This is a genomic window from Azospirillum sp., assembly GCF_050789165.1.
On record NZ_JBOZRT010000116.1, the window covers coordinates 1 to 57,671 of the forward strand.

A 57,671-nucleotide genomic window follows, 5' to 3' on the forward strand; every position below is an offset into this window, starting at 1 on the left:
CCATCGACCTGGGCTCGACCACCGACGCGGCTTCAGCGCTGGAGTTCTCCGACACCGAGCTGGATCGCGTCACCGCCGGCACCCTGCGCATTGGTGATGCCGGCGCCGGTGCGATCACCGTCAGCGCTGCGGTGTCCCCCGCGAACGCCGCGACGCTCAGCCTGATCACCGGCCAGGGCGTGTCGCAGTCCGGCAGCGGCGCCATCACGGCAACGAACCTGCGGCTCAGCGTCGGCGGTGCGGTGAGCCTGGGCACCAACTCCAACAGCGTCACGACGCTGGCGATGGCCGGCAGCGGCAACGGCGCGCTGTCGTTCCGCGGCGATACCGGCTTCGCCATCGGCACGGTGGATGGCGTCTCCGGCCTCAGCGCCGGCACCGGCGACGTGACGCTCTCCACCACCGGTGCGGTGACGCAGAGCCAAGCCATCACCGCTTCGGGCCTGTCGCTCAAGGGCACTGGCGGCGCCTACACGCTGACCAACGCCAACAACGCCGTGGCCACTCTGGCCGGCGACACCGGCACGGTCAGCTACACCGACGCGGACGCCCTGAGCATCGGCACGGTGGGCGGCACGGCCGGCCTGACGGTGAACGGCACCACGCTGTCGCTTGCCACCGGCGGCGCCCTGACGCAGACGGCGGCGCTGACCAACGTCGGCCGGCTGGTTCTGTCGGCTGATGGCGCCATCGACCTCGACGAAAGCGGCGTGGAGAACACCATCACCGCGCTCGGCTCCATCACCCGCGGCGGCGCCTTCAGCCTGTACGACAGCGCCGGCGGCCTGACGCTGGACGGCGCCGTGGGCGCGCACGCCAGCGGCGTGTCGATCCGCACCGCCGGCGCGCTGACGCTGTCCGGCAACGCCACGGTGGCGGCAAGCGGTGCGGCCGACATCGTGCTGGCAGCGGGCGGCGAGTTCACCAACAGCCGCGGCTCCGGTGCGCTGTCGCTGGGCACGGGGCGCTGGCTGATCTACGCCGCCACCCGCGACGGCAGCACCGAGGGCGGTCTGTCCGGCACGCGGGAGTACACGCGCAGCTACACCGCCAATGCGCCGTCCACGGTGACGCGCTCCGGCAACGTCTTCCTGTACGGCAACACGCCGTACATCACGGTGCGCGCGGATGACGCCAGCCGTGTCTACGGCGATGCCAACCCGACGCTGTCCGCCAGCTACAGCGGCGTGCTGAGCGGCGATACCGCCTCCCTGGCCTACACCGGGGACGCCAGCCTGAGCACCGTCGGCACCGACGCCGCGGCGGGCACACACACCATCACCGCCGGGGCTGGCACGCTGATCTCGCCGACCGGCTATGGCTTCCGGTACGAGACCGGCACGCTGACCGTCACCCCCGCTCCGTTGACGGTGAACGCAACGGCGCAGACCAAGGTCTACGGCGACGCCGACCCGACGCTCGCCTACACCACGAGCGGCCTGAAGGGCTCCGACAGCGCGTCCGCGGTGCTGAACGGCGCGCTCAGCCGCACCGCCGGGGAGAACGTCGGCAGCTACACCATCGGCCAGGGGACGCTGGCGTCGAACGGCAATTACACGCTGTCCTTCACCGGCGGCACGCTGTCGATCACCCCGGCGCCGCTGACCATCGCCGCGACGAGCGCGTCGCGCACCTACGGCCAGGACAACCCCGCGCTGACCGGCACCGTCACTGGCCTGCGCAACGGCGACACCGCGGCGGGGCTCGGCATTTCCTACGGCACCGCGGCGACCGCGTCCTCCGACGTCGGCGGCTACGTGATCACGCCGACGGCTGGCGCGCTGTCCAATTACACGGTGTCGCTGGCGCCCGGCACGCTGACGGTGACGCCGGCACCGTTGACCGTGACCGCCGAGGACGCCACCCGCACCGCCGGCACCGCCAACCCGCCCTTCACCGCGCGCTACGACGGCTTCGTGCTCGGCCAGGGTCCCGGGGCGCTGGGCGGGACGCTGAGCTTCACCACCGCGGCAGGGGCGGACTCGCCGGCCGGCGGCTACGCGGTGACGCCGTTCGGGCTGGCCTCCGGCAACTACGCGATCACCTACCGCCCCGGCACGCTGGCCGTTACCCCTGCCGCGACCGTTCCGGCGGTGAGCACGCCGCAGGTCAGCACCGTCATCGATCGCGTCGCCAACCCGGACAGCCTCGTCCCCGCGGTCGCGGCCACCACGGCGGCGACCACCCCGTCGGCGGTGGTGACCGCCGCCGTGCCGCAGACGCCCGCCGCGACCGCCCCGACGGTGCCCGGTGTCCAGCCGTCGGAACTGCTGAACGCGCTGGCCAGCGGCACGCTGTCGGCTCTGAAGGGGGCGGAGGCCGCCAGTCGCGCCGCCGACGCCGCGGCCTCGGCGGTGGCGGTCACGCTGGGCGGGCGCACGCTGTCCTTCTCGGCCGACGCGGTGGCGGCGCACGCGGCGGGGCAATCGCTGAACCTGCCGTCGCCGGCTCTGCTGAACGCGCCGCAGGTGCGCGAGGCGGCGGACCGCCTGCTTGCCGCCGTGGCGGGCGGCGGCATGGGCAAGGCGATGTCGGCGATGAGCGGCCTGTCGGCTGCCGAGCAGAAGGCCGCCTTCCAGAGCGTCGCGACGGCCGAGCTGATCAACGGCCTGCTCACCAGCGACGACCCGACGGCGCGCGCCGTCGGCGGCCTGCTGCAGAGCGCGGTATCGGGCGGTGGCGCCGGCTACGCCGACGTCAAGGCGGCGGCCAAGTCCGGCGGCGTCGAGACGCCGCTGCTCAAGACCTACTTGGCGCTTTACCAGCACGTCGACCGCGAGCAGCGCACCCAGACGATGAACGGCGCCGTGCAGTCGCTGGTCGCCGACCCGCACGCCGCCGACCTGTTCGGCCGCGGCGGCAGCGGCGAGCCGCCGCGCATCGTCACCCTGGACGCCCCACGCGACGCCGCCGGCGGCCGCAAGGTGGTGGAGGGCAGGATCGAGCAGAGCGGCCGCATCCGCGAGGCGCGGGTCAACGGCCGCTGGGTCTTCGTCGACGACCAGGGCCACTTCAGCACCGACATCGCCGTGGTGCCGGGCCAGAACGAGGTGGTGCTGAGCGTCACCGACGAGACCGGCACCATCACCGAGAAGCGCATCGCCGTCGAGGCCACCCAGGCCAGCGCCCCGGTCGCCGACGTGCCGCGCGCCGGCCGCAAGATCGCGCTGATGATCGCCACCGACACCTACACCAACCCGCTGATCCCGCCGCTGAAAACCCCTGCCGGCGACGTGGCGGCGGTGGGCGCGGCGCTCAACGAGCGGCTCGGCTACGAGACGCGGGTGCTGGCCAACCCGACCAAGGCGCAGATCATCGAGACCATGCGCTCGCTGGGGCGCGAGATCGGCGAGCAGGACCAGGTGATGCTCTACTACGCCGGCCACGGCTACGAGGTGCAGGAGACCGGCACGGGTTATTGGCTGCCGGCCGACGCGGACGCCGACAACCCGAAGAACTGGGTATCCAACAACGACGTGGCGCGCTTCCTCAACCGCATGCCGGCCAAGCAGATCCTGGTGGTGTCGGACAGTTGCTATTCCGGCGCGTTCACGCGTGAACAGAAGGTCGATCCCGGCGTGGCGCGGACGGCGCCGGAACAGCTGCTCGGCCGCCGTTCGGTGATGGCGATGTCGTCGGGCGGCGACGAGCCGGTGGCGGATGGCGAGACCAACTCTCCCTTCGCCGCGGCGATGATCACCCGCATGCGCCAGATGCCCAGCGACAGCGGCGGCTATGAGCTGTTCACCCAGGTGCGCGACGACGTCACCGCCGAGGTGCCGCAGACCCCGCAGTACGGGGTCATCAAGGCCGCCGGCTACGACGAGGGCGGCGACTACCTGCTGAACGTGAAGGGACCGCAGCGCACGGCGGGGGTGCGGTGAGGCGGTTGCGCCACGCCCAGTGCTGCCTTATCGTGGATTTGTCCAACAGTTTCAGTGTTCTGCGTGAAAAATCGGCTGGTCGGACCGCCAACCGGTTGTGGAGGGGATGATGACCAAGGCTCTGCTCGTGACCGCGGCGGCGGCATGTCTTCTGGCTTCCGGCCCGGCGCTGGCGCAGCGGCCGGCGGCGCTGGTGGAGGAGGTGTCGGGCTCCATCCCCGGCGTCCAGATCATGGACACGCTGCCGGTCGGCAAGACCATCACGCTGGCGCCGAAGCAGACGCTGGTTCTGAGCTATCTGACGTCCTGCACCAACGAGACGATCACCGGCGGCACCGTCACCATCGGCGGCCGGGAGTCGGCGGTGGATGGCGGCACGGTCGAGCGCACGGCGCTGCCCTGCGACGGCGGAGCGCTGCTGCTGGCCGCCAATGAGGCCGGCAAGGCCGGGGTCACCGTCATGCGCGATGCCCCGGTCGGCCTGCCGGGCGCCAAGCCGCGGCCGCAGATCACGCTGTACAAGACCCGTCCGATGCTCGTCACCGGCGCCCCCGGCCGCGTGACGTTTGAGCCGCTGGAGGGCGGGGCCGATCCGGTGACCGTCAACGTGCCCGGCAAGGCCATCGACCTCGCCAAGGGCAAGACAGGGCTGAAGCCCGGCGCGGTCTACAAGGTCTCAGCCGGCGCCAAGTCCTACGTGGTCAAGGTCGATCCGGCGGCCAAGGACGGCGGCGGGCCGGCGCTCGGCCGGCTGATCCGGTTCTGAGGGTGGCGCCGGCGGCCCACCTCCTCGCCGCCGCGTTGGCGGCTGGCGTGCTCGCGGTGGGGGCGGCGTGGACTGCGCTGCCGCTGCTGGAGGGGCCGTCGCTCGACACGCTCTATGTGGCGCGGGAGATGCTGTACGGCCCGCGCCCGGCGCCCGACCCCAACCGCGTCGCCATCGTGGCGCTGGACGAGGAGACCTACCGCCGTCCGCCCTTCGCCGGCACGCCGCAGGTCCTGTGGACGCCGCACCTGGGCAAGGTGCTGACCTCCATCGACGCGGCCGGGGTTGCCGCCATCGGCATGGACCTCGTCTACCCGACCTCGGCCGAGGCGGCGATCCCCGGCTTCGAGCGCGACTTTCTGCTGGCGCTGCGCAGCGTCGGGCGGGCGGGGCGGCTGGTGCTCGCCAAGGTGCAGCACAGCACGCAGCCGCTGCTGCCGCACCGCGGCCACACCGTCGCGGTGGGCGGGGCGCCCAACATCCGGTCGGTCAACCTGGTGGAGGACGCCGATGGCGTGCTGCGCCGCGTGCCCCTGACGCTCACCACCACGGCGGGGGAGGAACCCGGCCTCGCCGCCGAGTTGGTGAAGCGCGCCGGCGGGACGGTGCCGCCCGGCCGCTCGCTGCTGGTCAACCACCCGACGGCGGCCGGGGCGTTCCCGATCCACTCGCTGGCCGACCTCCATGCTTGCACCGACCCCGCCTATTTCGAGCGGCATTTCCGCGGCAAGGTGGTGCTGCTCGGCACTGTGCTGGACGTCGAGGACCGCAAGCTGACCTCCAACCGCTGGGTCACCAAACCGGAGGGACAGAACCTCCCGCCACGCTGCGCGCTCCCGGTGATGGAGGATCTCGTCGGCACCGGTCGGCGCCGCGACACGGTGCCCGGCGTCACCATCCACGCCGCCGCGGTGTCCAACATGCTGACCGGCACGACGCTGACCGAGGCGCCTCCGGCCCTGACGCTGGGCGTGCTGGCGCTGGCCGCCGCGCTTTCGGCGGGCCTGACGCTGGCGCTGTCGCCGCTGTGGGCGGCGCTTGGCCTTGGCGGGGCGCTGGCGGCGTGGGGTGGGGGGGCGGCGCTGGCCTTCCAGGGCGGGCTGGTGCTGCCTCTGGTGCCGGCGGCGCTGGTGGCGGTGCTGGTGTTCCCGGCGCTGGTGGCGTTCCGCTTCGTGGTGGTGGACCGCGACCGCCGCTACGTGCGCAACGCCTTCCGCCTCTACCTGCCGGGCAGCGTGGTCGACTCCATGGTGGCCTCGGGGCGCATGCCGCAGCTGGGCGGCGAGGAGCGGCCGGTCACCGTGCTGTTCTCCGACATTGCCGGCTATACCAGGATGTCCGAAGGGCTGGAGCCCGAGGCGCTGGTGCGGCTGCTCAACCGCTACTTCACGGTGATGACCGACATCGTCGAGAAGCACGGCGGCTTCGTCGACAAGTACATCGGCGACGCCATCCTCGCCGTGTTCGGTGCGCCCATGGCCGGCGACAACCACGCCCGCGCCGCGGTGGACGCGGCGCTGGAGATGCAGGCGGCGCTGGCCGCCGACCCGACGCTGCTGAGCGCCGAGAACGGCCAGCGCGGCGCGGCGCGCATCGGGCTGGCGACCGGGCCGGCGCTGATGGGCAACATCGGCTCGCCGCGGCGCTTCAACTACACGGTGATGGGCGACACGGTGAACCTCGCCTCGCGGCTGGAGGGGGCGAACAAGGCCTTCGGCACCGGCATCCTGGTGGCCGATGCCACGGCCGACCTCCACGGCGACGCGCAGGCCTTCCGCGCCATCGACACCATCCAGGTGGTGGGGCGCGACCACCCGGTGACCATCCTGGAGCCGCTGCCGGCGGAGCGCCGCGCGGACCCCGCCGACACCGAACGCCGCGCCGCCTACGCCGAAGCGCTGGAGCACTGGCGCGGCGGCCGTTTCGCCGAGGCGGCCGCCGCCTTCGCCGCGCTGGCGAACGACGACAAGGCGGCGGCGGTGATGCACCGACGCGCGGCCCAGCACGCCGCCGAGCCGGCCCTGCACGGCTGGACCGGGGTGACGGCGCTGACCGAGAAGTGATCCAAACTTTTCCGCCGCCGGAGGCAGGGGAGGGCCTTTCTAAGGTCTGTCTGATTTCGATGGAATCGCAACCGGCATGCCGGTTGGATGCGACGGATTCGTCCGACTGGACGTGATCACGTCGCCTTTAGTCCGCCATACCTCCGGCGGATTGACGGCACCGCTGTCTCGGCGATGCGTTTGAACTGGGCGAGGCCGGATAGCCCGTCGATCATGGCGCCTCCCGCCCGCGGGCGATGGCTCTTGGGGGCGCAGTTCATCCGCAGCTCCTGGACCTCGCCGCCAGCGCCCGGAACCGGTGCAAGCTCACCAAAGATGCGCCGCATGGATCCGGCCGCAGACAGTTCCAAGCTTTTACTTCGGTACGAACCTCGTGCTTTTGCACACGTTGCTCCTCAGGTCCGCCGATTGGTATCTTTCCCGGTGGGCACGCCAGGACGATCAATGGCAGCTCCGGGAAGGAAACGCTGATGGAGAACGCCAAATCGGCGCACATCAATGAGTTGGTGCGCGTCGCCGAAGGGGTCGCGTCTTATCGCGATACCATCATTACGGAATCCTGGCGGCGTTGCGTAGCCGACCATAAACTGGACCCGACGGTCTGGCGCGAAGCCTATATCCTTCCCCAGGAGCGCCTGTCGCAGCATCGCGACGCTATGGACGAGTTCCTGCGCATGGCCCGCTTCGGGCTGGAATCACTGTATCGGCAGGTGGCCGGCATGGGCTACGCCCTCCTGCTCACCGACAGCAAGGGCATCACCGTCGATTTCATCGGCGACCGGGCGTCGGACAGCGATCTGCGCCGGACCGGTCTCTATCTCGGTGCCGACTGGAACGAGGGGCGAGCGGGCACCTGCGCGGTCGGCACCTGCATCGCCACGGGAGAGGCACTGACCGTCCATCAAACGGACCACTTCGACGCCACCCACATCCCGCTGACCTGCACCGCCGCCCCCGTATTCGACAGCGGCGGCAAGCTTGCAGCGGTTCTGGACATCTCGGCGCTTCGCTCGCCGGAGCCGAAGATCAGCCAGTATTTGGCGCTCCAACTGGTCAAGGCCTACGTGCACAAAATCGAAAACGCCAACCTTTACAACAATTTCCGCCAGGAATGGGTGATTAAGCTCTCCGGCTCGCTGGAATTCGCCGAGGTGGATCCGGATTTCGTGATCGCTTTGGACAGCGCCGGCCGGATCATCGGGTTCAACCATCGGGCGGGCCAGTTGCTGGCGTCGGAGGACGGCAACCGGGGGCCTCTCCTCGGGCGCTCCTTCTCGGAGCTGTTCGATTGCCACGTGGACGATCTGGTGCGCTTCGTTCGTTCGCTGCCCACCGACCAACGCACTCTACGCTTGCGGCGCAGTGGCAAGCCCTTGTTCGCGCAGGCGATGCCCCCGCCGGCCATCACGGTGCCGCGCCCGCGCGGGGGAGAGGAGGAGCGTCTGCCCAAGCCGTTGCAGGCCATTTCCGGTGGCGATCCCGCGCTGCGAGGGATGCTGATGCGGGCGGCGAAGCTGGTGAACACGCGGATGAGTCTGCTGATCCATGGCGAGACGGGCACCGGCAAGGAGCACCTCGCCAAGGCCCTTCACCGGTCGAGCGTGCGGGCGGGCAAGCCCTTCATCGCGGTCAATTGCGCTGCCCTGCCGGAAGCGCTGATTGAAAGCGAGCTGTTCGGGTATGAGCCGGGCTCCTTCACCGGGGCCACGTCGCGGGGCAAGAAGGGGCTGATCCTGGAAGCCGACGGTGGAACCCTGTTCCTCGACGAGATCGGCGATATGCCGCTGTCCTCGCAGACGCGCCTTCTGCGTGTGCTGGCGGAACGGGAAGTCACCCCCATCGGCCGCACCAGGGCGGTGTCCGTGGACGTTCGCGTGATCGCTGCGACCCACCGCGACCTGATCGAGTTGGTAAAGGCGGGCAGGTTCCGTGACGATCTCTACTTCCGCCTGAACGGCGCCGTCTTCACCCTGCCGCCGCTGCGTCAGCGCGGCGATCTCGATTGGTTGATCGACCGCCTGCTGGCCGAGCGGGCGGAGCGCGACGGCATCGGCTACACCCTGGCCACGCCGGCAATGGCGGCACTGCGCGCTCACCGCTGGCCTGGAAACGTGCGCGAGTTGGTCAACGCTCTGGATTACGCCTGCGCTGTCTGCACCGAGGGGGGCATCGAACTGGCGGACATCCCTGAACCGGTGCAGCGAAACGCCGAGTTCAACGCTCGGCCGATGGCCGCAACGGCCGTTCCGGCGGACGGCGAGGATCCGGCCAGCCACCTGCACGAGATTCTGCGGCGCCTGCATTGGAATGTCTCCGCTGTGGCGCGGGAGATGGGCGTGGACCGGTCGACCGTTCACCGGCAGATACACCGTTTCGGCATCGTCCCGCCGCACCGCGCGGATTGAGGCGTGCAACACCTGTTGCACCGTCCCTGCAACAGGGCATGCAACAGGTGAGGCGACCGCAACACCGCCATCGGCAGCGCAATCCCTTGCAAAACCTGGGTCGCTAGGCACACGAACGGTTTGGCACGCCCATTGCTTTTAACCCCCAAACAGCAACGCGGGGGAAGGCAGCGTGGCACCGGTCGTCGGAATCATCGCCAATCCAGTTTCGGCACGCGACATTCGCCGGGTCGTCGCGAACGCAGCGAGCCTTCAGATCGCCGACCGCGCGAACATCGTCCTGCGGGTGCTGGCGGCGCTGCGCTCCTGCGGGATCACTGACGTGCTGATGATGCCGGAGCACGGCGGCATCGGCCGCCATGTGACACGCGGGCTGATGCGGGCCGCGGCGCACGGCGATGCGCCCTATCCCGCCGTCCATGCGCTGTCGATGCCGGTCACCGGCACCGTCGCGGACACCCATCGTGCCGCGGCCGAGCTGCGACGGGCGGACGTGGCCGCCATCGTCGTGCTGGGCGGCGACGGCACCCACCGCGCCGTGGCGGCCCATTGCGGCGACGTCCCCATCGCCGGCATTTCCACCGGCACCAACAACGCCTTTCCCGAACACCGTGAGCCGACCGTCACCGGGCTGGCGACCGGGCTGGCGGTGACCGGCCGGGTGCCCCCGCACATCGCCTTCACGGCGAACAAGCGCATCGACGTCGCCGTCGATGGCCGCGTGGAGGAGATCGCACTGGTGGACGTGGCGCTGGTCACCGAACGCTACGTCGGCGCCCGCGCGCTCTGGAAACCCGAGAGCTTTCGCGAGTTGTTCGTCACCTTCGCCGACCCGGAAACCATCGGCATGTCGGCCATCGCCGGCCTGCTGGAACCCGTGGATCGGTCGGAGAGCGGCGGGCTGATGGTCCGCCTCGCTACGCCAGGGGCCGGCACGACGGTGCTGACGGCGCCCATCGCGCCGGGGCTGATGGCGAAGGTCGGCGTCACCGACTGGCGCCGCATGCCGGCCGGCGTGCCCTTCGTGCCGGAGGCGAAGGCCGGCTCCATCGCGCTCGACGGCGAGCGGGAAATCGCATTCTCGGCGCAAGACCGCGTGTCCCTGACGCTTCGGGACGATGTCTTCCGCACCGTGAACGTGGGCGGCTGCATGCGGCACGCCGCCCGGAACAGGCTGCTGACCGGTGCTCCGGCACCGGTGGTGGCCGAACTTTGACAATCCACAAGGGAGAAACGACCGTGACCGACAATCCGTTTCCGCTCGGCAAGGCGGAGCTGCTGCAAGCCTACCGGACCATGCGGACCATCCGCGAGTTCGAGGAGCGGCTGCACATCGACTTCGCCAAGGGCGACATTCCCGGGTTCGTGCACCTCTATGCCGGCGAGGAGGCCTGCGCCACCGGCATCATGATGCACCTGAACGACAACGACCGCATCGCCTCCACCCACCGCGGGCACGGCCACTGCATCGCCAAGGGGGTGGATGTCCACGGGATGATGGCGGAGATCTACGGCCGCGCCACCGGGTCCTGCCGGGGCAAGGGCGGATCGATGCACATCGCCGACCTGTCCAAGGGCATGATGGGCGCCAACGGCATCCTCGGTGCCGGCGCGCCGCTGGTCTGCGGGGCGGCTCTGGCGGCCAAGGTCCGGGGCGACGGCGGCGTCGGCATCACCTTCGTGGGCGACGGCGCGTCGAACCAGGGCACTTTCCTGGAGAGCATGAATCTCGCCGCCGTCTGGAACCTGCCGGTCATCTTCGTGGTGGAGAACAACGGCTACGCCGAATCCACGGCCATGGAATGGGCGGTCGCCTGCGACAGCTACATCGACCGCGCCACCGGCTTCGGCCTGCCCGGCGTGACGGTGGACGGCACCGACTTCTTCGCCGTGCACGAGGCGGCGGGCGAGATCATCAGGCGTGCCCGCGAGGGCGGCGGCCCGGCACTGCTCGAATGCAACATGGTCCGCTTCTACGGCCATTTCGAAGGTGACGCCCAGACCTACCGCGCCAAGGGCGAGGTCGAGACCCTGCGCGCCAACCGCGACTGCATCAAGCTGCTGGCCCAGCGCCTGACGGAGGCCGGCACCGTCACGCCCGCCGAGCTGGAGGCCATCGACCGCGAGGTGCTCGCGCTGATCGAGGATGCGGTGCGCTGCGCCAAGGCGGCGCCGCTGCCCGCCGCGGCCGACCTGCTCGCGGACGTGTACGTCGCCTACTGAGCCGACCCCCGCACCAAAGACGGGATTCAACGGAGGAAACATCATGTCGCGCAAGATCAGCATGAAGACGGCCATCAACGAGGCGCTGGACCTCGAAATGCGCCGCGACCCGACCGTCATCCTCATGGGCGAGGACATCGTCGGCGGCACCGGCGCGCCCGGCGAGGACGACGCCTGGGGCGGCGTCCTGGGCGTCACCAAGGGCCTGTTCGCCAAGCACGGCAACCGCCTGATGGACACGCCGCTATCGGAATCCGCCTACATCGGCGCCGCCATCGGCGCCGCCACCTGCGGCCTGCGCCCGGTGGCCGAGTTGATGTTCATGGACTTCATGGGCGTCTGCTTCGACCAGATCTTCAACCAGGCGGCCAAGTTCCGCTACATGTTCGGCGGCAAGGCCGAGACGCCGGTGGTCATCCGTGGCATGGTCGGCGCCGGCTTCCGCGCGGCGGCCCAGCACTCGCAGATGCTCACCCCGCTGTTCACGCACATCCCCGGCCTCAAGGTCGTCTGCCCGTCGAACGCCTACGATGCCAAGGGCCTGCTGATCCAGTCGATCCGCGACAACGACCCGGTCATCTTCTGCGAGCACAAGAACCTCTACGGCCACGAGACCGACGTGCCGGCGGAGGCCTACGCCATCCCGTTCGGCGAGGCGAACGTGCTGCGCGACGGCGGCGACGTGACCATCGTCAGCTACGGACTGACCGTGCACCGCGCCATGGACGCCGCCGATGCGTTGGCAAAGGACAAGGTGGAGGCGGAGGTCATCGACCTGCGCACCCTGTCGCCCATCGACTGGGACACCATCGTCGACAGCGTCGAGCGCACCGGCCGGCTGGTCGTGGTGGACGAGGCGCACCCGCGCTGCAACCTCGCCACCGACATCTCGGCCTTCGTGGCGCAGAACGCTTTCGGCGCACTGAAGGCCGGCATCCAGATGGTGAGCCCGCCGCACACGCCGGTGCCGTTCTCGCCGTCGCTGGAGGACCTCTACATCCCCGGCGCCGACGCCATCGTAGCCGCCGCCCGCCGCACCCTCACGCCGTCGCGCACCATCGTCGCCGCCTGATCCCGGAGCCGCTTTCCATGTCCACAGTGAACGAGCGCATCAAGCCCATCGTCATGCCCAAGTGGGGCCTGTCCATGTCGGAGGGCAAGGTCACCGGCTGGCTGAAGCCGCCGGGGTCCACCGTCAACCTCGGCGAGGACCTGCTGGAGGTCGAGACCGATAAGATCACCAACGTGGTCGAGGCCGGCGACGCCGGCATCCTGCGCCGCGTGCTGGGTGAGCCGGGCATCGTCTATCCCGTGAAGGCGCTCATCGGCGTGCTGGCCGACCCCGACGTGCCGGACGACGCCATTGACGCCTTCGTCGCCGGCTACGCCGTGCCGGCCGCCGAGGGCGAGGACGGCGGCGCCGACGCCGGCCCTCGCACCGAATTCGCCGAAACGGGGGCGGGCATTCTCCGCTACGCCCGGCGCGGCGAGGGGGAATCGACCGTGCTGCTGATCCACGGCTTCGGCGGCGACCTCGACAACTGGCTGTTCACCATCGATGCGTTGGCCGAGAGCGCCACCGTCTACGCCCTGGACCTGCCGGGACACGGGCAGAGCACAAAGACGCTGCCGGATCCGTCGCTGTCGGGCCTGTCCGGAACGGTGCTGTCCTTCATGGACGCGGTGGGCATCGCGGCCGCGCATCTGGTCGGCCACTCCATGGGCGGTGCGGTGTCCATGCGCACGGCGCTGGACGCGCCGGAGCGCGTGCTGTCCCTGTCGCTGGTCTGTTCCGCCGGCCTGGGGCGGGAGATCAACCAGGACTACATCGATGGCTTCATCCGGGCCACCTCGCGCCGTGATCTGAAACCGGTGCTGGAAACCCTGTTCGCCGACCCCGGGCTGGTCAGCCGCCAGATGATCGACGACCTGCTGAAGTACAAGCGGCTGGACGGCGTGGACGGCGCCTTGCGGGCCATTGCGTCGTCGGCGTTCGAGAACGGGCGGCAGATCGGGGTTTCGGAGGCGGCCGCCGACGCGGCGAGCGTGCCGACGCTCGTCGTCTGGGGCGAGCAGGACCGCGTCATCCCCGCCGCCCACGCCGCGGCGCTCGCCTCGGCCGAGCGCGTCGAGGTGATCCCGGACGCGGGCCACATGGTGCAGATGGAGGCGGCCGGCAAGGTGAACGCCCTCTTGAAGGACCACATCCGCAAGCACGCCTGACGCGGAAGGCCGGCCCCGGGGCCGGCCTCAAAAAGACCAAGCAGACGGAGGAAACCGGCATGAGTGCGGTGACGATGAAGGCTGCGGTCTGGCATGGCCGGGGGGACATCCGGGTCGAGGAGGTTCCGCTGCCGGCCGCCCCGCCCGCGGGCTGGGCGCGCATCAAGGTGCACTGGTGCGGAATCTGCGGCTCCGACCTTCACGAATATGTGGCGGGGCCGGTGTTCATCCCGGTCAACGAACCGCACCCGCTGACCGGCCTGAAGGGTCAATGCATCCTGGGCCACGAGTTCAGCGGCGAGATCGTCGCGCTGGGCGACGGCGTGACCGGCTTCGCGGTGGGCGACGCCGTGGCCGCCGACGCCTGCCAGCATTGCGGGACCTGCTATTACTGCCGGAAGGGCCTCTACAACATCTGCGAGAAGCTGGCCTTCACCGGCCTGATGAACAACGGGGCCTTCGCCAGCTACGTGAACGTGCCGGCGGAACTGCTCTACAAGCTGCCACCCGGGTTCCCGACCGAGGCCGGCGCGCTGATCGAACCGCTGGCCGTGGGCATGCACGCGGTGAAGAAAGCCGGCAGCATCGTCGGCGAGACGGTCGTCGTGGTGGGCGCCGGCACCATCGGCCTGTGCACCATCATGTGCGCCAGGGCCGCCGGAGCCGGGCGCGTGATCGTGCTGGAGATGTCGGCGGCCCGCAAGCGGAAGGCCATGGAGGTCGGGGCGACCGTCGTCCTCGATCCCAAGGAGTGCGATCCCGTCGCCGCGGTGAAGGCGCTGACCGGCGGCTATGGCGCCGACGTGTCGTTCGAGTGCATCGGCCACCGCTCCACCGCGAAGCTCGCCCTCGACGTGATCCGCAAGGCGGGGAAGGCGGTGTTGGTCGGCATCTTCGAGGAGCCCAGCGAATTCAACTTCTTCGAGATTGTCGCGACGGAGAAGCAGGTCATCGGATCGCTGGCCTACAACGGCGAATTCGCGGACGTCATCCGCTTCATCGCCGACGGCCGGCTGGACGTGCAGCCGCTGATCACCGGGCGGATCGGGCTGGACGAGATCGTCTCGCGCGGGTTCGAGGAGCTGGTCCACAACAAGGATCGGAACGTGAAGATCATCGTGCAGCCGGCGGCCCCCGCCGCCGCGGCCGCGGAGTGACGGCCATGCCCGCGTTCCACCAAGCGCCGGTCCATCAGGCCGAAAAGCCGGCTTGGCTCCGCGTCCGCGCGCCGTCCGCCGGGGCCCATGACGAGACCCACGCCCTGGTCCGGCGGCACGCCCTGCACACCGTCTGCGAAGAGGCGGCTTGCCCCAACATCGGCGAGTGCTGGAGCAAGCGGCACGCCACGGTGATGATCCTGGGCAGCGTGTGCACGCGGGCCTGCGCCTTCTGCAACGTGGCGACCGGACGCCCCGACGCGCTCGACCCGCACGAGCCGGAGCGGCTGGCCGAAGCGGTCCTGGAGCTTGGCCTGCGCCACGTGGTCGTCACCTCGGTGGACCGGGACGACCTCCCGGACGGTGGCGCCCGGCAGTTCGTGCGGTGCATCGAGAGGATCCGCGCCGCATCCCCAGCGACGACCATCGAGATCCTCACCCCCGACTTCCGCAACAAGGCGGGCGCCATCGAGGCGGTGGCCGACGCCTGCCCGGACGTCTTCAACCACAATCTGGAGACCGTGCCGCGCCTCTACGCGACCGTGCGGCCTGGCGCGCGCTATTACCACTCGCTCCGCCTGCTTGATCGGGTGAAGGAGCGGCAGGCAACGATCTTCACCAAATCCGGCATCATGCTCGGCCTTGGCGAAGAGCGCAGGGAGGTTCTTCAGGTCATGGACGACATGCGCACGGCCGGCGTCGATTTCCTGACCATCGGCCAGTATCTCCGGCCCACGCCGCGGCATCATCCGGTGGCGCGTTATGCCCCGCCGGAGGAGTTCTCCGACTATGAGAGCTTGGCTCGGGCAAAGGGCTTCCTGATGGTTGCGGCCAGCCCGTTGACCCGGTCCTCCTATCATGCAGAAGAGGACTTCGCCGTACTGAGGCGAAGCCACATTCCGTAAGCCTCCCGAATGAGAAGGCGAGACCGTCGCAAGCGTGGGGGCAGGCTGGGCGACGGTCTCCCAAGACAGCGTTAAGTACCGGATGGGGACGCTTCGCTTAGCCACGCCTCAGCCTGGACGACCGCCATCGGGCGGCCGATGTGGTATCCTTGCGCAAATTCACAGCCGAGATCCTGTATCACGGCAAGGGTGGCCGCCGTCTCGATTCCTTCGGCGCACGCCAGGAGGCCGAGATTCTGAGCCAGATCGATCGCCGTCTTCACGATCATCCGTGACTGCTTGGAGGAGGCGCAGTCGGCAACCAGGGCGCGGTCGATCTTGAGTTCCGAGAACGGCAGGCGTTGAAGCTGGACGAGTGACGAATAGCCGGTGCCGAAGTCGTCGATCGACAGGCGGAAGCCTTTCAGGCGAAGTCTGGTCAGAATGTCCATGGCCTTGATCGGATCGGTCATGGCGGCGGTCTCCGTCAGCTCGATGATCAGCGACGCCGGATCGATCGCCGCCTCCCGGCATTGCCGGACCAGACGCTCGGCGAACCCCGCGGTGTGCAGGTTGGCGGCCGAGACGTTGATGGCGAGCGACGTGGTGAATCCCTTCTCGCGCCACGCCCGAAGCTGGCCGACCGCCTCATCGACGACGAGGTCGGTGAGGTCGTCCATCAGAGACAGCGTTTCCGCAAGCCGCAGGAACTCGCCCGGCGGCAGCACGCCCCGGCGGGGGTGATGCCAGCGCAGCAGCGCCTCGAAGCCGACGACCGGCAGGCGGCCATTGGGCAATGGAGCGCGGCGCAGGTCCACCTTGGGCTGGTAGACCAGATGGAAGTCGCGGTTGGCGATCGCCGCCCGGATCGCCGCTTCGTCGATGGTGCCCGCCGTCTCCTTAATCTCCTCGAGAATGCCCCGCAGCTCGGCGGCGCGGACCGGCTTCTGCACCATCGCGGCGATGTCGAGGCCGCTGCCGACACCGAGGTGGCGCGCCGATTCGATGATCTTCTGGTCGACGCCGCTCATCACCACGATGCGCGCGGTCGAGCGGCCTTCCGCCAGGAAGCGCAGCAGTTCGATGCCGTCGCACTCGGGCATCTGCAGGTCCAGCACGATGTGGGACGGCTCCCACGCCGCCACCTGCTGCCGGAAATCCTCGGCCTCGCTGACGGTCCGCGCGTCGTAGCCGCACGTCCTGGCGACGGACGCCACGTACCTGCCGATGTCGACTTCGTCGTCGATGATGAGGAGGCGGTGGGTCATTCGGCGGTCCCTTGGCTGTCGAGCGCCTGCCGCAGCGTCTCGGCGAGGTCGTTCTTGCGGTACGGCTTGGTGAGAACGGCGTATTCCGCCGGGCCGATGTGGCGGTCCAGCCCTTCTTCGGAAAAGCCGGAGGTGAGGACGATCTTCAGGCCGGGCCGGCGGCGGGCGGCCTCCCTGGCGAGGCCGAGACCGTTCATGTCGCCGGGCATAACGATGTCGGAGAACAGCAGATCGACCCGCTCGTGTCCCGCGAGCAGCGTCAGCCCCTCCTGGGCGTCGGCGGCGGCGAGCACGCCGTAGCCGAGCTCGGCGATCTGCCGCGTCACCATCTGCCGCACCGAGACGTTGTCCTCGACCACCAGGATGGTCTCGTGCCCCCGGCTGCGCGGTGGCTCGGGAGGGTGTTCGGCGGCGGCCACCATGGCTTCGGCGGCTTGGTCGCGCGGCAGGTAGAGGCTGAACCGGGTGCCGATGCCGGGCTCGCTGTAGACGCCGATGTGGCCGCCCGACTGCTTGGCGAAGCCGTACACCATCGCCAGCCCGAGTCCGGTGCCCTTGTGCAGCGGCTTGGTGGTGAAGAAGGGTTCGAAGATGCGCGCCATCACCTCCGGCAGCATGCCGATCCCCGTGTCGGTGACCTCGACGACGGCGTAGTCGCCCGGCTGGATGTCCGGCCGGGTGCTGCCGTAGGACTGGTCGACGGTCTGGTTGCGCGTCTCGATGATCAGCCGGCCTCCGTCCGGCATGGCATCTCGGGCGTTCACCGCAAGGTTGACGATCACCGAATCGAGCTGGGCCGGATCGATCCGGACCGGCCATACCCCGGCTCCCTCGATCAGCCTGATCTCCACCGGTTCGCCGAGGGTTCGGCCGAGCAGCCTGACCATGCCGCGCAGCAGGTGGTTGACGTCGACGGTCTCCGGCGCCAGCGGCTGGCAGCGGCTGAAGGCGAGCAACTGGCGGGTCAGCTCGGCGCCGCGGAGGCTGGCTTGCAGGGCGGAGTCCGCCAGCTCGGCCGCGTCCGGCCGGTCGTCCAGCAGTTCGGACAGCAGGTCCAGGTTGCCGATCACCACCGTCAGCAGGTTGTTGAAGTCGTGCGCCATCCCGCCGGTCATCTTGCCGAGCGCCTCCATCTTCTGCGACTGGCGCAACTGCTCCTCGACGCGCTTGCGCTCGGTGACGTCCTCGACCACCAGGACCGCCCCGCGGAACCCCCCCGCCGGGTCGAGCATGGGCGCGAACGAGCCGCGCAGCGAGACCATGGTGCCGTCGCTGCGGCGACAGGCGTGCTCGGCCCCCCGCAGGATCTCGCCGGCCGCCAGCCGGGCGAGGATGGTCTCCAGGCGCGGCCCGTTGCCCGGTTCGAACGGATAGGGGTGCCCGATGATGGCGTCGGCGGCTCGGCCGAAGATCGTCTCGGCAGCCTGATTCCAGGTCGATACCCGGCCGCCGCCGTCCATGGTGATGATCGCCACCGGCGACGCCTCGAGAATGGCCGAGATCGTCCGGTTGGCATGGCCGATCTCGGCGGCGGCGAGGCGCGCGGCGGCTTCGGCCTCGCGCCGTTCGACCACCTCCTCCCGGAGCTCGCGCGTGCGCTCGGCCACTTTCCGCTCGAGGTCCTCGTGCAGCAGGGCGCGCGCCAGGGACGTTGCGATCTGGTTGCCGACGCCAGCCAGCGTTCGCAGCTCCTCATCGGAGAACATGCGCTTTTCGGCGCCGACCAGATTGAGCAGGCCGATCGCCACGCCATCGGCGATCAACGGCACGCTGGCGTGAAAGCGCAGGTCGCCGGCGTCGCTCGCCTTCGCCAGCCGCTCGCACTCGACGATGTTGGCGGCGCCGGACAGCGTGCCGGACAGCAGCCCCTGCTGGCAGATGCACCGCGAGCAGCCGCCGTCGGCGACGAACAGGCTCGACGGCGCGCCGTTCGACGCCAACAGACGGAAGCCGTCGTCGCCGTCGCGCAGGAAGATCCAGCCGGCGCGCACGCCCGGCAGCTTGAGGCCGCGCTCCAGCGCGCTGACGCCGACGTCCATCGCCGTCTGGCAGCGGTTGAGGTCGTCGGCGAGGTGGTAGAGGGCGTTCAGCGTGTCGTACGACCGCGTCAGCGCCTTCTGCCGGCTTTCCAGGACGTCGTTGAGCCGGACCGCCTGCTCGTAGGTCGAAATCAGGAGATCCAGGATCTGCTGGCGCTCGGCGGTGATGAAGTGGCGCTGGCCCGACAGCTCGATCTCGATGCCGAGCTGGAGCTTGCCGGACTTCCGCAGCTCCCGGTTGGTGAGGAGGTAGCGGATGCGCGACAGCAGCACGTTCTCGTCGAACGGCTTGATGATGAAGTTGTCTGCGCCGGCGTTCAGGCCGCGGAAGACGTCGTGCGGGCTCGACAGCTCGGTCACCAGGATCACCGGCGTGCCGCGCAGCGCGGCGTCGGCCTTGATGGCGGCGCACAGCCCGTAGCCGTCGAGTTCCGGCATGACGATGTCGGCGATCACCAGATCGGGATGATGCTGCTCCGCCATGGCGAGCGCCTTGCGCCCGTCGCGTGCGGCCAGCACGTCGAACCCGCGCTCCTCCAGCAGGAAGGTGAGCTGGGCGGCCTGGGTCGCGCTGTCCTCCGCGATGAGGATGCGGGCGGCCATCCGGTCCGACTGGTCACTGTGTTCGGCCATGGCCGGCTCCCCTCCTTGCGTCTGCCTGTTCCGATATGCCGGTCATCGCCGCCTCCTGCGCTCAGACCAGCCGGCCGACGATCTCGAGGAGGTTGGACTCCTCGAAGGCCGACTTGAGCACGTAGGCGTTGGCGCCCACCCGTACCCCGCGCTCCTTGTCCTCCCGGCTGTCCAGTGCGGTGACCAGCACCACCGGGAGGTCGGCGAGCCTGGGATCCTCGCGGATGCGGGTGGTCAGCTCGAATCCGTCCATGCGCGGCATGTCGATGTCGGACACCACGAGGTCGAAGTCCTCGTTCCGTAGCATTCCCCAGGCGTCCAGCCCGTCCACCGCCACCCGCACGGCGTAGCCGGCCGCCTCGAACAGGTTGCGTTCCATGGACCGCGTGGTGATGGAGTCATCGACCACCAGGATCCGACGCGCGCGCGGCACGGCGGTCTCCGCCGCCCGCCCCGGCGCACCGGTCGGTTCGCGCATCGACGCCAGCACGTCGGAGGGGCGCAGCACAAGGACCAGATCCCCGGTGCCCCGCAGCCCCGCCATGGCGACGTTGCGCACACGCCGCAGCGGCGGCCGCAACTCCTTGAGGAGAATTTCGCTGTCGCCGATCACCTCATCGATCAGCAGCGCGCCCCGCCGCCGCCCCGCGTGTGCGATCAGGCACGGCATCAGGCGGCGCGTGTCGTCGGCGTCGGCGGCCACACCGAGGACCGCCGCCAGATGCGCCGCCGGCAGCATCTCCTGCGCGTGGGCGAGCGTCCCCCGTTCGAGCACCGCCGCCATGTCGTGCCGGGGCACGCCGATGGTGGCGTCGATGGACGTGACGGGCCAGGCGCAGACCGTACGGCCGACGCGGACGATCAGCGCACGGCATGTGGCGACGCTGGTCGGCAGCTCCAGGCGGATCGTGGTGCCGGCGCCGGGAGCGGACCGCACCGCCACCTGCCCGTCGATGCGCTCGACCGCCTCCCGCACGATGGCGAGGCCCCGGCCGTGCCCGGAAATGGTGGTGATCACCGGGCTGGTGCTGACGCCGGCGTGGAACGCCAGGTCGGCCAGCTCCGCCTCGCTCAGCCCGCCGGCCTGATCCGGTGTCAGGAGCCGCGAGCGCAGCGCCGCCCGGAGGATGGCCTGCAGGTCCAGGCCGCAGCCGTCGTCCGACAGCTCCAGCGCGACGCGCCCGCCGTCGAGGGGTTGAACGGTCAGCGTGATCCGCCCCCGGCGCGGCTTCCCGGCGGCGGCGCGCGCCTCCGGCGCCTCGATGCCGTGGCTCACGGCGTTGCGCACCATGTGGATCAGCGGATGCTTGATGGCGTCGAGGATCTTGCGGTCGATCTCGACGTCCGTGCCGACGGCCTGCCAAGCCACCTCCTTCCCGGTTTCGCCGGCGAGATCCCGCACCATCCGCGGAAAGGCCTCCAGGATGGTCGCCGCGGCGCACAGGCGGGCGCGGCGGGTTTCCTCCAGCAGCTCGTCCACCAGCGTCCGCACGGTGGCGCTGTCGTCGGCCAGCGCTTCGGCGAGGCGCCGGGCGTCTCCTTCCACGCGGCGCAGCGACTCGTCCAGCCCGGTACCGGAGGCGGCGCGTTGGCCGTCCCGACGCAACCGGCCCCGCAGCTCCGCCACGGCGCCGCCCAGCGCACGGGCGGCGCGCGCGCGTTCGGCGGCCGCCAGCTTGGGAACCAGCAGTTCCTCGGCGATGACGAGCAGCCGGTCGAGGCGGCCGATGTCGACGCGGATGCTGCCGCCGGCGTTCCGCGGCTCCGTGCCGGGCGGCTCCCGGCGCTGGCTTCCCTCCACCGCCGCGGCGAGGTTGTCGCTGGCTTCCATCAGGACGCCGAGCAGCGCCGGGTCGAAGGTGCGCCGCCCTTGGGTCAGGTCGCGCAGCAGCGCCTCGCAGCGGTGGCTGAGGTCCTCCACGCCGCTTTCACCCACCGAGCGGGCGGCGCCCTTCAGGGTGTGGACGATGCGGAACAGCGTCTCCAGCCGCACGGCGAGGTCCGGCCCCGCCGGATCGGCGGCGACCGCGTCGAGTTCCGCGGCGATCGAGGCGATGTGCTCGTTCGCCTCGACGCGGAAGGTGGCGAGCAGCCGGCGCCGGAAATCCTCGCTGCGGTCGATCATGTCAGCCCGCCCGCCGCTGGCTGCCAGCCACCGTCCCGACGATGTCGGTCAGCTTGCGGGCCAGTTGGTCGAGGCTGAGCGAGGCGCGCTCGACCAGCTGGGTGGCGGCCACCGTCTGGGCGGAGGCCTGCTCGATGTCGTGCATGGCGAGCGCGATCTGGTCCATGCCCACCTGCTGCTGTTCCGACATCGCCTGGATCTGCTGCGCGGCGACCGAGGCCTCGCCGATGTTGTCGGCGAGCTTGGCGATGGCGGCACCGGAACGCTGGGCGATTCCGGTCCCGGCCTCCGCCGCCTTGACCCCCTGCTCGGCCGCCATCACGGTGGCCTGAGCCGATTTCTGGATGTCGCCGACGATCCGCCGCACCTGGACGGTGGCTTCCTTGCTGCGTTCGGCAAGACTGCGGACCTCCGTGGCGACGACAGCGAAGCCCTTGCCGGCCTCGCCCGCCTTGGCTGCCTCGATGCCGGCGTTGACGGCCAGGAGGTTGGACTGCTCCGCCAGCTCGCTGACGGTGGCGTTCAGTTCGGCGATCGCCTCCGCCTGCTCGCTGAAGGACAGGATGCGCTCGGCCAGCGCCTCCATGCGGGCCTTGGCCGCCTCGCTGCCGCGCACGCCGTCTTCGACCGACCGCTGGCCGTCCTCGGCCGTCTGCGCCACCCGTTGCGCCATCTCGGCGACGGCGCGCGTCTGCCGCGCGGTCACCTCGGCCGCTTGGCGGATCTCGGTGACCGTGGCCGCCGTCTCGCGCACCGCGCTCGCCTCCTCGGAGGTGGTCGAGACCTGCTGCCGGGTCGCCGCGAGGATCTCCATCGAGGCGGACGACAGGCTGTCCACCGCGTCGCGGATCTCCTCGACCAGCCGCTCGATCGCCTCGGTCATCCGGTTGAGGTTCTCGCCGAGCAGGCCGAGCTCACCGTCCGCCGCGACCGTGACCCGCGCCCGCAGGTCGCCGGCGGCGACCCGCTCGGCGAGGGCGCTGTACTCGGCGACGGCCGCCTGCAGCCGGGCCTTTCCGGACCGCTCCTTCTCCAGGTTGGCCTTGAGCGTCGACGCCATCGCGTTGATGGCACCGGCCAGGTTGGACAGCTCGTTCGGTCCCAGTTCCGGCGCGCGCCGGTCGAGGTTGCCGGCGGCGATATCGGCCGCCGTGGCCCGCAGGCCATCAACTGGACGGACGATCAGGCGCAGCAGGGCGAACGCCGCGGCGACCGCCAGGGCGAACGCCGCCACCACCCAGGGCAGCGCGGCGAACAACTCCTCCTGGATCTCCTGGTCGATCTCGGCGTGGGCGCGCGTCACCCAGACCTTCCAGCCGACGCTCGGCACCGTCGCGAAGCCGCCGAGGCGCAGCGCGCCCCGCTCGTCCGCATAGGAGGCGAGATCCCCGCTGTCGCCGCGCGTGACCAGCGGCCAGACCGGCAGCCGGGAGAAGTCGGTCCTCGCCTTCGCGACCGAGGCATCGTCGTGGAACAGAACGACGCCGTTCTGGCGCGCGATGACGGCGTGCCCGCTGCTGCCGAGGCGCGCCTTGCGGGCGATCGCCATGGATTGGGTCATGTCCAGGAAGGCGACGACGGCGCCCGGCCTCTGGCCGTCCTGCCCGACGATGGGAACGGCGACGGCGATCATCGTCTGCCCGGCCCGCTCGGATTCCTCGGGGGCATCGGCGATCACGACCTTCCGCCCGTCGAGCGCGTCGCGAACGTACGAACGGTTCCGGAGGTCCCGCCGCACCTGGGAGCGGCCGTCGGCGGTGCTGGCAGCCTGGGCCGCGGTCACGACACCGTCGCCGTTGACGACCACCGTTCCCCAGACGCCCGGATACGACGCGGTTTCGTTGTCGATCAGCGGCGTCGCGTGTTCCGCGGCGAGGCTGGGCGCATCGGCCAGCTTCCGCGCGATGGTCTCGAACACCTGCCGGCCGGAGACGATGCGCTGCTCGACGCGGTCGGCGACGAGTTGGGCGAGCAGCTGATCGGCCTCGACGGTGTCCTCGACGGCGCGCGTCCTCACTTGGACGCCACCGGCGACCACCAGGACGAAGGCGGGCACCAGGGCGCCGAACACGCCGGCGCCGATCACCAGGGACCGTAAGCCGAACCTATCCAGAAACGTCCACATGGTCTCTTTCGTCCTCTCCCTTCGCTCCGCCGTGGATCGGCGGCTGGTCGTTGATCGTGAGCCGCGCGTCGCGGAGCAGCCGCGCGACGTCGATGATGACGGCGCCGTCCACCGTCATGCCGTGGATCGCCGACTGGCCCTCGCTCTCGGGCGGCAGGGCGAATCCGGCCCCATTCAGGCGGTACAGCCCGTCGATGGCGTCAGCGGCGATGGCGATCGCGCCTTCCCCGGCAGAACACAGGATGGCGTAGCCGGCCCCGTCGCGGCCCGCCGGCCCGTGGCCCAGCAGCGGGCCGATGTCGACGAGCGGGTATACCTCGCCCCGGTGCAGGACGAGGCCGAGATGGAAGGACGGCACACCGGGCAGCGGCGTCGCCGCAGCGTGCAGCACCACGTCGGCGTGGCCTGCGTCGATGGCGTACCGCCCGTTCCCCGAACGAAAGAGCACCAGATCGACGGGTTGCGACAGGGTTGTCGAGACCGGCGGGGCCGCCAGGCGCAGGGCGCGGTCGCGCAGGATCCGGTGCACCTCCTCGGGAGCGGCGGAGTCGCCGGCTGCCAACGCCGCTTCCGGCCGATCCAGGCGGGCGCGGGCACGTTCCCAATCCACGGCCACGCCCGGGCCGCGGCCGTCAATCGGGTCGGCCATGGTATCCTCCTGAGCTTGCCGCCATCGATTCCAGGCAGCGATGGGCGGTTTGGCGAAGGCTTCCGGCCGTGGTATCCGCCAGTTGCGGCACGGCTTCGCCGTCCGGCGCCGTCGTGAGCAGGGCGACGACCGCCTCCAGGCTGCGCTGCGCCGCAGCCGTCCGGCCGAGACACCGATGCGCCATCCCCAGCTGGAAGTGGGCGGCGGGCGATCGGGGCATCAGGTACGCCGCGCGCCGGGCTGCCTCCAGCGCCGGCCCCCACTCGCCCACCTCCGCGCAGACGGAGGCGAGCAGCAGGTTGGCCTCGCCGTCGAGCGCATCGCGCGCCAGGATGGATTCGCAGGCGTGCCGCGCCGCATCCAGCATGCCGCGGTCGGCAAGCGCGCGCGCCTCGGCCATGCCGCCGTTGCCCGTCGTCGGTGCCGGCTGGACAGGCGCCGGTCGGCAAACGGCCGGCGGCGGCTTCCACCAGCACGCTGTTCCCTCGGGCGATCCGAAGGTTGGTGACGCCGGCCGTCGCGGAGACGGGGCCTTGTCACCGGGCACCGCGGAAGTGGCGTTGCAGAACAGAATCGCCGAGGGGAGGCGGACGGGGACGAGTGGTCGGAACCGCTCGGCGGTGGCTTCCGCCGCGCTCACGGCGAGCCACCCGTCAGGCGCCAGGCAGCGGATCAGCCGCTGCGCCACCGTCTGCTGGGCTTCTGGGGTCAAGTATATCAGGACGTTGCGGCAGAGAATCAGGTCGAACCCGGCGAATTCCGCGCTCCGATTGGGATAGTCGTCCGCAACGAGGTTCTTGCAGCGGAAGGTGACCATCGTCCGGTAGGCCCGGCGCAGCCGGAAACGGCCGGGTGCCGTCTCGTTGAAGCAGCGGGTGCGCTCCGCCGCCGTCAACTCCCGCAGCGACCACGCGCCGAAGCACGCGGCGCGCGCCGCGGCGAGGGACGCGGCGTTGATGTCGGATCCGACGATGGTGACGTCCCAGCCGTCGCGGTCCGGGATCAGTCGGTCGATGATCATGGCGAGGGAATAGGGTTCCTCGCCGGTCGAGCAGGCGGCGCTCCACACCCGGAGCTGCCGCCGTCCCGACCGCCGCCGTTCCTGGATCAGCGGCGCCAGGACGCGCTCCTCGATCGCGGCGAACCATTCGCGATGGCGCAGGAAGCTGGTTTCCCCGACCGTGAGCTGCCGCACCATCCGCTGCCACGCCTCCGCCTCCCACGGAGTCGCATCGAGCGCCGCCAGCGTCGCCGCGTCCGCCCCCGCCTCGTCGAAGCCGAGCACGGCCGCCGCCCGATCCAGGCAACGGTCGCGGTCGGCCGGGATCGCCAAGCCCAGACGGCGGGCGGCAAGGTCACGGAGACACCGTCGAACCGGAAGCGGGTCGGTCATTCAACGAGTTCCTCCAGCGCACGCTCCAGATCCCCCTCCTCGGCGCCGGAAAGGAGACGTTCGGGATCGTGAACGACGATCAGCCCCTCGTGCCCGGCGATGATCCGCCCGACCATGCCTATTCCAGGCACCAAGTCGTCAAGGGCGACCAGCGCGGCCTCCGGCACCTCTTCCACTCCCTCGACGGCATCGACGAGCAGGACGATCCTGCGGGCCGGCGCGTTCACCACCACCAGCTTGTCCGTCGGACGGGATGGACGCGATGGGCGCCCCAGGCGGCGGCGCAGATCGAGCACCGGCAGCACGGCCCCATGGATGTTGACGACCCCGGCGATCACGCCCGGCGCATCGGAAAGAGGGGTGATTTCCACCACGGCAAAGACGCGTTCGACCGCCGTCGCCGGCAGGCCGAACCGTCGTTCGTCCACGCGCGTGACCAGAATAGGGTTCGGCAATCCTGTAGAGGTCGAATCAGTCACATCAGTCGCGCCAACATCGCTTCGATTCAGCAATAATTGCTGCAAGTCCGTAAAGCAAAGGTTGATGAGCCGACTCGCCATTCACGCTATGACTTTGGTAAAGCGCCAACTATAACCATACTTGACATACGGAAATTTAGATGATCAATCAAAAGTCATCTTTTTATTGTGCCGGCACTGGAAGGCAAGCGCGTTGGAACGTTTTGGGCAGGCTCTTTGCGGCCGTGTCATGACCGGGTCGCCGCGCGGTGGGAGCGGTCGGGCGCGAGATCCAGCCGCTGCCCAGACACGAGCGCGGCGGTTGAACGGGACGGGGAGTTCCACGGCACCGCCGTCAGGCCGGCGCGCGGACCGCCCACTCCGATCCGCACAGCGCAGGCGCGGTTCAGACGGAGAACACCTCGACCGGCGCCGTCAGCCTGGTGTTGATGGACGCTCGTACTCCACCATCGCGCCGTACCACTGGTCCGACAGCGCCTTCGCCAGACTGTCGGCGGTGGGGAAGGAGCGGCACAGAAGCGCGTCCTCATGGACGAACCGCTCCCGCAGGCTTTCGATCGTCATCGCGATCAGGATCCTCAGCACGCCTTCGAAACGGCGGCGTTCGTCCTCGCCGAACGGACGGCCGCGCCGGCGGGCGACAACCGCTATGATGCGATCGACCCACTCGGAATTCAGGCGTTCGCGCATGCGCAGCAGTTCCGTGTCGCGGGTGGCCAGTTGTGAGAACAGACCGAACATGCCGGCGTTCGCCTCATAGGCCCGGCAATAGGCCGTGTTGGCCTCCAGAATGGCGTCGTAACTCCCCCGCGGTCCCCGCTTCGTGGGGCGCCGGGACATGACATGCTCGAAGAAGAGGTCGATGAGGACGGACGCGCATTCGTCCATGTCCTTGAAGTGGTTATAGAAAGTGCCCCGGGACAGGCCCGCCTCGTCGAGCAGCGCCTCGACGGTCAACAGCCGTCCTGGTGACGCCCGCAGATGGCGCGCGACGATGGAGAGCATCAGGTAGCGCGTTCGCTCCCGCTTCGGGCGCGTCCGCTCCCGGCTCCTCATGGCGAGAACCTCTTCGAAGAGCAGCGGAGTGGAGCCTTCGCCGCACTCGTCTTCGCCTGCTGGCATAACCGCATTCTGCCGCATCTTTGTGCCCCCACTCATCGGTCGAAGCGGACCTATCCGCCATCGTGGATCGATCGCACCGTGACCTCTTGACGCAGCTCAATTTTAGACATAGCGTCATAAATAGACAAGGCGTCATCACTGAGCAGGCCCATGGAACCTACGATGGTGGACGTGGACAAACCCTCGAGTGGCAGCTTGGCCAGAGAACCGCGCCAGGGGGCGCCGGCCGTCGGCGCGTCGATCGAGTTCCAATCCGTCAGGAAAGCCTACGGATCGGTGCGCGCGCTTCACGATTTCTCGCTGACCATCCAGCCGGGCGAGTTCCTCACGATTCTCGGCTCGAGCGGGTCCGGCAAGACCACCGCCCTGAACGTGCTCGCGGGGTTCTCCACGGCCGACTCCGGCGACATCCGCATCGACGGACGCTCGGTGATCGAGGACCCGCCGGAACGCCGAAATCTCGGGATGGTGTTCCAGAACTATTCCCTGTTCCCGCACATGTCGGTGTTCGATAACGTCGCCTTCCCGCTGCGCATGCGCCGCGCGCCGCGCCGTGTGATCACCGAGCGGGTGGAGCGGGTGCTGGACATCGTGCGGCTCGGCGCGTTGGCCGGCCGCATGCCGCGCGATCTGTCCGGCGGTCAGCAGCAACGCGTGGCGTTCGCCCGGGCCATCGTGTTCGAGCCCCCCGTCCTGCTCATGGACGAACCGCTGGGCGCCCTGGACCTCAAGCTCCGCGAGGCGCTGCAGTTCGAGATCAAGGACATTCAACACCAGCTCGGGTGCACCGTGGTCTACGTGACCCACGACCAGCGCGAAGCCCTGGCCATGTCGTCGCGCATCGTCGTTCTGCGCGACGGACGGATCGAACAGATCGGCACGCCGTCCGAGATGTACGACACCCCGCGAAGCCGCTTCGTCGCCGATTTCATCGGGCAGACCAACCTGCTCGCGGCCGACCTGTCGCAGCGCGGATCGGTGTCCATTCCGGACCTCGGCGTGACCTATCCCGACGACGCGTCCGACGCCCGGCCGGGCTCGTGGTACGCAAGCATCCGGCCCGAAAAGCTGCAGCGCCGTCCGGCCGACGGGTCGGACGTTGCCGTCACGGTCACGGTCCAGGAGGCGGTGTTCCTCGGCGACGTGATCGAATACAGCGCCCGCGCCGGCCACGGCACTCTTATCCACTTCCGCGAACAACGACGCGACAGGGACCGGATCCCGGAACGCGGGGAGGCCGTGAGCCTCGTCCTCCGTCCGTCCGACGTCGTCCTCGTTCCGGATCTGCAGGACCGGTCGACAAAGAACTGATGGAGGAGCGTTCAATGAACAAGCTGCTGTGGAGTCTCTCTCTCGGCGCGGCGCTCGCCGGCACCGCCGGTGGAACGGCGTTGGCTCAATCCGGCGACAAGGCGGTCGTGATCGCGAATTACGGCGGCGCCTGGGCGGAGACCCTGAACCGCATCTGCGTCCAGCCCTTCACCAAGGAGACCGGGATCACCGTCACGCAGGCCGCGACGGACGACTCGCTCGCGCAGATCCGGGCCCAGCAGACGACCAGGAACATCCTGTGGGACATCGCGCCGACTGAGCGCTCCGGCCTTCCGGTGTCGGAGAAGAACGGGTGGCTGGAGCCCATCGACTGGAAGGTAGTGGATCCCGACAACAAGCTGCCGCCGATTGCCCGCAAGACCCACGCTATCGGCTCGGTGGCTTACTCCACCACGATCGGCGTGCGCACCGACAAGCTGCCGCCAGGCAAGACCTTCACCGGCTGGGCGGACTTCTGGGACGTCAAGCAGTTCCCCGGCCCGCGGACGCTGCGCAACTCCCCGGCGGAGAACCTGGAGTTCGCGCTGATCGCCGACGGCGTCAAGCCGGCGGATGTCTATGAGGTTCTCAAGACGCCGGCCGGTGTCGACCGCGCGTTCAAGAAGCTCGACGAGATCAAGCCGGCGATCACCGTGTGGTGGACGAGCGGGCAGCAGCCGGTCCAGTTGCTGGCCAGCGGCGAAGTGTTCTACGCCACCGCCTTCAATGGCCGCATACAGCAGCTGCAAAAGGACAAGCTGCCGGTGCAGATCATCTGGAACGGCGGTTCGCTCGACGTCAGCTACTATTCGATCATCAAGGGGGCACGCAACCCGGCGGGGGCCATGCAGTTCATGAAGTACTGCTGGAACGACCCGCAGCGTCTGGCGGAGATCGCCCGCGCCATGCCTTACTCCAGCTTCAACCCGGACATCTACAAGATCCTGTCGCCGGACGAGGCGAAGGAGCTTCCGACCAGTCCGGAGAACATGGCGGTGCAGTTCGCGCTGAACGCCGAGTTCTGGGCCGAAAACCTGCCGCGCATCCAGAAGCGGTGGGAAGCCTGGCGCCTGCAATGAGCCTCGACGTGTCCCTGCCGGGCGGAGGGACGGCGGCGGCGCGCCGGCGGCGCGCGCCCCTCTCGTCCCTCTGGCTGCTCGCTCCGGCGGCCCTGCTGTTCCTGCTGGCCTTCCTCGCCCCGGTGGGCGAGGTCGCGCTGTGGAGCCTGCAGGGCGACAGCGGACTGACGGCGGAGCATTACGAAGGCGTGCTCGGCGAGGGCCCGTACCGCACCATCCTGCTGGGAACGGTCCAACTCGCCGTCGGGGTGGCCTTCGCGTGCATCCTGGTCGGCTATCCCGCCGCCTATTACCTGGCGTCCCGCCCGCCGAGGCGCCGGACGATGCTGCTTCTCCTCATTCTGACGCCGCTTTGGGTCAGCGTGCTGGTGCGGACCTTCGGATGGATCGTCGTTCTCGGTCGCGAGGGATTGGTGAACTCCCTGCTGATCGGCGCGGGGATCGTCGATGCGCCGCTCCAGATGCTCTACACGCGGGGGGCTGTGTACATCGCGATGGTGCAGGTGCTCCTGCCGGTCGCCATCCTCGTCATGTTCTCGACGATGACGACCATCAACCGATCGCTCGTCCTGGCGGCCCGCATCCTCGGAGCCTCGCCGGTGCGCAGCTTCCTCCACGTCTTCCTGCCGCTGAGCGCCGGGGGTGCGGTGAGCGCCTGGATGCTAACGTTCGTCCTGGCCCTGGGGTTCTTCATCACGCCGGCCCTTGTCGGCGGTCCGAAGGAAACCATGATCGCAAACCTCATCGCCACGCAGATCACGGTGACCCTCGACTGGGGCCTGGGATCGGCGCTGGGGGTGGTGCTGCTGGTCGCCGGCTTCGCGGTGGTGGCCGTGGTGGCTTTGCTCTTCCGGCGCGTGACGCGGCTGAGCGGTCATGGAGGATCGCGATGAGACAGTCCCTGTGGGAGCGGTCCGGACGCGTCCTCCTGCCCGCCTACTTCTTCGGCGTCCTCCTCTACCTTCTGCTGCCGCTGCTGCTGGTGGTGCCGATGTCGGTCAGCGAGACCCGGTACCTGAAATTTCCGCCGGCCGGCTTCACGCTGCATTGGTACGAGGAATTCTTCGCGACGCCGGGGTGGATCGAGGCGACCTGGCGCAGCCTGGTCATCGCCGCGGCGAGCGCGCTTCTGGCGACCGTCGTGGGAACGGCGGCGGCGCTGGTTTTGAGCCGCGACGGGCGCGCCGTCCGGATCGCCGGGCCGATCTTTCTCGGTCCGCAGGTCGTGCCGGTGATCATTCTCGCCCTCGGGACGCTCCTCGTCTTCAGCCGCCTGGGCCTCTACGGCTCCGTCGGCGGCATCGTCCTGGTGCACGCCGTCCTCGCGTTGCCCTTCGTCACGACGACGGTGTCGGGTGCCTTGCGCCAGACCGGCGACACGCTCGCCAGGGCCGCCCGGGTGATGGGCGCCCGGCCGTACGAGGCCTTCTGGTACGTCACGCTGCCGACGATCCGGCCGGCGGTCATCTCGGCGGCCGTCTTCGCCTTCTTCATCTCCTTCGACGAGCTGGTCATCGCCCTGTTCGTCATGGGGCGCAACGAGACCTTGCCGATGCGGATCTGGGCCGACATGCGCCACGACCTGACGCCGGTCGTCGCGGCGGTCGCGTCGCTGCTCATCCTGGCCACCTTTGCGGCGGTCTTCCTGAGCGACCAGATCCAGCGCCGTGCCGAACGGCGTGCGCGATGACGGTTCGCACCGACGCCACCCCTCACCTACGAGAAGAGTGATGTTCGCAGAGTTTCGCAGGGAAGAACCCGACGCCCTCGCCCGACGCCTGGAGGCGACGCCGCTTCCGGACTCGGTGTTCGACCTCCTGGTCCGGACCGCCGCCCGGCATGCGGACGCCCCGGCCTGGAGGTTCATCGATGACGGCGTAGAGCGGACCTGGGGCGAGGTGCTGGACGCGGTCGAAACCGCCGCCGCAGCGTTCGCGGCGCTCGGCATCGGCCCGGGCGTCCATGTCGCGGTGATGGCCTGGAACCGCGAGGAGTTTCCCATTGCCTGGCTGGCCCTGGCACGCCTGCAGGCCGTCATGGTTCCCATCAACGCCACCTACACCACCCGCGAGGTCGAGTACGTCCTGAAGACCTCCCTCGCCACCGTCCTCATCCTGGAGGCGGAGTTCCTGCCGCACCTGGATGCCCTCGAGACGGTGGCGCTCCCGCCGTCCGATGTGATCGTCCTCGGGGATGCCGCGCCGGGCCGGCATCGGCGCTGGCGCGCGCTGATGGAGGAGGCGCAGGGCCGGCGGGCGCCGCACACGCCCCGTTCCCCGGACGCGGTCCTCAATCTTCAATACACGTCCGGCACCACCGGCTTCTCGAAGGCCTGCATGCTGACCCACGAGTACTGGCTCTGCCTGGGGCTCAGCTCGACGGAGTTCTTCGCCACGGATCTGCGGCGCTTCTACGTCGGATCAAGCTTCTTCTACATGGTCGGGCAACGGATCCTGCTGAACGCGATGGCGAGCGGTGGCTGCGCCTTCTTTCCACGCAAACCCGGCGCCAAGCGCTTCATGCTCGACGTCGCGCAGCTCGAGTGCGACTACTGCGCCCTGTTCGAAATGGTCTACAAGCAGCCGCCCCGGCCTTCGGACCCGCACAACAAGCTCAAGCTGGCCACCATCTTCGCGTTCGGCCCGGAAAGCCATGCCGACTTCCAGCGCCGCTTCGACGTGTATGGACAGGAGTTCTACGGCATGACCGAGATCGGCGGGGGCACCTACATGCCCGCCCACCGGCTTGCCGAGATGACCGGTTCGGGCAGTTGCGGCGTGGTCGCTCCCTTCCGCGACCTGATGATCGCCGACGAGGACGGCAATCCCGTTCCGACCGGCGACACCGGGGAACTCTGCGTGCGTGGCCGCGGTCTGCTCAAGGGATACTTCGGGAACGTCGAGGCGACGGCGCAGGCGTTCCGCAACGGCTGGTTCCGCACCGGCGATCTGGCCCGCGTGGACGCCGCCGGATATCACTATATCCTCGGCCGGACCAAGGACATGGTGCGCCGCAGCGGAGAGAACATCGCCGCCCGCGAGGTCGAGGTGGTGCTGCGCACGCTCGACGACATCCAGGACGCCGCCGTCGTACCGGTGCCCGACGACTACCGGGGCGAGGAGATCAAGGCCTACATCCTGCTGGCGCCGGGCGTTGACCCATCGACCTGTCCGCCGGAGCGCATCGCCGATCATTGCGCGCGGCACCTCGCGGCCTTCAAGGTGCCCCGCTACTACGAGTACCGCGACGCCTTCCCCCTTACGGACTCGCAGCGCGTGCAGAAGAAGCACCTGCTGTCGGAAAAGCCCGACCTCCGCGTCGGATCATACGACTGTCAGGACAAGATCTGGCGCTGACGCCCGCACCCCACTTCACGCGAAAAAGGCCCGCCGGCCTCGAAGAGGATTTTGACATGCCCGAGATTACGACGCAGACGGAGGGGGCGATCCGTATCCTGACCATCGCCAACGAGCCCAAGCGCAACGCCTTCCAGGGCACGATGGCCGCCGACTTCCTGCGCCATCTGGACGATGCGGAAGGCGACGACGCCGTTCGGGTGGTCGTGGTGACGGGCGCGGGGGACCTTGCCTTCTCGAGCGGACATGACCTGAAGGAGATCGCCTCCGGCGTGCACGCGGCGACGGACCTGGGGGAGACCCCGTTCCTGCGCCCCCGGGAGATGAGAAAGCCGGTGATCGCAGCGGTCAATGGGCACTGCTACGCCGCGGCGCTCATCCTCGCCCTGTCGTGCGACCTGCGCGTTGCGAGCGTCAACGCGACATTCGGTTCGCCGGGCGCCCGGCTGGGCATGCTTCCGGAGGGCGGGCAGATCGGCCGGTTGCCACGGCTGATGTCGTCGGCCCGGGCTCTGGAACTGATGCTCACGGCGGCGCCCCTGTCGGCTGACGAGGCCTACAGAACCGGATTCATCAACCGGCTGGTCGAAAAGGGCGATGCGTTGAGCGAAGCGCTCGTCCTGGCGCGGGCGATCGCCAAGAACTCTCCCTCCGTGGTCGCTGCGATCAAAGCCGGGGTGATACTGGGGGAACGCGAGGGGATCGACGCCGCCAGCGCGTACGAAGCGTCGGTGGCTCGCCGGTTGGAGACGGAAGCGGACGCCCGCGAGGGAGTCAGCGCGTTCTTCGAGAAGCGTCCGCCCGTGTTCCGTGGTTCTGAATGATCCTCCCTCGAAGCAGTGGACATCACTGCCAAGCCCCCGTGGGGGAGAGGTGGGTGATGACGGCAGTGAGCTTCCCTCGGGAGAGCCAGATTGGTGGACGCCTCTCTTGGATCGTATGATCCGGCAGGCGGTGTAGGATGGGACAGGGCAAATGGCGGTTCTGCACGCCGGAGTTCAAGGCACAAGCCGTCAAGCCGGTCATCAAGGGGAAGCACCCGATCAGCCAGCAGGCCGGCGCTCTCGGAATCGGAGAGAGCCGGCTGCACCGCCGGCGCCGCGAGGATGCAGAACAGACCACGCCAGCGCCGAGCGGCTTGTCACAACGACAAGCCCCGGCTCTTCTGCGTCGGCTGGCCGGCACGCAGCTGCAGTGCCCGCCGCTTGGGCGTGTGCGATGGCGCGCACCTGCAGCGGGTTGGTAATGATCACCCGGCGCACGAAGGGCTGCAGTGTGCGGGCGACGGCCAGACTGTAGCCGGTGGCTTCAAGAACGACATCGTCCTCGGGCGTGAGTGTCTTGGCAAAGCTCAGCAGCTTGTCGTGGCTCAGGCGCACCCGCCCGGCTTGGCGCAGCTGTCCGTGCTCGAGGATGACGACCTGAGCGAAGGTACGGTGGATATCGAGGGCAATGATGCGCATTGGCCTGCCTCCGCTTCCAGTGATGACGATCACGGGAGCCAGCGGGCGACACGACACTTACGGATCGGCGTCGCGTAATTCACGACGTCCGCCCGGCGGACCCTCGCCGTCGTCAGCAGCACAGCAGATGCATGATCGCCTCCACGCACGCGGGTAAGGATCACCGGTCCATCCTCGACCATGGAAGGGGCACTCCCCTTAACCTGCGTAAAGCCGGTCCCCGCCGGGGCGCACTACGATCCGGATGAGCGACCGAATTTCCCCAACGCTACGGAGGATCCGATGACGACCATAGGCGTCCAGGTCTTCGACGAAACCGTCCACCTCACGAACGCATGGCTCAAGGACATCATGGAATGGCTGCACACCGACGACCGCCACCTCGCCTACCGGGCGTTGCGCGGTGTGCTGCACGCGCTGCGCGACGAGATGGAAGCGGGGCTGGCCGTGCATCTCGGAGCCCAACTGCCCATGCTGGTTCGTGGGCTCTACTACGAAGGCTGGCGCCCCACCGCCACGCCCGCTCGTGACCGCCACATCGAGGCCTTCTACGACCGCATCAAGGCAGAGATGCAGGGCTATCCGGATGCCGATCCGGTCCGCCTGACTGGCGCGGTGTTCGACATGCTGGCCAAGCACATCGCGGCCGGCGAGATCCAGAAGGTGGCGGGGGCGCTGCCGCGCGAACTGCGGGAGATGTGGCGCATCCCGGCCTAGCGGCGGCGGCCGGCGTCCAGCCGGGGAGATGGCCATGAGCACCGGTGCCGATGCAGCGGATGAGGGCAACAGCCTGCTGCTCACCGACCTCTACGAAGTCGCCATGGTCCACGCCTACCTGGATCACGGGTTGACGGACACGGCCTCGTTCGAGCTGTTCGTCCGCACCCTGCCTCCCGAGCGGAACTTCCTGGTCGCCGCCGGCCTGGAGCAGGCGGTCGTCTTCCTGGAGCAGGCCCGGTTCACGCCGGACGACCTTGCATGGCTGCGCGACAACGCCCGGCTGTCCGAGGGGACGCTGGAGTACCTGCGGGGGTTCCGCTTCTCGGGCGACGTGGACGCGCTGCCCGAGGGTACGGTGTTCTTCGCCCACGAGCCGATCCTGCGCGTGACGGCCAGCCTGCCGGAGGCCCAGTTGATGGAAACGCGGCTGATCAACCTCCTGCACTTCCAGACCGTCGTCGCCTCCAAGGCGGCGCGCCTGGTACTGGCGGCGCGTGGGCGCCCGCTGTTCGACTTCGGCCTGCGCCGGGCGCACGGTGCCGAGGCCGGGCTGCTGGCCGCCCGCGCCGCCTACCTCGCGGGCTTTGCCGGGACGGCGACGGCGCTGGCCGGCCGGCGCTTCGGCATTCCGGTCGTCGGGACGATGGCGCACGCGTTCGTGCAGGCGCACGATCGTGAAGCCCTGGCCTTCGCCAACTTCGCCCGGTCGCGCCCGCAGAACCTGACCCTGCTGCTCGACACCTACGACACCGAGGCCGCCGCGCGGGCCGCGGTGACGCTGGCGCGCGAGCTGGCGGCCGAAGGCATCCGGCTGTCCGGCGTGCGGCTGGACAGCGGCGACCTCGCGGCGCTGTCGCGGCGGGTGCGCTCCATTCTGGACGAAGGCGGCTTGGCGGAGACGCGCATTGTTGCAAGCGGCGGGTTGGACGAGGAGGCGATCGCGTCCCTGTTGGCTGCGGATGCCCCCATCGACAGTTTCGGCGTCGGTACCAGCCTGACCACCTCCAGCGACGCGCCTGCGCTCGACTGCGCCTACAAGCTGGTCGAGTACGCCGGCCTGCCGCGGCGCAAACGCTCACCCGGCAAGGCGACTTGGCCCGGGCGCAAGCAGGTCTTCCGGCACTGTGGTGCCGACGGGCGGATCTGCGCGGACCGGCTGTCCACCGCCGATGCCGGCGAACCCGGACGTCCTTTGCTGGTACCGGTGATGCGGGCCGGCCGGCGGGTGGCGCCGCTGCCGGACTTGCCCGCGATCCGGGCCCATGCGGCGGCGGAACTCGCGAGCCTGCCCGAGCCGGTGCGCAATCTGCAGCGCCGCACGACGCTGGAAGTCGGCATCGCGCCCGCGCTGTATACTCTCGCCGCACAGGCCGACCGGATCGGGTGCGGCTGACTCAAGACCCGGCGATGTCCGCCGACCGCACCAGACGGGCGCCGGCCGAGGCCAGACGCGCCTTGGCGGCGTCCAGCGATCCCTGCAGGTCGATGGCGCGGCACCCGTCCTCGACCACCACAGCCTCGAACCCGCAACGGACGGCATCCTCGGCCGAGAAGGCGACGCAGAAGTCCGTGGCAAGCCCGGCCAGGACCACCCGCCTGAACCCGCGCTCGCGCAGATACCCGGCCAGACCGGTGGGGGTCGTCCGGTCGTTCTCGAAGAAGGCGGAGTAGGAGTCGATGCCGCGGTGGAAGCCCTTGCGCAGCACCAGCTGCGCCATGGGAACGTCGAGGTCGGGGTGGAAGGCGGCCCCCTGCGTTCCCTGCACGCAGTGATCCGGCCACAGAACCTGCGGGCCATACGCGAACGTGGTCGTGGCGAACGCGCTCATCCCCGGATGCGCGCTGGCGAAGGAGCGATGGTCCGGCGGGTGCCAGTCCTGGGTCAGGATCACCGAGCCGAAGAGGCGGGCAAGCCGGTTCGCCACCGGCACGACCTCGCCGCCGCCGCCGACCGCCAGCGCGCCGCCGGGGCAGAAGTCGTTCTGGATATCGACCAGCAGCAGCGCGTCGGTAGGGTGCGGATCGATCAGGGGCATGGCCTGTCTCGCGGCGTCTTGGAGGTCCGGCGCCAGCATACGCGCCACGCATGCCCGCGATCCAGGCCGGTCAGCGGTCGTAGGTGGCGACGAGGTTGGCCTTGGCAATGGCGTTCCGTTGGGCTGCTCGCTCGATGTCGGCACAGCGCGCCCGCGACCCCGGCGACAGGGTCGGAACGTCGAGCGCGCAGAGACCGACATAGCAATGCCGGCATGGTAATGGTGTGCCCCATGCCTCCACAGCGGCCGCAGGCCGCGGTATCCCGGACGGCCGAAGTCGTTCACCGCCTCGTGCAGGTTCTGTCAGGTGCCGCGCCAAGCCTGAGCTGAGGGAACCTGCTGTTTCATGGCTGTCTGGCTGTCAAAAGTCTGGGCCGTGTCCCGCCGAGTGGTGTCTGAGACGTCAGGCTGGCCCGCCGGAGCGCTCCCCGTGTTCTTCGGCTAAGTTGAGGTCCCACGAGATCGCCGTGACGCTCGCCAGCTTCCTGGCAATCGTGGCGGTGATCAACGTGCTGCTGCCCGGTATTCGGTAGCAATACACACCCACGGCTCGATAGCCGTCAAGTCGTTGATCTGGCTATACTATGGCCCATTCTCTTCCTGAGAGGAAGCCCACGGGCCGCGCCTGCCTGATCCCCGGGCTTACCGTCAGGCGCGCCGAGGTCTCCGGCCTCATCGCGGACCCTGTGAAGCGCATTGCCCAGCACCGGGCCGACGGCGAGTGCGCCGGCAAGCTGGTCGACCGGGTGAGCACTGAGCTGAAGCGCACCTTGGGGATCGTCGAGCGATCGTTCGGATGGCTGAACCGCTCACGCCGGCTGAGCAAGGATCTCGAAGCTCTCCCTGAGGCCGCCGCAGCGTGCATCCGCATCGCCATGATCGAGTTCATGACCCGGGCCTCGCGAAAGAAATTGTCAAAATATGCTCTCAGGCGTCGTCGGTATCGGACGCCACGAAGCCTGCCTTCTGCACCTCGATGCGCTTGTTTCGCAGGTGTGTCTTAAGGATGTGCGCCAGCCCTTGACCGTCCCTCCGCATGAGAGCGTTCACCATGGCGTCGTGCTCGCACATCGCCAACTCCCAATGGCTGTCGGGGATGGGGGCTACGAACCGCGCGCGGCGGATGCGCGCGACGACCGACTCGTACAGGCCCGACAGGACGGCGTTGTCTGCCGCCTTCACGATGGCTTCGTGAATGAGCCGATTGCAGCGGTAGTAGGTCGGGAGGTCGCCCCGCTCGTACGCCTCCTTCATCGAGAGGTTCAGGCTCTTGATCTCCTCCAACTCGGCGCGCGTGATGCGCTGGCATGCGAGTTCGCCCGCAATGGCTTCCATCGCCTCGCAGACGTCGAAGAGGTCGGATACGTCCTTGGTGGACAGCTTCGCCGCCCGCGCGCCGCGGTTTGGCAGCAGCACCAGATACCCTTCGGCTGCCAACACCTTCAGCGCCTCTCGCAGGGGAGTGCGCGAAATCCCGAAAGTTGTACAGAGCTCGCGCTCGGGAACCCGCGCGCCTGGGGCGATCGCGCCATCAATAAGCATCTGCCTTAATTGAGAAACTATCTGGTCGTGGCGCATGGGGACTCTCCCTTAATCCCCCACATTATGTATGGATGCCGTTTTGCATGCAATCAATATTGCTATGTGGAAAAATCGTTTGGCAGGCATTGCAAATCGGGCAAAAATGAATGCAGAATGCGAGGCGGGTCGGGTTTGCGGCGGCCTGCCATGTCGCAATGCGCGCAATGCGCAACCAGAGGGTTATAGGGCGATGTCGATGTTCACGGATGTCCGGATGGCCGGCGCTGCCGCCGTCGATGGTGGTGGCGAATGACCGAAGCGACGGGCGCTGGCCAGGACGCGGAACTGCTGTATGACGTCCGCGACGGTGTGGCGTGGCTCACGTTCAACCGACCCAAGACCCGGAACGCTCTCACCTTTGCGATGTACGCCCGCCTGGAGGAGATCTGCGGGGCGATCGAAACGGACCGGTCGATCACCGCGATGGTCGTCACCGGCGCCGGCGAGAAGGCCTTCGCCGCCGGTACGGACATCAGCCAGTTCCAAGCCTTCAAAAGCGCCGAAGACGCCTTGGCGTACGAACGGCGCATCGATCAGGTCCTGACCGCCCTGGAGAAATGCCGGGTGCCGACCATCGCCGCCATTTCCGGCGCGTGCACCGGCGGCGGCGCGGCCATTGCGGCGTGCTGCGACCTGCGGCTCGGAACCCAGGCGACCCAATTCGGCTTCCCCATCGCCCGCACCCTCGGCAACTGCCTGTCGATGAACAGCATCGCGCGGCTGAGCGCCCTGATCGGGCCGGCGCGGGTCAAGGACATCATCTTCACGGCGCGTCTGGTCGGGGCCGAGGAGGCGCACGGCATCGGTCTTCTGCAGGAGGTGGTCGCGGACCATGCCGCGCTTCTCGGTCGCGCGGAGCAGTTGGCCCGTCTCGTCTCCGGACACGCCCCCCTGACCCTGCGGGCGACCAAGGAGGCGTTGCGCCGCCTCCAGGACAAGGACGCGGGGCACGACGATCAGGACCTCGTCCTGATGTGCTACATGAGCGAGGACTTCAAGGAAGGCATCGATGCTTTCCTGAACAAAAGAAGCCCGAATTGGCGCGGGAAATGAACTCCGCTCCGCCCAATAAATGGAAAATCATCATGCCCGATTCATTGCTGTCTGTCGTGTCGCCCGCTCCGGGCTCAGAGGATAAGACGTTCCTCGAACTTCCGGACGGCACGGTGTGGTCCTACGGGCGTTTCTTCGCTCACGCCGGGCGCCTGGCCAACGTCCTGCTCAGCCTGGGCGCCAAGCCCGGCGACCGCGTGGCCGTGCAGGTGGACAAATCGGTCGACGCGCTGGCGCTCTACGTGGCCTGCGTCCGCGCCGGCGTGGTCTATCTGCCCCTCAACACGGCCTACACCGCCGCCGAGGTGGAGTATTTCGTGACCGACGCGGAGCCGCGCCTGCTGGTGTGCCGCCCGTCGTTCCGCGCCGAGGCCGAGGCGCTCGCCAAGGCGGCCGGCGCGACCGTCGAAACGTTGGGGACCGAGGGCGACGGCTCGCTGCTGGAGCGCGCGGCGGAGCAGCCCGACGGCTTCGCCGATTACGCCGCCGGCCCGGACGAGCTTGCGGCCATTCTCTACACCTCCGGGACGACGGGGCGCTCCAAGGGCGCCATGATGACCCGCGGCAACCTCGCCTCGAACGCCATCACCCTGGCGGAGGTCTGGCGCTTCACGGCGGACGACGTGCTGCTGCACGCGCTGCCGATCTACCACACGCACGGACTGTTCGTGGCGACCAACGTGGTGCTCCAGGCCGGCGCGTCGATGCTGTTCCTGCCGCGCTTCGACGCCGACGAGGTGGTCCGGCGGCTGCCCCGCGCCACCGCCATGATGGGCGTGCCGACCTTCTACACCCGTCTGCTCGACCATCCCGGCCTCACGCCGGACCTCGTGCGTCACATGCGCCTGTTCATCTCCGGTTCGGCGCCGCTGCTGGAGGCCACCCACGTGCAGTTCGCCGAGCGGACCGGGCACCGGATCCTCGAACGCTACGGGATGACCGAGACGGGCATGAACACCTCGAATCCCTATGACGGGGAGCGGATCGCCGGAACCGTCGGCTTCCCCCTGCCCGGGGTCGAGGTCCGCATCGCCGATCCGGAGAGCGGGGCGGTCCTCGGTCCGGACGAGATCGGCGTCATCGAGGTGCGCGGCCCGAACGTGTTCAAGGGCTACTGGCGCATGCCGGAGAAGACTGCGGCCGAACTGCGGGCGGACGGCTTCTTCATCACCGGCGATGTCGGCAAGATCGACGCCCGCGGCTACGTGCATATCGTTGGGCGCGCCAAGGACCTCATCATCTCCGGCGGCTTCAACGTCTACCCGAAGGAGATCGAGCTGGCCATCGACGCGCTGGACGGCGTGAAGGAGTCGGCCGTCTTTGGCGTCCCGCACCCGGATTTCGGCGAGGCGGTGTCCGCCGCGGTGGTGCTGGAGTCCGGCGCCTCCCTGACCGGGGCGGCGATCCAGCAGGCGCTCCAGCCCGTCCTCGCGAAGTTCAAGCATCCCAAGCAGGTGGTCATCGTGCCGGACCTGCCGCGCAACGCCATGGGCAAGGTGCAGAAGAACCTGCTGCGCGAGGCCTACGCCGGCCTGCACGCGAAGACCCGGCCGGCGTCCTGAGACACAAGAACACCAGGGAGGATCGCATGGGCCCGTTGACGGGACTGAAAGTGCTCGACCTGACGCACGTCATGGCGGGGCCGACCTGCACGCTGATGCTCGCCGACATGGGCGCGGACGTGCTGAAGATCGAGAAGGCGCCGGGCGGCGACGACACCCGGCGCATGGTCCCGCCGCTCGTCGGGGACGAGGCCGCCTCGTTCCTGATGATGAACCGCAACAAGCGCGGCATCGCGCTCGACCTCAAGACGCCGGGCGGGGCCGCCATCCTGCGGCGGCTGGCGAAATCCGCCGACGTCCTGATCGAGAACTTCGGCCCCGGCGTCCTCGACCGGCTGGGCTTCGGGTACGAGGAACTCAGGGCGGAGAACCCCGGCCTGATCTACTGCTCGATTTCCGGTTTCGGTCGCACCGGTCCCTACAAGGAGCGGCGCGGGTTCGATTTGGTGGCGCAGGCCATGAGCGGGATCATGAGCTTCACCGGCGCCGGGCCGGGCGCCGCGCCGACCAAATGCGGCCCGCCGTTGTCCGACATCACCGCCGGCATCCTGGCGGCGATGGGCATTCTCGCCGCCTACACGCACCGCCTGAAGACGGGGCAGGGGCAGATGGTCGAGACCTCGCTGTTCGAGGCCGCGCTCGTCCAGACCTACTGGCAGTCCGCCATCGCGCTCGCCACCGGGGTCTCCCCCGGCCCGCTGGGCTCGGCCCATCCGTTGAACGCCCCCTATCAGGCTTTCGAGGCGGCGGACGGCTGGCTCGTGGTGGGCGGGGCCAACCAGAAGAACTGGCTGCGCATGCTGGAGGCCATCGGCGCCTTGAATCTCGCGCAGGATGCCCGCTTCGCGGACAACGCCAGCCGCATGGCCAACCTCGACGCCCTGTGCGACGAGCTGGCGCGCTGCTTCCGCACGGAGACGGTGGAGCACTGGCTCCGCGTCCTCGATGCGAATGGCGTTCCCTGCGGCCCGGTGCACACCATGCAGCAGGCGCTGGACGACCCGCAGACCAAGGCCCGGGAGATGCTGGTGGAGGTCGAGCACGCCACGCTCGGCACCGTCAAGACGCTCGGCCTGCCCGTCAAGTTCTCGGAAACGCCGGGAAAGGTGCGCAGCGGCGCCCCGACCTACGGCCAGCACAATCACGAGATCCTGGCCGAGTACGGGTTCACCCCGGCCGAAATCACCGCCCTCCAGCAGGAAGGCGCCATCCGTGCGGGCTAGCCGCGGGCGCTCCGGGATTCCCCGGTGAGCGCGCGTGGCCGGAACCGACAACACCCGATACATAATAATGGGAGAGATAGAGTGAAGCGTATGAAGTTCGCCGCCTGCGCCGTCACCCTGGCGTTGGCCCTGCCCGGTGCAGCCGTCGCCGAGAACGTCAAGCTCCGGGTGGCCGGCAACCTGATCTCCACCGGGCTCATCCTGCAGAACAAGGAACAGCCCTTCTTCGAGAACTTTGCGAAGACCACCTCCCTGCCGGTCGATGTCGACTACAAGCCGATGGACGCGCTGGGCATCAAGGACACCGAGGGGCTGCGCACGCTGCGCTCCGGTCTGTTCGACATCGTGGCGCTGCGCCTCAATCAGGTGTCCCGCGACGAGCCGTTCGTCCTCGGCGTCGATCTCGTCGGGCTGAACCCGGATTACGAGACCACGCGCAAGACGGTCGATGTCTATCGCGAGGCCTTCGACAAGCGCATCCAGGAGCGCTTCAACGCCAAGCTTCTGGCGGTCTGGCCGTTCGGTCCGCAGGTGCTGTTCTGCAACCCGAAGATCGGCGGTCTGGCCGACATCAAGAACCAGAAGGTGCGCGTCTACGACCAGTCGCTGGCGAAGTTCATCGAGAAGCTGGGCGGCATCCCCGTCACCCTCTCGTTCGGCGAAACGCAGCAGGCGCTGCAGCGCGGCGTCGTGGACTGCGCCATCACCGGCCCCAGCTCGGCCAACAGCGCCGGCTGGACCGAAGTGTCCAAGTACTTCATGCCGATCGGCTTCAGCGTCGGCATGCAGGCCTACGCCATCAACCTGAACACCTGGAAGAAGTTCACGCCCGAGCAGCAGAAGGTGCTGGGCGATTCCTTCCGGAAGTACGAGAACGATCTCTTCGCCTACTCGCAGGAGCTGTTCGACGACGCGGTCCGCTGCAACGTCGGCAAGGATCCCTGCACGACCGTGAAGAAGTACAACCTCGTCGAGGTGCCCGTCACGGCGGCGGACCAGAAGCTGGTGCGCGACGCCATGGTCGAGGTGTCCCTGCCGGCCTGGTCGGAGCAGTGCGACAAGAACTATCCGGAATGCACCAAGGTCTGGCGCTCGACCATCGGTCCGGTCGTCGGTGTGAAGTAAGGCGTTGCCGTGTCCGGGCCCGGCGCCCGGACACGCTTTTCAAAAAGGCAGAGTCATGAAGAGACTCGTTGAACCGCTGGCTAACATCTTCGGATACACATTGCTTCTGCTGTGCGTTCTCGTGATTGCCGAGACGGTCGGGCGAAAGCTATTCAACTTCTCCCTGCAGGGCGTGGACGAGCTTGGCGGGTACATCCTGGCGCTCGGGTCCGGGATCGCCTTCACCGTGGCGTACGTCGATCGCGCCCACATCCGGATCGATCTGGTGCATGCGCTGCTGCCGCTCGCCAGCCGCGCGCTGCTGACGTGGGTGTCAACCCTGCTGATGGCGCTGTTCGCGATCACGCTGCTGTACGTCGGCTGGCTGGTGATCGTCGAGACGCGGGAGTTCGGCAGCACGGCCCCGACGCCCTGGGCGACGCCGCTGATCTGGCCGCAGTCGGTCTGGCTGCTCAGCCTCGCCGTGTTCGCGGGGATCACGGTCCTGGCGGCGATCCGCGCCACGATCCTGTGTCTGGGCGGACGCTATGGCGTGCTGGAGCAGGAGTTCGGGCCGAAGGTCGCTGAAGAAGAGCTCCGCGAGGAGCTCGAAAACCTCCGCAGTCGGTGAAAGGCCTGCGATCATGGGAATTCCTGTCATCAGCGTCGCGTTTTTGGTTTCCCTCGCGGTCCTTCTCGTCGGCATTCCCGTCGCGGTGACGCTCACCGCCGTCGGCATGCTGGGCGGCCTGACCGTGATCGGCTTGCCCATGGTGGAGTCCTTGGGAAGCGTCGTCTGGGGCGTCCAGAACGACTACGCCCTGACGGCCATCCCGCTGTTCATCCTGCTGGGCGAACTGCTGCTGCGCAGCGGCTTGGCCGACCGGATGTACGTGGCGCTGTCCGCCTGGGTCGGCCGCCTGCCCGGCGGCCTGCTGCACGCCAACATGACGGCGTGCACCCTGTTCGCCGCGACCTGCGGCTCCTCGGTGGCGACGGCGGCGACCGTCGGCACGGTGGCGCTGCCGACCATGCGCGAGCGCGGCTATCCTCTTCCCGCCACGCTGGGCTCGCTGGCGGCTGGCGGCACGCTGGGCATCCTCATTCCGCCGAGCGTCGCCATGCTGGTGTACGGCTCGATCACCAACAACTCGGTCGGCAAGCTCTTCATCGCCGGAGTCCTGCCCGGCATCCTGCTGACGCTGTGCTTCATGCTCTGGATCCTGGTCAGCTCCTGGCGCAGCGGCGGCGCCCAGGTCGAGGTGCGGCTGTCCTTCGTCGAGAAGCTCCGGCTGTCCAAGGACCTTCTTCCGCCCTTCCTGATCTTCGGCTGCGTCATGGGCAGCATCTACACCGGGCTGGCGACGCCCACGGAGTCCGCGGCCTTCGGCGTGCTGCTCGCCATGGGCCTGGGGGCGGCGTTCGGGAAGTTCAACCTGTCCATCCTCCATCACTGCTTCCGCCAGACGGCGTCCCTGACCGGCATGATCGCGCTGATCATCGTGGCGGCGTTCGTCCTGAACGTGACGCTCAACGCGCTCAACATCCCGCAGATGCTGACCACGGCCGTGGCGTCCATCGGCGTGACGCCGACAACCTTCATCCTCACGCTGATCGCGCTGTACGTGGTGCTGGGCATGTTCCTGGAAGTGCTGTCGATGCAGGTGACGACCATTCCCGTGGTCTACCCGATCGCCATGTCGCTCGGGATCGACCCCATCTGGTTCGGCGTCTTCATCGTGCTGATGAGCGAGATCGCCCTCATCACGCCGCCGGTCGGCATGAACCTGTATGTGGTCCAGGGCATCCGCAAGGACGGCGGCCCGATCGGCGACGTCATCAACGGCGTGATTCCCTACGTCTTCATACTTCTGCTGTTCACCGTGCTTCTGTGGTTCCTGCCCGAGATCGCGACGTGGCTGCCGCAGAAGATGTCTTGATGATCGAGGACCGGAGCCACTGGGATGAATAGGACGCAGGATCTTTGGCGCTGGTCGGCGCGCGACCTCTCGTCGGCCTACCGCCGGAAGGACGTTTCGCCGGTGGACGCGCTCCAGGCATGCCTGGAGCGGCTGGAGAGCGTGAACCCGCTGATCAACGCGGTGGTCAGCCGCGACGACGAGGCGTCGCGCGCCGCCGCGGAGGCGAGCGAGCGGCGCTGGCGGGACGGCACGCCGTTGTCCGCCCTCGACGGCGTGCCGCTGACCGTGAAGGACAACATCCCCGTACGCGGCCTGCCCGCGACCTGGGGAAGCCGGCTCTATGCCGACTTCGTGCCGGACCGGGACGAGCTGCCGGTGGACCGGCTACGGGCGGCCGGCGCGGTGATCGTCGGCAAGACGAACGTGCCGGAGTTCACGCTGCAGGGCTACACCGACAACCGTGTCTTCGGCCCGACGCGGAACCCCTGGGATCTCGACCTCACTCCCGGGGGGTCGAGCGGCGGCGCCGTGGCCGCCGTTGCCTCCGGCATCGGGCCGCTCGCCATCGGCACGGACGGGGGCGGGTCGATCCGCCGGCCGTCCTCCCACACTGGGCTGGTCGGCCTGAAGCCGTCGGTCGGCCGCGTCGCGCGTTGCGACGGCTTCCCGGCCATCCTGCTGAACTGCGAGGTGATCGGCCCCATCGCCCGCACCGTCGACGACGTGGTCATGGCCATGGAGATCATGGCTGTGTCGGATCCGCGCGACCCCTTGTCCGCCCGTTACGCCGACCGTCCCTTCGCCGTCGGGCCGGCGACGAACTGCCGGATCCTCTATGTCGAGACCTTCGGCGACGCGCCGGTGGACCCGGAGATCCGGGCGAGCGTCGCGCTGGCCGCGGACCGTCTCGCCGAGTTGGGGCACCGGGTGGAGCAGGCGGGCCGCTTCACACTGGTCGATGCTGTCAACGAGAAGGTCTGGCCGGTGATCAGCCAAGCCGGGCTTGCCTGGTTGCTGGAACGGCATCCGGGCTGGATGGGGCAGATATCCGCGGGGCTTGAACCGCTGGCCGAGGCGGGCCGGTCCTTCTCCGCGACCGCGTTCGTCGGCGCGCTCGACACCATCGCCGAGGCGAGCCGGGCCCTGTCCGAGCTTTTCCAGGACTACGACCTGATCCTGACTCCGTCGGCGGCCGCGCTCCCATGGCCGGCCCGGGACATTTTCCCGCCGACCATCGACGGATGCGATGTTGGTCCGCGCGGCCACGCTGTGTTCACGGCGTTTGCGAACGCGGCCGGCTTGCCGGCCATCAATCTGCCTTCGGCCCCTTCCCGGGCGGGTCTTCCCATCGGTTTTCAGCTGGTGGGACCGCAAGGGGCCGATCCTCTGCTGTGCACGGTGGCGCGTGGATACGAGGAGGCCCATCCCTGGGCAGATCGCTGGCCGTCGCTCCCGCCGGACGGCGTTCCCGGTGCGTCTTTCGCCTGAGCGGGCTTCACGCCCGTTCGCTTGTCGTTTCCGCTGGCGCGGCGAGGGATGTTGGTTCTCAGCAAAAGCCTCAAACACCGGTAGCCGAACCGCCGCCCCTCAGCCGCCAACTCACGCAGACGGGCGCGGAACGGTGCGTCGTCCGCTCGCCGGGAGCGGGGGCGCACCGATGAGCGGTCCACACCGGGAATGGCGCACGCCCGCCGCTGGCTGATCCCATGCTCCGCCTGTGCATGAGCGACAGCCGCTCGTCGAGCCGCGGGCGTCACCATTTTTGCGGAATGATCTGTTCCTCGCTGAACCGGCTCTTCTTGGTCACGTCCCTGGACGTGGCGTAGGAGCTGTGGGGAACCATCCCGCCGGCAGCGCGCCCAGTGCTGGCGTAGGCGAGCCGGATGCCCACAGCGGGGCGGCCATTGAACCGCGCCGGTTTTGTCGTAGGCCGGCTTGGTTGAGTCACGCCGCCATGGCGACGTCCTCATCTTGGGCATAGCAGCGCGCTTCGGCTTCGGCGGGAGGAATGTTGCCGATGGGTTCGAGCAGGCGCCGATGGTTGGACGGCGCGATGCGCGTCGATGGAGGCGATCATGTCCGGAACGGGCGGTCGAGCTCCGTCTGGGCGAAATGCGCCGACGCCTTGCGCAGGATCTCGTTCGCTTGGCGCCGCTCGCGGCTCTCACGCTCCAGCGCCTTGATCCGCTCCCGCTCGTCCGTTGTCGGACCCGGCCGCTTGCCCGCGTCGCGCTCCGCCTGCCGGACCCAACCCCGCAGCGTCTCGGGATTGCAGGTGATCTTCGCCGCGATCGAGTTGATCGCTGCCCACTGCGAGGCGTGCTCCCCTTGATGCTCGAAGACCATGCGCACGGCGCGCGCGAACCTCAGGGGCTTATTTGGGTGATGCCTGTTTCGTCATGATGACCCCATCCTCAGGAAACGGGGCTTCCGGGAAACCCGGTGCGGTTCATGGCAAACGCGCAAACGCCGCCTGGATTGCGTTCAGCGCCGGCTTGGGGCGATAGCCGTCGTCGTAGGGCAGAGGGCGCAGGTCGCCATGGGACGGCGTGCTCTCGAGGAAGCGCAGCCAGGAGTACCGGTCGCTCAGCCCCCAGGTGATGCAGGCCGCCGTGCTCCGGTGCGGCAGCACGATGTCCAGAAAGGCCGCGTAGGCATCGGCAACGCGTGCGTCCTGGTTGCCAAGGGAAGGGGTGTCGTCGGCGACATCCAGTTCGGTGATCATGACGCGCAGGCCGCGGTCCGCCACGTCGTTGAGGAAGTCCGTCATCCCACGCCCCTCGAACGTCATCGACGTGCTGAGGTGGGCTTGGATGCCGAGCGCATGCACCGGCGCGCGGGCGGCTTTCAGGCGGTCGATCAGGCGCAGCACCGCCGTGCGCTTGGCGCGTGCCTTTGGGCTCGCGTCGCAGATGCCGAAATCGTTGTAGACCAGCAACGCCGACGGGTCGGCCGCCGCGGCCAGTTCGAAGGCGAGCGCGACGTAGCTCGGCCCGAGGGCCCGCATCCACGGGGTTTCGCGCAGGCCATCGGCACGACCGTCGTCCAGGTCGACCGCTTCGTTCACGACGTCCCAGGAATGCAGCCGGCTGCGGTATCGGCCGACCACCGTCGCGATGTGCGTGGCGAGCAGGGGGGCGGCCGTCCTGACGTCGATCCGCCCGTTGCACCAGGATGGCAGCGCCTCGTGCCAGACCAGCGTATGGCCCCGCATCGGAACGCCGATGCGCCGGCAGAATCCCGCGACGGCGTCCGCCCGCGTGAAGTCGAACCGGTCCGGCGCGGGGCGCAGCGCCGCCCATTTGAGGTCGTCCTGCGCGACGATGACGCGGCACTCACGCGCGAGCAGGGCGGCGTAGGCAGGATCGGTCTCGATATGGCGAGCCAGGCAAGCGGTCCCGAACAGGATGCCCTTGTCCGCGGCGACCGCGCCGAGGGACGCGGGCGCCGCGACAGCGTGAGCGCACAGGTCGGCCGGAACGAACGGCAGCACCGCGGCGGCCGCGATCACGTCGCGCCGTCGCGGCTGCCGCGGAGCGGCCGTCATGGCGCGCTCTCCCGCCTTGCCCGGAACAGCGCCAGGTGCGCCAGGATCATCATCAGCGCGAACCCTCCGAACAGAGGCATGATGTTGATCGATTCATTGAAGCCGTGGAACAGGTAGAAGCCCAGCTGCCCGAGCATCCAGAGCGTACCCCCCGACGGCGCGGCGGCGTAGCGCCGCAGCCCGGCGACCAGCCCGCCCAGCAGGAGAACGCACCACAGCGCCAGCCCGACGATCCCGAGGCTGATGAGGTGCTCGACGTACATCGAGTGCGCCTGATTGATCCCCCATTGATGCAGCGCCGAGATCTCGAGAATCCGCTGGGGCGTCCAGAAGCTGTCGAAGCCGGCCCCGGTGAGCGGCCGCTCGGCGGCGAACGCGAGGCAGGTCTCCCAGATGTCGGTCCGCCCGGTGAGCGCCCCGATGTTCCCTTCGTCGCGCGGCTTCTCCAGGGCGGCGAGAACGCCTGCCACCGGTGATGCGTCGGGCGCGACCGCCTCGGCCAGCGTCAGGGCCGATCCCGCCAAGCCGCACAGGGCCAGCGCGACCAGGAACGTCCGGGCCGAGCGCCGCCACGACCAGACCGCCACGACCGCCGCCGCCGCCAGGACGAGGCAGATCAGCGACGTGCGCGATTGCGTCAGGAATACGGTGGCGGTTCCCAGGATCAGCAACGCCGCCCCGGCCCGTGTCCGCCGCTCGTCCCCGGGCAGGCACAGGCACAGCCCGGTCAACGCCAGCTGAGCGGCGGTCGAGCCCTGCAGGTTCGGGTGAACCGTACCGGAGAACCGGTACTCCGCCGCGAACGGCGCGAAGGTGCCGAGGTGCAGCTCGTTCAGGACGCCGACGGCCAGATTCGCCAGCGTGACCCAGACGAACACCGAGCGCATCGCCCGGGGGGCGAGCGTCGCGACGCCGATGGCGCCGACCAGGTGAATGAGGAAGACCGTCAGGCGCCGTAGGGTCAGGTCGGGCGCCGTGCTCCAGAACAGGCTGAGCGCCGCCCAGCCGACGTAGGACACGAAGACGAGGCCGAGCGGGGAAGCCACCGCGGCGCGGCGGCCGTGTGGCCGCAGCAGGAGATGCAGGCCGAGCAAGCCCACGGCCGGGATGAAGAGACGCCGCAGCAGACTGCCTTCGCCCGCCTGTGCGGCCAACTGCTGCTCGTCGCTGACCGACCCGTTCAGCAGGGAGAGCGGAAAGGACAGGTCATGGAACGTCACCAGGGAGGTGATGAACAGCACGACGACGGTCAGCACGACGGGCTGCAGGGCGAACCCCCGGAGTGGCGGGATTGGCGCGATGCGGACGGTCATGTCGCTCATGCGGGCTCGTCCTTGGAGGGCAGGGCCTCGCGCAGAGCGGCGCGAAGCACGGCCGCGCGCACGGCGAAGGCGAGGACGTTGGACGCGAGAAAGCACACGGCGGCGCCAGCGGGACCGAAGCCGACCGTCGCCCACGCTCCGGCCAGCGCAAATCCGGCGAGCGGAATGGCGTTGACCGCGCAGTCGGCGCCCCCGCGGCCAAGCGCGAACAGCCCGCGCGACACGCAGAACGAGGCGGAGCCGATTGCCAGGTTCAGGGTCAAGGCGACGGCGAGCGGCGCGGCGGCGGTGAAGCTCGCGCCGTAAAGCAACGTGACGAGGCGCTCGCCGGCCACGGCGAACATCACGGTGAAGCCCGCGGCCAGCACGGCGAGGCGCAGCCCCCGCCCGGCCACCTCGCCCGCGAGCGAGCGCGGGGACACGGCGGCGATGCGCACCGCAGCGTGGTTCTGCAGCGCGGCGAGCGGCACGTTGCACAGCCCCGAAAGGCCGAGCGCCGCCGCCCAAAGCCCTGCCCCGGCCGGTCCCTGCGCGGCGGAGATCGTCCAAGGGTAGGCGACCGTGGCCAGCGACCACATCGCGCCGCTCAGCACCATCCATCGGGCGACCTTCCAGTTGTCGCGCCAGTGCCGGAGCGCCAGCGGCACGCGCGCGTGCACGCGGCCCAGGCTGGGAAGCCACAGCGCACAGGGAACCGCGCACGCCAGCGCCGCGGCGCCGAAGCCCCACGCCAGGGTGAAACGCTCAAGCGCCACGCCCGCCGCAAGTCCGGCCGTCCACAGCGCGAGCACCGCCGCATCGAAGGCGAGGCACCGGCGCAGAAGCCCATGCACGACGAAGAACCGGCGCATCTGATCGCGGAACAGCAGCAGCGCAACCGCGCAGGGCGCGGCGAGCCCGACCGCTCCGGCACCGGCGCCCTGAAGGGCGACGGCTACCGCCGCAACGGCCATCGCCAGGACCGCCATGCCGCCCTGGTGCATCACCGCGCTGCCGAAGAAGGCGCTCCGCTTCCAGCGGGGCAGCTTGCAGCGGTTGACCACGTATGGCGCGCCGATGGTGGCGGCCTGCAGGTCGACGAACAGCCAGACCAGCGCCATGACGAGCGTGTACAGGCCGAAATCGTCCAGCGGCAGCAGGCGTGCGAGCGCCGCCGTCAGCGCGAAGCTGCCGGCGCTCACCAGTCCCTGGTCGAGGATGACGACGGCCTCGTCGCTCGCGCCGGCGTGCGCCGCCGCCATGCACAGGCGGGCGGGGGCGGATCCGACCATGGCAAGCCGCTGCATGGCGAACCCTTCCTCAACGCCAAGCGCGCGCGCCGCCACCACCTCGCTGACCGAGGGCCAGACGGGCGGCCGCAGCCATATAGGCAGCCGAGTAGCGCAGCGAGCAGGCCCGGCCGAGCGTGGCGTCCCGATCTCCCGTCGCGCGCGCCGCCGCCAGCCGAAGCGCCGACAGCAGCGCATGCCCGGCGCGGAGGGCGCAGGTTCCCAGAAGCCCGGCAGAGCCGGCGTCCTTCAGGTCGTCCGCCGCGCGGGAGGCGGCCCCCCGCGCGGCGACCCGGAACAGATAGGCGGGGGTCAGGCGCGACGCCGGCGTGAGGTGCCGGACCGCCGCGTCGGGTGCAAAGGCGATGCGCGCCCCCATGCGCCGGGCCCGGCGGAACCACTCCGCGTCCTCTCCGTAGGAGAGGGTCGAGTCGAATGGGCCGATGCGCGCGAAGAGCCGGCGGCGGGCGAGCGCGTTGCCGGTGCCGGGCACCACGGTGGGAACTCCCGCGGCGGAGTTCGCGGCGCGCATTGCCATGAAGCCGTTGTCGCCCAGCAGCTTGAGCACCGTCGGGTCGAGCCGCGCGCCGGCTTCCTCGGTCAGCACGACGTGGATGCGCCCAGCCACGCAGTCGGCCGGCGTCTGCTCCGCGCACGCCAGCAACCCCGCGAGCCAACCCGGCGCAGCCTCCTGGTCATCGTCGAAGAACGCGATCCAGTCACCGCGGGCGTTGGCGACGCCCGCGTTGCGCGCCGCCGCGACGCCGCCGTGCGGAATCCGCACGCAGCGCAGCGGAACCGGTGTGCGCCCGGCCAGGATCGGGACGAGGTCCGGCGTCGCGTCGGTCGATCCGTCGTCCACCACGAGGATCTCGAAACGGCGCCCATCCGGCAGGATCTGGTGGCACAGGCTCTCCACCGCCGGCCCGAGCATGGCGGCGCGGTTGTAGGTGCACAGGACGACCGTCGCCGTGCAGGGCGTGTCCTCCATCATCCGTGGATCTCCTCGCGTTGGCCTTGCGGTCCCTGCAGCCGTTCCAACGCCACAAGCCAGAGAAACGGCAGGTCGTCGATCAGGTAGCGCCGCCACAGCCGGCGCGGCTCCTGGCTGAGGCGCCACAGCCATTCGAGCCCGTGCACGCGCATCCAGCGCGGTGCGCGCGGGATGGAGCCGGCGACGAAGCTGAAGCTGACGCCGATGCCGATGGCGAAGCGGACGCCACAGCCGGCACCGTGCCGTGCGATCCAGCGCTCCTGCTTGGGTGCGCCGACCCCGACGAAGAGGATGTCGGCGCCCGACCGGCGGACCATGGCCTGGATGCGCCAGCATTCCTTGGCGTCGTGTTCGAATCCATGGGCCGGCGCGTACACCCCTGCGATCCGCAGGGCCGGGTGACGGTCGGTCAGCGTCGCCGCCGCGCACGCGGCGGAATCGCCGGCACCCCCCAGCAGGAAGATCGACCAGCCGCGCGCCGCGGCCCTGGCCGACAGCCGCTCGAACAGGTCGGTCCCGTTGACGCGCCCGCGCAACGGGGTGCCGAGGCAGCGCGACGCCCACACCAGCGGCACACCGTCCGCCACGCGCAGCGACGCGCCGGCGTAGACGGCCCGGAAGTCCGCGTCATGGCGCAGCTTCATGATGTGGTCGACGTTGGGGGTCACGCCGTACGCGAACCGGTTCGCGGCCAGGCAGTCCTCGACGCGCTTCAGCGCGCCGTCGAGGGAGACGTTGTCGATGGGTTGACCAAGGATGCGGATGCTGTTGCTCATGCTCACACCTTTCGAAGGGCCGGGAGGGACCGCGGCGCGCCATCGGAAAAGAGCTGCCGGGCACGGCCGTAGGCGGCCAGCAGGCGGTCAAGGCAGCGGTCGGCGGTGTAGCGCAGCAGCACCGCCTGCCGCCCGGCGGCACCGGCGGTCCGGCAGCGCTCCGGATCCCGCCAGAGCGCCGCCAGCGCATCGGCGAGCCGGTCGGCGTCGCCCGGCGGGACCAGCGCTCCGAAGCGGCCCTCGTCGAGAATTTCCGGCACCGCACCGACGGCACTGGCCACCACCGGCACCCCGTGCGACAGGCTTTCCGCCGCCACCATGCAGAAGGTCTCATAGCTGAGGCTCGGCACCGCGACGATCCGCGCGCCGCGGTAGAAGGCGGCCAGCGCGTCCGCGCCGAGCGTGCCGACCCAGGCGACGTTCGGCGGCGCCGTGCGCAGGGCGGTCTCCGCCAGCGGCCCTCCGCCGGCGATGCGGAACGGCACCTCGGGCAAGCGCCGGGCCGCCTCCAGGACCGTCTCCAACCCCTTCTCCGGGCTCAGCCGGCCGACGAAGGCGATATAGGCGCCGTCGGCGGGATCCGCCGGCATCGGCGGCGGCGCCACCATGTTCGGCACCACGGCGATGCGCTCGGCCGGGTAGCCGCCGCGGATCAACTGGTTCCGCTGGAAGTCGCTCATGGCCACGAGCACGGTCGCCCGGTCGCGGACCAGCCCGCCCAGGCGCACCGCCGCGCTGCGCGCCGCGTAGACGGCGCTTTCCACCAGCGACCCCCGGCAGTTGGACAGCACGCACCAGTGCTCCCCGTCCAGGCAACGCTCGCAGATCGCACCGTCGCGCAGATGATACCAGGTCGGGCAGGTGAGGATCTGGCTGTGCACGCTGTACAGGCTCGGCACGCCGCAGGCGCCGGCGGCGGCGAACACCGAAGGCGACCAGTTCGGAAAGATGTTGTGGGCGTGCAGCACGTCGGGCCGGAGCTGCCGGATCAGGCGGGTCACCTCGCGGAAGGAGAAGGGGTTGAACACGCCCCCCACGGCGGCGCCGACCTTGCGCAGCGCCGAGGCTTCCGTGCCGCGGCTCGACTTGACGGCGAGGTCGACCTCGTGCCCGCGGTCGCGCAGAAGGGAGACGGTGGCGTCGACCACCACCTCCTCGCCGCCGTGGACGCTGCGCTGCTGGTTGTACAGCATGAGGATCTTCATGGCCGGTCCCCCTCTCACTCGGCGCCGGCGAGCGGGCGGGCCGCCGTCATCCGCCCGGCGCCGATCCCATAGGCCGCGTGGTTCCGGTACACGCCGTAGTAGGCGCCCGACCCGTTCCGCCCGAACCGGCGCAGCCGGCGGAGGTCGGCCCGGTTGAGCACGCAGCCGCTCAGCCGCGCACCCGCCCCCGCCAGCTCCGCGAAGGCGGCCAGCGCCATCGCCCGGGGCGTCTTGGACCACCGGACCACGAACACCACGCTGTCGGCCCAGGCGGCGAGGAAGCGGGAGCTGCTCGTTGCCAGGATGGGCGGCCCGTCCAGGACGATGAGGTCGTAGTGCTCGCGCGCCTCCTCGATGATCCGCCGCAGCGTCTGCGAGGACAGCAGGCGCGCCGGGTCGGCCCCCAGGCTGCCGCGCAGCAGGAAGTCGGGAAGGCCGTCGCCGCCGGGAACCACGCTGTCGCGCCAGCAGGTCTCGCCGGCCAGACATTCCGTCAGCCCGGCGAGGAGGGGCGCGGTGATCGCATTGTTGCGGTCCTTGTAGATGTCGCAGTCCACGTACAGCGTGCGCGTCCCGGACCCCGCCGCGTTGAGGGCCGCGGAGACCGCCATGAAGGTCTTGCCCTCCTTCGGGACCGCCGACGTGAAGAGCACGACCCGGTCCTCCGGCTTGCGGAACACCAGGAACTTGACGTTCGCCATGGCCTCTGAGAACGCGGCGAGCCTGCCGGTCTTGATCGACAGCTCCGGCCCGGCCGCCAGCTCGTAGCAATGCCCGCTCTTCAACTCGGGCACGATCGCCACCTCGGGCTTTCCGAACAGCGCGGTCACCTCGTCCGCCGACATGATGACGGTGCGGAAGCGCGACCGGGCAACCGCTGCCAGGACGGCCGCCGCCGCCGCGCCGACGAGGCTGGCGCCCAGCACGATCGGCAGCCGCGGGAAGTCCGGACGCAGCGGCGCCTTGGCCGCGGAGACGACGCGCGCGTTCGGCTGGGCCAGACGCTCCTGCTCTTCGGTCTGCTTGAAGCGCTCCAGGAAGGTGTCGTACATGCGCCGGTTGGACGCGACTTCCTGCTCCAGCTGCGCCAGCAGCGGCTGCATGTGCTGGTAGTCGTTGAGGCGGCCGTTCAGGACGTCGAGGTTCGCCCGCATCAGCTGTTCCTTCTCGGTCACCACCCTCAGCTCGTTGCGCAGGGATTCGGTGATCACGCCGACCTCGCTCTGGATGCGGCGGCGGGTTTCCGCCATCTGGCGCGCGTTGTCGCGGATGGTCGGATGGTCGGGGCCGTAGCGGCCGATCAGTTCGGCCTGTTCGCGGGCCAGCTGCGCCTCCTGGTCGCGCAGGCGCTGCATGCCCGGGGAGGCCAGCGCGCTGGTGGTGTTGCCGCCGGTCTGCCGCAGGTTCAGGTTGGCGATTCGCGCCTCTAGCGCGAGCCGGTCGGCCTGCACGGTCATCAGCTGGGTGTTGGCGTCGGCGATTTCCTTGAGGATGACCGGGGCGGCAACCCCGTGTGGGGCCAGCAGTTCGCTCATGGCCGCGTTGGCCTTGAAGTCGGCCACCGCCCGCTGCGACCGCAGGAGATCGGCCTGCAGTTCGTTAAGGCGCGACTTGATGACAAGCGCGGCGTTGCGGGCGGCGTGCACCTGCTCTTCGGTGCTGTCGGCGGCGTATTGGTCCGCGAGGGCGTTGGCGATGCCGGCGCCCAGCCGCGCATCGGGGGCACTGACCCGGATCGAGAGGACGGTCGACCTCCCGACCTGACCGACCGTGACGGCGCGCCGCAGGATCTCGACCGCCGCGGCGACGCGCTCCGTCCGGGTGGGCAGCGGACGGTCGATCTGGTCGGCGGGAGGGACGAGGCGCAGCCGCTCGGTCACTGGCCCACCTGTGTCGCCGAACACCGCAGCGGCCGTGTCGATCCCGTCGAGGATCCGGTTCGCGGCCCCCTCCGCCGCGGTGAGCAGCGCACGGCGCTTGCCGGTGTTGACGAAGGCCGGCTCCTCCTCCAGCGCCATCGCGGTGACGACCCGTTCCAGGAACCGGGTGGAGGTGATGATCGCCTGGCTGGTCTGGATGAGCACCGTGTCGACCGGCTTCGGCTCGATGACCGGGGCCTGGTCGGCGATCACGCGCCGCGGTGAATCGACCAGCACCAGCGCCTCCGCGACATAGGTCGCCGGGTACGAGGTGAACAGAAGGTACGAGGCGGCGAACAGCACGGCGAAGGTGGCGGTCGCCAGCTTCCAGTGGGGCAGCAGGCTGCGCAGGTCGTGCGTGAGCGTCGTTTTCATTGCGCCCTCCCGGGAGTTTATCGGACTTGTGGTCGGCTGGTCAGCGGGCGCCTGCCCCGGACACGACCCGGTACAGCGTCAGGATCAGGATGTGGAGGTCGAGCCAGAGGGACCAGTTGCGGATGTAGTGCAGGTCCAACTGGCGCTGGACGAAGAGGTCGCCGTCGCTGCGCGCGGCGATCTGCCAGAGGCCGGTGAGGCCGGGCGGCACGCTCATGCGCAGCCGGCGGAAGGACTCGTCGAAGCGCGCCAGATGATAGGGCGGGAACGGGCGCGGCCCGACGAGGCTCATGTCGCCCCGCACGACGTTCCAGAGCTGCGGAAGCTCGTCCAGGCTGAAGCGCCGAAGAAGCTGGCCGACCCACGGAATGATGCGCGGATCGTTCGTCAGCTTGAAGCAGCGGTTCCATTCCTCGG

Annotated in this window: 44 protein-coding genes and 3 pseudogenes (1 of these 47 running past the window's edge); 26 read left to right on the top strand and 21 right to left on the bottom strand. The window is 69.4% G+C overall.

All coding sequences use genetic code 11. The features are described 5' to 3' along the window. From ACRWK7_RS25820 to lipA, 10 genes are all read left to right on the top strand, one after another. A partial coding sequence (locus ACRWK7_RS25820) for an MBG domain-containing protein (protein WP_431859195.1) occupies positions 1-3,884 on the top strand: 3,884 nt, incomplete at its 5' end. Positions 3,885-3,993: 109 nt separating this feature from the next. Continuing rightward, positions 3,994-4,650, top strand: a complete 657-nt coding sequence (locus tag ACRWK7_RS25825; RefSeq protein WP_431859196.1) for a hypothetical protein — start codon at positions 3,994-3,996, stop codon at positions 4,648-4,650. 2 nt (positions 4,651-4,652) lie between these two features. Beyond that, a complete protein-coding gene (locus tag ACRWK7_RS25830) occupies positions 4,653-6,713 on the top strand; it encodes an adenylate/guanylate cyclase domain-containing protein (protein ID WP_431859197.1) in 2,061 nt (686 codons plus the stop codon). A gap of 470 nt (positions 6,714-7,183) precedes the next feature. After that, on the top strand, positions 7,184-9,118 hold the full coding sequence (locus ACRWK7_RS25835; protein WP_431859198.1) for a sigma-54-dependent Fis family transcriptional regulator: 1,935 nt from the start codon (positions 7,184-7,186) through the stop codon (positions 9,116-9,118). 172 nt (positions 9,119-9,290) lie between these two features. Beyond that, complete coding sequence (locus ACRWK7_RS25840) at positions 9,291-10,334, top strand: ATP-NAD kinase family protein (protein ID WP_431859199.1); 1,044 nt, start codon at positions 9,291-9,293, stop codon at positions 10,332-10,334. A 23-nt stretch (positions 10,335-10,357) separates the two neighbouring features. Beyond that, on the top strand, positions 10,358-11,341 hold the full coding sequence (locus tag ACRWK7_RS25845) for a thiamine pyrophosphate-dependent dehydrogenase E1 component subunit alpha (RefSeq protein ID WP_431859200.1): 984 nt from the start codon (positions 10,358-10,360) through the stop codon (positions 11,339-11,341). A gap of 43 nt (positions 11,342-11,384) precedes the next feature. Then, the gene (locus ACRWK7_RS25850) at positions 11,385-12,413 is read left to right on the top strand and encodes an alpha-ketoacid dehydrogenase subunit beta (protein WP_431859201.1); all 1,029 of its coding nucleotides are present in this window, start codon (positions 11,385-11,387) and stop codon (positions 12,411-12,413) included. 17 nt (positions 12,414-12,430) lie between these two features. Then, positions 12,431-13,564, top strand: a complete 1,134-nt coding sequence (locus ACRWK7_RS25855; protein WP_431859202.1) for an acetoin dehydrogenase dihydrolipoyllysine-residue acetyltransferase subunit — start codon at positions 12,431-12,433, stop codon at positions 13,562-13,564. A 59-nt stretch (positions 13,565-13,623) separates the two neighbouring features. Beyond that, on the top strand, positions 13,624-14,721 hold the full coding sequence (locus ACRWK7_RS25860) for a 2,3-butanediol dehydrogenase (RefSeq protein ID WP_431859203.1): 1,098 nt from the start codon (positions 13,624-13,626) through the stop codon (positions 14,719-14,721). A 5-nt stretch (positions 14,722-14,726) separates the two neighbouring features. After that, positions 14,727-15,626 (top strand): lipoyl synthase, encoded by a 900-nt coding sequence (gene lipA, locus ACRWK7_RS25865; protein WP_431859204.1) that lies wholly within the window; start codon positions 14,727-14,729, stop codon positions 15,624-15,626. 71 nt (positions 15,627-15,697) lie between these two features. Here lipA and ACRWK7_RS25870 read toward each other — a convergent pair whose 3' ends face one another. From ACRWK7_RS25870 to ACRWK7_RS25905, 8 genes are all read right to left on the bottom strand, one after another. Further along, entirely contained in the window at positions 15,698-16,873 is a 1,176-nt protein-coding gene (locus ACRWK7_RS25870) for an EAL domain-containing response regulator (protein ID WP_431859205.1), read from the bottom strand. After that, positions 16,870-19,545, bottom strand: coding sequence for a response regulator (locus ACRWK7_RS25875; RefSeq protein ID WP_431859206.1), 2,676 nt, complete (start codon positions 19,543-19,545; stop codon positions 16,870-16,872). The genes ACRWK7_RS25870 and ACRWK7_RS25875 overlap by 4 nt, the downstream gene beginning before the upstream one ends. Positions 19,546-19,606: 61 nt before the next feature. Beyond that, positions 19,607-21,670 (bottom strand): hybrid sensor histidine kinase/response regulator, encoded by a 2,064-nt coding sequence (locus tag ACRWK7_RS25880; RefSeq protein ID WP_431859207.1) that lies wholly within the window; start codon positions 21,668-21,670, stop codon positions 19,607-19,609. A 1-nt stretch (position 21,671) separates the two neighbouring features. After that, entirely contained in the window at positions 21,672-23,795 is a 2,124-nt protein-coding gene (locus tag ACRWK7_RS25885; RefSeq protein WP_431859208.1) for a methyl-accepting chemotaxis protein, read from the bottom strand. Next, positions 23,776-24,444, bottom strand: coding sequence for a chemotaxis protein CheW (locus ACRWK7_RS25890; protein WP_431859209.1), 669 nt, complete (start codon positions 24,442-24,444; stop codon positions 23,776-23,778). Before ACRWK7_RS25890 ends, ACRWK7_RS25885 begins: the two co-directional genes overlap by 20 nt. Beyond that, entirely contained in the window at positions 24,428-25,837 is a 1,410-nt protein-coding gene (locus ACRWK7_RS25895; RefSeq protein WP_431859210.1) for a CheR family methyltransferase, read from the bottom strand. The genes ACRWK7_RS25890 and ACRWK7_RS25895 overlap by 17 nt, the downstream gene beginning before the upstream one ends. Then, on the bottom strand, positions 25,834-26,397 hold the full coding sequence (locus tag ACRWK7_RS25900) for a chemotaxis protein CheW (protein ID WP_431859211.1): 564 nt from the start codon (positions 26,395-26,397) through the stop codon (positions 25,834-25,836). Before ACRWK7_RS25900 ends, ACRWK7_RS25895 begins: the two co-directional genes overlap by 4 nt. A 333-nt stretch (positions 26,398-26,730) precedes the next feature. Beyond that, on the bottom strand, positions 26,731-27,456 hold the full coding sequence (locus tag ACRWK7_RS25905) for a TetR/AcrR family transcriptional regulator (protein ID WP_431859212.1): 726 nt from the start codon (positions 27,454-27,456) through the stop codon (positions 26,731-26,733). Positions 27,457-27,600: 144 nt separating this feature from the next. Here ACRWK7_RS25905 and ACRWK7_RS25910 point away from each other — a divergent pair, with 144 nt between their 5' ends. From ACRWK7_RS25910 to ACRWK7_RS25935, 6 genes are read left to right on the top strand one after another with little or no spacing between them, the layout of a single operon-like run. Next, entirely contained in the window at positions 27,601-28,749 is a 1,149-nt protein-coding gene (locus ACRWK7_RS25910) for an ABC transporter ATP-binding protein (RefSeq protein ID WP_431859213.1), read from the top strand. Positions 28,750-28,763: 14 nt separating this feature from the next. After that, positions 28,764-29,828 carry an ABC transporter substrate-binding protein gene (locus tag ACRWK7_RS25915; protein WP_431859214.1) on the top strand — a complete coding sequence of 355 codons (1,065 nt, stop codon included), beginning with the start codon at positions 28,764-28,766 and terminating at the stop codon, positions 29,826-29,828. After that, the gene (locus ACRWK7_RS25920; RefSeq protein WP_431859215.1) at positions 29,825-30,721 is read left to right on the top strand and encodes an ABC transporter permease; all 897 of its coding nucleotides are present in this window, start codon (positions 29,825-29,827) and stop codon (positions 30,719-30,721) included. Before ACRWK7_RS25915 ends, ACRWK7_RS25920 begins: the two co-directional genes overlap by 4 nt. Further along, a complete protein-coding gene (locus tag ACRWK7_RS25925) occupies positions 30,718-31,518 on the top strand; it encodes an ABC transporter permease (RefSeq protein ID WP_431859216.1) in 801 nt (266 codons plus the stop codon). The genes ACRWK7_RS25920 and ACRWK7_RS25925 overlap by 4 nt, the downstream gene beginning before the upstream one ends. A 40-nt stretch (positions 31,519-31,558) precedes the next feature. Further along, positions 31,559-33,184 carry a class I adenylate-forming enzyme family protein gene (locus ACRWK7_RS25930; RefSeq protein ID WP_431859217.1) on the top strand — a complete coding sequence of 542 codons (1,626 nt, stop codon included), beginning with the start codon at positions 31,559-31,561 and terminating at the stop codon, positions 33,182-33,184. 56 nt (positions 33,185-33,240) lie between these two features. Then, on the top strand, positions 33,241-34,008 hold the full coding sequence (locus ACRWK7_RS25935; protein ID WP_431859218.1) for an enoyl-CoA hydratase/isomerase family protein: 768 nt from the start codon (positions 33,241-33,243) through the stop codon (positions 34,006-34,008). A gap of 219 nt (positions 34,009-34,227) precedes the next feature. Here the strand turns inward: ACRWK7_RS25935 and ACRWK7_RS25940 are convergent, their stop codons facing one another. Further along, positions 34,228-34,647 carry a hypothetical protein gene (locus ACRWK7_RS25940; RefSeq protein ID WP_431859219.1) on the bottom strand — a complete coding sequence of 140 codons (420 nt, stop codon included), beginning with the start codon at positions 34,645-34,647 and terminating at the stop codon, positions 34,228-34,230. Between the two features lie 282 nt (positions 34,648-34,929). On the opposite strand from ACRWK7_RS25940, the gene ACRWK7_RS25945 reads away from it, so the two are divergent. Continuing rightward, entirely contained in the window at positions 34,930-35,364 is a 435-nt protein-coding gene (locus ACRWK7_RS25945) for a DUF2267 domain-containing protein (protein ID WP_431859220.1), read from the top strand. A 34-nt stretch (positions 35,365-35,398) separates the two neighbouring features. Next, positions 35,399-36,760, top strand: coding sequence for a nicotinate phosphoribosyltransferase (locus ACRWK7_RS25950; protein ID WP_431859221.1), 1,362 nt, complete (start codon positions 35,399-35,401; stop codon positions 36,758-36,760). 1 nt (position 36,761) lies between these two features. On the opposite strand, the gene pncA is transcribed toward ACRWK7_RS25950, so the two are convergent. After that, a complete protein-coding gene (gene pncA / locus ACRWK7_RS25955; RefSeq protein ID WP_431859222.1) occupies positions 36,762-37,403 on the bottom strand; it encodes a bifunctional nicotinamidase/pyrazinamidase in 642 nt (213 codons plus the stop codon). A 776-nt stretch (positions 37,404-38,179) separates the two neighbouring features. Here pncA and ACRWK7_RS25960 point away from each other — a divergent pair. Continuing rightward, positions 38,180-38,299: pseudogene (locus tag ACRWK7_RS25960) on the top strand (IS5/IS1182 family transposase); the annotation flags it as partial. A 31-nt stretch (positions 38,300-38,330) separates the two neighbouring features. On the opposite strand, the gene ACRWK7_RS25965 reads toward ACRWK7_RS25960, so the two are convergent. Beyond that, on the bottom strand, positions 38,331-38,981 hold the full coding sequence (locus ACRWK7_RS25965) for a GntR family transcriptional regulator (protein WP_431859223.1): 651 nt from the start codon (positions 38,979-38,981) through the stop codon (positions 38,331-38,333). A 252-nt stretch (positions 38,982-39,233) separates the two neighbouring features. Here ACRWK7_RS25965 and ACRWK7_RS25970 point away from each other — a divergent pair, with 252 nt between their 5' ends. The 7 genes from ACRWK7_RS25970 to ACRWK7_RS26000 all read left to right on the top strand — a co-directional run bounded on the left by ACRWK7_RS25970 (position 39,234) and on the right by ACRWK7_RS26000 (position 47,336). Beyond that, complete coding sequence (locus ACRWK7_RS25970) at positions 39,234-40,037, top strand: enoyl-CoA hydratase/isomerase family protein (protein WP_431859224.1); 804 nt, start codon at positions 39,234-39,236, stop codon at positions 40,035-40,037. A gap of 32 nt (positions 40,038-40,069) precedes the next feature. Then, on the top strand, positions 40,070-41,599 hold the full coding sequence (locus tag ACRWK7_RS25975; RefSeq protein ID WP_431859225.1) for a malonate--CoA ligase: 1,530 nt from the start codon (positions 40,070-40,072) through the stop codon (positions 41,597-41,599). 26 nt (positions 41,600-41,625) lie between these two features. Further along, complete coding sequence (locus ACRWK7_RS25980; protein WP_431859226.1) at positions 41,626-42,822, top strand: CaiB/BaiF CoA transferase family protein; 1,197 nt, start codon at positions 41,626-41,628, stop codon at positions 42,820-42,822. A 90-nt stretch (positions 42,823-42,912) separates the two neighbouring features. Further along, complete coding sequence (locus ACRWK7_RS25985; protein ID WP_431859246.1) at positions 42,913-43,947, top strand: TRAP transporter substrate-binding protein; 1,035 nt, start codon at positions 42,913-42,915, stop codon at positions 43,945-43,947. A 55-nt stretch (positions 43,948-44,002) separates the two neighbouring features. Beyond that, the gene (locus tag ACRWK7_RS25990; RefSeq protein WP_431859227.1) at positions 44,003-44,557 is read left to right on the top strand and encodes a TRAP transporter small permease subunit; all 555 of its coding nucleotides are present in this window, start codon (positions 44,003-44,005) and stop codon (positions 44,555-44,557) included. Positions 44,558-44,570: 13 nt separating this feature from the next. Continuing rightward, positions 44,571-45,866 carry a TRAP transporter large permease gene (locus ACRWK7_RS25995; RefSeq protein WP_431859228.1) on the top strand — a complete coding sequence of 432 codons (1,296 nt, stop codon included), beginning with the start codon at positions 44,571-44,573 and terminating at the stop codon, positions 45,864-45,866. 24 nt (positions 45,867-45,890) lie between these two features. Further along, complete coding sequence (locus tag ACRWK7_RS26000; RefSeq protein ID WP_431859229.1) at positions 45,891-47,336, top strand: amidase; 1,446 nt, start codon at positions 45,891-45,893, stop codon at positions 47,334-47,336. 59 nt (positions 47,337-47,395) lie between these two features. Here ACRWK7_RS26000 and ACRWK7_RS26005 read toward each other — a convergent pair. From ACRWK7_RS26005 to ACRWK7_RS26050, 10 genes and pseudogenes are all read right to left on the bottom strand, one after another. Further along, positions 47,396-47,617 (bottom strand): annotated as a pseudogene (locus ACRWK7_RS26005) (hypothetical protein); the annotation flags it as partial. A gap of 245 nt (positions 47,618-47,862) precedes the next feature. Then, a pseudogene (locus ACRWK7_RS26010) lies at positions 47,863-48,194 on the bottom strand (IS3 family transposase); the annotation flags it as partial. Positions 48,195-48,297: 103 nt separating this feature from the next. Then, the gene (locus ACRWK7_RS26015; protein ID WP_431859230.1) at positions 48,298-49,395 is read right to left on the bottom strand and encodes an endo-1,4-beta-xylanase; all 1,098 of its coding nucleotides are present in this window, start codon (positions 49,393-49,395) and stop codon (positions 48,298-48,300) included. Further along, positions 49,392-50,717 carry an O-antigen ligase family protein gene (locus tag ACRWK7_RS26020; protein ID WP_431859231.1) on the bottom strand — a complete coding sequence of 442 codons (1,326 nt, stop codon included), beginning with the start codon at positions 50,715-50,717 and terminating at the stop codon, positions 49,392-49,394. Before ACRWK7_RS26020 ends, ACRWK7_RS26015 begins: the two co-directional genes overlap by 4 nt. After that, positions 50,714-52,003 carry a hypothetical protein gene (locus ACRWK7_RS26025; RefSeq protein WP_431859232.1) on the bottom strand — a complete coding sequence of 430 codons (1,290 nt, stop codon included), beginning with the start codon at positions 52,001-52,003 and terminating at the stop codon, positions 50,714-50,716. The genes ACRWK7_RS26020 and ACRWK7_RS26025 overlap by 4 nt, the downstream gene beginning before the upstream one ends. 13 nt (positions 52,004-52,016) lie before the next feature. Further along, positions 52,017-52,979 (bottom strand): glycosyltransferase family 2 protein, encoded by a 963-nt coding sequence (locus tag ACRWK7_RS26030; RefSeq protein ID WP_431859233.1) that lies wholly within the window; start codon positions 52,977-52,979, stop codon positions 52,017-52,019. Then, positions 52,976-53,755 carry a WecB/TagA/CpsF family glycosyltransferase gene (locus ACRWK7_RS26035; protein WP_431859234.1) on the bottom strand — a complete coding sequence of 260 codons (780 nt, stop codon included), beginning with the start codon at positions 53,753-53,755 and terminating at the stop codon, positions 52,976-52,978. Before ACRWK7_RS26035 ends, ACRWK7_RS26030 begins: the two co-directional genes overlap by 4 nt. Positions 53,756-53,757: 2 nt before the next feature. After that, a complete protein-coding gene (locus tag ACRWK7_RS26040) occupies positions 53,758-54,960 on the bottom strand; it encodes a glycosyltransferase family 4 protein (protein ID WP_431859236.1) in 1,203 nt (400 codons plus the stop codon). 14 nt (positions 54,961-54,974) lie between these two features. Continuing rightward, complete coding sequence (locus tag ACRWK7_RS26045) at positions 54,975-57,254, bottom strand: GumC family protein (protein WP_431859238.1); 2,280 nt, start codon at positions 57,252-57,254, stop codon at positions 54,975-54,977. A 40-nt stretch (positions 57,255-57,294) separates the two neighbouring features. Further along, a protein-coding gene (locus tag ACRWK7_RS26050) for a sugar transferase (RefSeq protein WP_431859240.1) crosses the window boundary here: on the bottom strand, positions 57,295-57,671 show its 3' end. It continues 1,081 nt past the right edge of the window; the window shows 377 of its 1,458 coding nt (coding positions 1,082-1,458); its start codon lies off the right edge, out of view; it ends in the stop codon at positions 57,295-57,297.

Excerpts from the sequence above, each read along its gene's own strand:
- ACRWK7_RS25985 (WP_431859246.1), top strand. The coding sequence starts at position 42,913 with ATGAAGTTCGCCGCCTGCGCCGTCACCCTGGCGTTGGCCCTGCCCGGT.
- ACRWK7_RS25975 (WP_431859225.1), top strand. The coding sequence starts at position 40,070 with ATGCCCGATTCATTGCTGTCTGTCGTGTCGCCCGCTCCGGGCTCAGAG.
- ACRWK7_RS25920 (WP_431859215.1), top strand. The coding sequence starts at position 29,825 with ATGAGCCTCGACGTGTCCCTGCCGGGCGGAGGGACGGCGGCGGCGCGC.
- ACRWK7_RS26035 (WP_431859234.1), bottom strand. The coding sequence starts at position 53,755 with ATGAGCAACAGCATCCGCATCCTTGGTCAACCCATCGACAACGTCTCC.
- ACRWK7_RS25915 (WP_431859214.1), top strand. The coding sequence starts at position 28,764 with ATGAACAAGCTGCTGTGGAGTCTCTCTCTCGGCGCGGCGCTCGCCGGC.
- ACRWK7_RS25925 (WP_431859216.1), top strand. The coding sequence starts at position 30,718 with ATGAGACAGTCCCTGTGGGAGCGGTCCGGACGCGTCCTCCTGCCCGCC.
- ACRWK7_RS25900 (WP_431859211.1), bottom strand. The coding sequence starts at position 26,397 with ATGGCGAGTCGGCTCATCAACCTTTGCTTTACGGACTTGCAGCAATTA.
- ACRWK7_RS25895 (WP_431859210.1), bottom strand. The coding sequence starts at position 25,837 with ATGACCGACCCGCTTCCGGTTCGACGGTGTCTCCGTGACCTTGCCGCC.
- ACRWK7_RS25875 (WP_431859206.1), bottom strand. The coding sequence starts at position 19,545 with ATGGCCGAACACAGTGACCAGTCGGACCGGATGGCCGCCCGCATCCTC.
- ACRWK7_RS25990 (WP_431859227.1), top strand. The coding sequence starts at position 44,003 with ATGAAGAGACTCGTTGAACCGCTGGCTAACATCTTCGGATACACATTG.
- ACRWK7_RS25890 (WP_431859209.1), bottom strand. The coding sequence starts at position 24,444 with ATGGCCGACCCGATTGACGGCCGCGGCCCGGGCGTGGCCGTGGATTGG.
- ACRWK7_RS25930 (WP_431859217.1), top strand. The coding sequence starts at position 31,559 with ATGTTCGCAGAGTTTCGCAGGGAAGAACCCGACGCCCTCGCCCGACGC.
- ACRWK7_RS25855 (WP_431859202.1), top strand. The coding sequence starts at position 12,431 with ATGTCCACAGTGAACGAGCGCATCAAGCCCATCGTCATGCCCAAGTGG.
- ACRWK7_RS25945 (WP_431859220.1), top strand. The coding sequence starts at position 34,930 with ATGACGACCATAGGCGTCCAGGTCTTCGACGAAACCGTCCACCTCACG.
- ACRWK7_RS25885 (WP_431859208.1), bottom strand. The coding sequence starts at position 23,795 with ATGTGGACGTTTCTGGATAGGTTCGGCTTACGGTCCCTGGTGATCGGC.
- ACRWK7_RS25935 (WP_431859218.1), top strand. The coding sequence starts at position 33,241 with ATGCCCGAGATTACGACGCAGACGGAGGGGGCGATCCGTATCCTGACC.
- ACRWK7_RS25950 (WP_431859221.1), top strand. The coding sequence starts at position 35,399 with ATGAGCACCGGTGCCGATGCAGCGGATGAGGGCAACAGCCTGCTGCTC.
- ACRWK7_RS25825 (WP_431859196.1), top strand. The coding sequence starts at position 3,994 with ATGACCAAGGCTCTGCTCGTGACCGCGGCGGCGGCATGTCTTCTGGCT.
- ACRWK7_RS25850 (WP_431859201.1), top strand. The coding sequence starts at position 11,385 with ATGTCGCGCAAGATCAGCATGAAGACGGCCATCAACGAGGCGCTGGAC.
- ACRWK7_RS25980 (WP_431859226.1), top strand. The coding sequence starts at position 41,626 with ATGGGCCCGTTGACGGGACTGAAAGTGCTCGACCTGACGCACGTCATG.
- ACRWK7_RS26015 (WP_431859230.1), bottom strand. The coding sequence starts at position 49,395 with ATGACGGCCGCTCCGCGGCAGCCGCGACGGCGCGACGTGATCGCGGCC.
- ACRWK7_RS25910 (WP_431859213.1), top strand. The coding sequence starts at position 27,601 with ATGGTGGACGTGGACAAACCCTCGAGTGGCAGCTTGGCCAGAGAACCG.
- ACRWK7_RS26025 (WP_431859232.1), bottom strand. The coding sequence starts at position 52,003 with ATGCAGCGGCTTGCCATGGTCGGATCCGCCCCCGCCCGCCTGTGCATG.
- ACRWK7_RS26030 (WP_431859233.1), bottom strand. The coding sequence starts at position 52,979 with ATGATGGAGGACACGCCCTGCACGGCGACGGTCGTCCTGTGCACCTAC.
- ACRWK7_RS25940 (WP_431859219.1), bottom strand. The coding sequence starts at position 34,647 with ATGCGCATCATTGCCCTCGATATCCACCGTACCTTCGCTCAGGTCGTC.
- ACRWK7_RS26020 (WP_431859231.1), bottom strand. The coding sequence starts at position 50,717 with ATGAGCGACATGACCGTCCGCATCGCGCCAATCCCGCCACTCCGGGGG.
- ACRWK7_RS25835 (WP_431859198.1), top strand. The coding sequence starts at position 7,184 with ATGGAGAACGCCAAATCGGCGCACATCAATGAGTTGGTGCGCGTCGCC.
- ACRWK7_RS25870 (WP_431859205.1), bottom strand. The coding sequence starts at position 16,873 with ATGACCCACCGCCTCCTCATCATCGACGACGAAGTCGACATCGGCAGG.
- ACRWK7_RS25970 (WP_431859224.1), top strand. The coding sequence starts at position 39,234 with ATGACCGAAGCGACGGGCGCTGGCCAGGACGCGGAACTGCTGTATGAC.
- ACRWK7_RS25880 (WP_431859207.1), bottom strand. The coding sequence starts at position 21,670 with ATGATCGACCGCAGCGAGGATTTCCGGCGCCGGCTGCTCGCCACCTTC.
- pncA (WP_431859222.1), bottom strand. The coding sequence starts at position 37,403 with ATGCCCCTGATCGATCCGCACCCTACCGACGCGCTGCTGCTGGTCGAT.
- ACRWK7_RS25965 (WP_431859223.1), bottom strand. The coding sequence starts at position 38,981 with ATGCGCCACGACCAGATAGTTTCTCAATTAAGGCAGATGCTTATTGAT.
- ACRWK7_RS25860 (WP_431859203.1), top strand. The coding sequence starts at position 13,624 with ATGAGTGCGGTGACGATGAAGGCTGCGGTCTGGCATGGCCGGGGGGAC.
- ACRWK7_RS26040 (WP_431859236.1), bottom strand. The coding sequence starts at position 54,960 with ATGAAGATCCTCATGCTGTACAACCAGCAGCGCAGCGTCCACGGCGGC.
- ACRWK7_RS25905 (WP_431859212.1), bottom strand. The coding sequence starts at position 27,456 with ATGCGGCAGAATGCGGTTATGCCAGCAGGCGAAGACGAGTGCGGCGAA.
- lipA (WP_431859204.1), top strand. The coding sequence starts at position 14,727 with ATGCCCGCGTTCCACCAAGCGCCGGTCCATCAGGCCGAAAAGCCGGCT.
- ACRWK7_RS25995 (WP_431859228.1), top strand. The coding sequence starts at position 44,571 with ATGGGAATTCCTGTCATCAGCGTCGCGTTTTTGGTTTCCCTCGCGGTC.
- ACRWK7_RS26000 (WP_431859229.1), top strand. The coding sequence starts at position 45,891 with ATGAATAGGACGCAGGATCTTTGGCGCTGGTCGGCGCGCGACCTCTCG.
- ACRWK7_RS26045 (WP_431859238.1), bottom strand. The coding sequence starts at position 57,254 with ATGAAAACGACGCTCACGCACGACCTGCGCAGCCTGCTGCCCCACTGG.